The organism is Dokdonia sp., from assembly GCF_039945015.1.
In the GTDB taxonomy this organism is placed as follows: domain Bacteria; phylum Bacteroidota; class Bacteroidia; order Flavobacteriales; family Flavobacteriaceae; genus Dokdonia.
In genome coordinates, this window is the sequence record NZ_JBDUXP010000009.1 from 173014 (window position 1) to 230684 (window position 57671).

Here is a 57671-nt window from a genome sequence, read left to right on the forward strand (position 1 = left end):
ACTTGAGCAGGAAATGGTGGGGACAATTATATGAAAGACAACCCGATGAACTTATTGAAGAGTTAAATGGTGAGAGGCGACCTGAGGTCATCGTCATGCTCACTCGAAGATTTCAAAAGGACAAAAGATAATAACAGAAAAGAAAGCCTAACAAAGTATAATATCATAGTTTATGAAAGTATTCACTTTATTGTTTTTATTTCTTGTCTCCTTTTCGGGTATAGCACAAGAGCCTTTTTTAAGTTTTGAACACTATTTAAAAACTAGTAAGAAAGTAACGCAGCTTTTTTCGGCTGTATTTCCAGAAAATAATACTTTTCTAGTTTTTGTAGAGGACAAAAAGCAACTAGCGGTCTACTCTTTTGATCAATCAGGACGGGAAATCAGTGAAGGGTTTACGTTGCCAAAATTTGCCAAAGAATACCCTAATATAGGAGGGTACACTTATCAAAATGATGCTTATACTTTATATTTATCTACCGAAAATAAAGAAGATTGGGCTTTAATAACTCTTGATTTTAAAAAGAAATCATTTGACCTCCAAGAAGTCTCTCCAGAAATAAACCAAAACCGAATATTAGAGTCTCTCACCTATAATGGAAAGCATTATTTATTTACAGTAAAACGTGATACCTCCATTGTAGAGTTATTTGTTTTGGACTCAAAAGGAAGTATTACAACACAATTATTTTCTTTTGAAGATGCTCATTTTGAGGTTGGGAAAAGCACCAAAAACCTATACGGCTTATTGAATGGAGTCTATGCAAAAGATGTTACTACGCTAGATAATAATTCTCCCAATGCTCTAGAAACTTCGAAGCCTAAAAATAAGTTTTACCAAGAAGATCATCTGATTGCATTTACTATTGACGTAACTAAAAATAATACGTACTATCTACAATTTGATTTAGAAAATAATACTACAGATTATCAAGCAATTTCAAAAAAAACATTTGAAAAAAAAATACTTCGTACTGAGTCTAATTCTTTTATGTTTGATAATAAACTTTTTGTATTAAAAGCATCTTCAGAAGAAATGGATTTTTCTATACACAACTTAAATGCTACAGAAAAGTCCACTTCTTTTTCTGCACAACAAGGAACACCTATTGATTTTAAGAACACTCCTATTATTCAAGAAGGAGGAGGGTTTAAATCATATCGAGAACTTGAAAAGACCTCTAAGTTTTTACGTAAGGTATCTTTATCAGACGCTGCTATTTCTGTTTTTAAAGAAAATGACAACTATATTATCACCTTGGGAGGCACCAAAGAAGTGGCAAAAGGAGGTCCTCCTGTTTATATATACGGAGCTGGGCTTACAGGTGCTGTTATAGGAGGAATCATGTCAGGCATCGCAAATGCTACCTATTACCAATATAATGCTTACACCTATACAAAAAGTGCACGATTTCAAATGGTGCTTGATGAATCATTAAATTTTGTGCCCGATATAGAAGTCCCTCTCAACTCATTTGATAACATAAAAGAATTTACACAGGATACCCCAGAAACAGTAATACAAACTGTTTTTAAATTCTCAGATACTTTTATATGGGGGGCATTAAATGCTAAAAACAATAAGATTAATTTCTTTAAATTTTAGACAGTGCTCAAAATTGCATACCATTCTATTTACAAACATCACCTTCCCGATGGACATCGCTTTCCTATGGCAAAGTATGATTTACTCCCTCGCCAACTCATACATGAGGGGACGTGTACAGAAGCTAATTTTTTTGAACCTGGAATCATAGATGATACACACGTACTACGATGTCATACCCAAGAATATCTTACCAATCTTAAGGCAATAGCTATTGAGCGTCGAGAAGCTCGGAAAATAGGGTTTCCACTATCTAAAGAATTGGTACAACGAGAACAGATCATTGCACAAGGCACTATAGATGGATGTCATTACGCACTTGAATATGGTATTGCTATGAATGTTGCCGGAGGTACCCATCATGCTTATACAGATCACGGAGAAGCTTTTTGTATGCTTAATGACCAAGCCATCGGAGCTAGATATTTGCAATCTCAAGGGCTTGCAAAGAAAATACTCATTATAGATCTCGATGTACATCAAGGCAATGGTACGGCTGAGATTTTTCAAAATGATCCTACTGTATTTACATTCTCTATGCATGGTGAGGCAAATTATCCCTTTAAAAAAGAAACATCAGACCTTGATATTGCACTTGAAACTGATACTACTGACGCGCAGTACCTCACGGCTTTAAAAGAAGCATTCCCAACGCTCATTGAACAACAACAACCAGACTTTATTTTTTACCTCTCTGGCGTTGACATTTTGGCTAGTGACAAATTAGGGAAGCTAGGGTGCAGTATTCAAGGGTGCAAAGAAAGAGATCGATATGTCCTACAAACTTGTAAAGACGCAAATATCCCTGTACAATGTAGTATGGGAGGCGGTTATTCTCCAGATATCAAAATCATTATAGATGCACACGCAAATACCTTTAGACTCGCTCAGGATATTTACTTTTAAGTCTCTTTCGCTTTAAGAAAAAAGGTTTAGAGGTGAGGGAAAATACGTAACTTCGTAGGGTGCAAACTCACTACGATTATATCTTTTTAGGTGGCGGTCTTTCTGGACTTACACTAGCATACAGAATGTCTCAAGATGCTTTCTTTAATTCAAAATCAATACTGATTATTGATGCTTCTCAAAAAAATAAAAATGATCGTACGTGGTGTTTCTGGGAGACACAGTCAGATATTTTTGAAAGCATTGTTTCTCATCGTTGGTCTACAATAGGGTTTAAAAGCCCTGTGTTTTCAGATGAAATTAATATACAACCTTATCAATACAAAAAAATTGAAGGGAAAGATTTTTACGCTTTCGCGAAAGCGGAATTAGAAAAACACCCACATATTTCTTTCCTACAAGAAACCGTACTCTCTGTAGAAAATCAATCGAATCAAGTTGTCATAACAACAGATCACCAAAAGCTTTCAGGATCAAAAGTATTTAATAGTATTCTAAATTCTGAATTACTTGAATCACAATCACAACATCAATATTTAAAACAACATTTTATCGGTTGGTTTATTAAAACGGAAACACCAGTCTTTGATCCAGATACTGCCACCTTTATGGATTTTACAGTGCCACAAAAAGGGAATTGTAGGTTTATGTATGTGTTGCCTACCTCTACTACCGAAGCCTTGTTTGAGTACACCTTATTTTCTAAAGACCTGCTTGAAGAGCAAGAATATGAAATAGCGATTGCAGCATATTTATCTAATAAAGATATATTGCAATATAGCATTGAAAGTAAAGAAAAAGGAAGTATTCCAATGTCTTCCTATCGTTTTGACAAGCATAACACCAAGAACATCATTCATATAGGAAGTGCAGGAGGATGGACCAAAGCAAGTACAGGATTTACATTTAAACATACCCTTAAAAAGACAGCGGCTCTCATTGATTTTCTAAAAACAGAACAAGATTTCCGTAGGTTTTCAAAACGCACACGTTTCTGGTGGTATGATTTATTATTGGTAGATGTGTTGTATCGTAAAAATTATCTTGGGGCTCCTATTTTTGGGGAGATGTTTAAAAACAATCCTACGGATCGCATTTTTAAATTTCTAGATGATGAGTCTACACTTAAAGAAGAATTACAAATTATTTGGAGTCTACCTAAGAAAGAATTTATCAAAGCTGTTTTTAGTAGATTATTTAAACTATAAAACTGTTTTAAGATACAGGCTCTTTTCCTTTTATCAATTTATGATATACAAATATCCCAATAAACGAAATTGTCCAAAAACAAATTGAAATAAGAACTAGATAAATCAACCAATAGTACAGCAATATTGCAATAGATTCTATCCCATACTCTTTGATATGGGCATAACGATCTATTACCACATAAATCCAGTATCCAATTGTAAAAACTAGTATTGTATATTTAAAAACGATACATGTTTTTCTTATCGAGTCTCTCATATAAAGGATATTTTAGAGAGATCTCTCATTTAGAGAAAGGATGTAAGTAAAGGAATCTAAATCCCTCGTTCTTTCTGAATAGTCTCATAGGCTTCTTGGACTTTTCTAAATTTATCTTCTGCTCCTTTTTGATAGGCCTCATCCATATGTTGTAGTTTATCAGGATGGTATTTTTTTGCCATCGTACGAAATGCTTTCTTCACTTGGTCATTAGTGGCTGTTTTTTCTATCTCAAGAATTTTGTAAGCACTATCTGCATTTTTAAAGAACATGGCCTTGATACTCTCAAAATCTTGATGATTTACACCAAAATATCCTGCAATTTGTGACATTACATTTACTTCTGACTCGCTTACTTGGCCATCGGCTTGTGCAATTCCAAATAGAAAGTGTAAAATTTGTAATCGCACTTCATAACGTGTACGTTTATTAAGATAAGAGCAGATACGTGATGCCGAAATTTCTCGATTTTTAATCACATCGTTAAATGTTTTGAACGTTGCATTGGCACGTTCTTTTCCATAAGCTCGTACAAAATACTGGCGCGCATAATCTAGTTCACTTTGGCTCACTTTTCCATCGGCTTTTATGACAATAGAAGCCAGTGACAATAAGTTTAATTCAAAATCTCCAGGAGAAACAGACTCACGTGTCGCTTGTTCAAAAACATCTTTAAAACCTCTACGTTGTCCTCCTCCATTTTTATTTGGGGAAAGCATACTATCTGCAACACTTCCTAATCCATACCCAATAAGAGCACCAAAAAAACCTCTTCCTATTAACCAGCCCAGAACTGCGCCTATATATTTAATCATCTATATTTCTTATTACTAACAGAACCACAAAAATAAGGGTTCTAGTATATATGACGTAGATATATACAGATTGTTACGATTGTTGGACAACTTGACAAGAGATAAAGAATACTTTTATTCCTCTGTCATAATATAAAACTCTAATGTAATATACTGTCAAAATTACCGCCTATAGATTGAGGTATGCTTTTTGTATCTTTGTATTCAAAATAAATTGATTATGTATCCAGCAGATTTAGTAAAACCGATGCGTGAAGACCTTACCAATAATGGCTTCACAGAATTACATACAACAGACGACGTACACGCAGCTATGAAAAAAGAAGGAACAACTCTTATGGTTGTAAATTCTGTTTGTGGTTGTGCGGCTCGTAATGCACGTCCAGCAGCAGTACACGCAGTACATAACGGGAAAAAACCAGATAACATATATACTGTATTTGCAGGTGTAGACGGCGAAGCAACAGATCTTGCTCGTAGTTTTATGGTGCCTTTTCCTCCATCTAGTCCTTCTATGGCATTATTTAAAGATGGGGAACTTGTACACATGCTAGAGCGCCATCATATTGAAGGTCGCCCTGCAGAAATGATTGCAGAAAATCTTATCGACGCTTTTGATGAGCATTGTTAATCGTCTATTTTTTTAAAATAAAAAACCCGTTCTAATTAATTAGAACGGGTTTTTTATGGAACCACTTCTCCATATAATAAGGTTTACATCATCTTTGATATAGATATAATTTGTACCTTTTTACTCCAAATCCTATACAATGCGCATCCTTTTAGTGATTGTCTTATATTTTACATTTAGTACTGCTTATAGTCAAAACGATGAATACATCTATATCAAATTTGATCCAGATATTATACTTCAGGATATACAAGATTTTTCTACTATTTCTGGTTTTGATGCATTACAATCTCAATATAACTTTACTATAAAAAGAGGACTTGCATTGTCTAATAAAAAAATTGAAACCCTATCAAAAAATGGACATTCCTTAAAAAATATTTTTAAAATCAAAGCTATACTACCAAATCAAAATATAGATGCTTTGATAAAAAATTTAAAAGAACTTCCTAATGTAGTCTATTGTTATAAAAGCATTTCTGCACCTATTCCACCTAGTGATATTCCTCCAGTGACGCCAAATTTTGAGTCAGAACAAGGATATATAGAAAGTGATCCTGGTGTACATATGAGATACGCTTGGGACCAAGGAATTATTGGAGCTGGGATAAATATCAAAAATATTGAGTATGGTCTAAATGTTAATCATGAAGATCTAAATGATCAAAATATAAGTATAGAAGCTGGTGTTACGCTACATGAAGACATTCCTGATTATTTTCAAGAACATGGAACTGCTGTAGCTGGTATTGTACATTCTAATCAAGGAAATTATGGTACAAGTGGACTTGCGCATGGCGCAACAGAATTTATATTATATCCTGAATGGACACAAGAAAACGGTATAGACAGGGTACGTGCTATCTCTAGTGCTATACAAGATTCTAACGAAGGAGACATTATTATTTTTGAAATTCAAACGATGAATTCTGAACCTGGAGAATTTGAGCAAGTTGTATGGGACTTAACAAAAGCGGCGACAGACGCAGGTATTGTTGTTATAGCTGCTGCAGGAAATGGAGCGCACGATCTTGATAGTGATTTTTTTGAAGAATATATTGCGCGAGGAGATAGTGGCGCTATCATCGTAGGAGCTGGAACTCCAGACACATTACATATTCCTATATCATCTCAAAATCACCCTTCTTTAGGGAATTATGGATCTAGAGTGAATGTGCAAGGTTGGGGCACTGCAGTATTTACAACAGGCTCAGGAAGTATCGAAATAGGTAATGATATAAACCAAAGTTATAACGCTAGCTTTAACGGCACGAGTTCAGCCACAGCTATTGTTTCTGGTTGTGTTGCCGTTTTACAAGGGTATTATAAAGATCTTACGGGTGGATTCCTATCTAGTGTTCAATTAAGAGATCTATTAATAGAAACTGGAACTCCTCAAGGAGAAGGCCCACATATTGGCCCATTACCTAATATAGAAAATGCAATCAATGCCATAAATGCAATACTTAGCGTTGAGACTCCAAATACACTGTTATCATTTATCAGTCCTAATCCTTCCCAAGATTATATAATGATTCAGCTTCAAAATACTCATAATTCTAAGGTTACAATGAGCCTTTATAATACTTTAGGAAAACAAGTACTCTCAAAAAATATTCAAGGAGAAAGTGATATTATTGATGTACAATCATTTGCATCTGGAGTGTATTTCTTACACATAGCATCAGAAAATGATCGCCACACAAAAAAGGTAATTATCAACTAATTTTCTTTTACAAAAGGTTTCTATATTTTTACGCTTTCGCGAAAGCATACCCATGAGAAAAATACTAGCCTATCCATTAACGATTATATATTATCTCTTGTTTGGGCTTACATTGGTTATTTTTCACCCAATACAATGGGTAAGTGTGCGCTTTTTTGGATATCAAGCACACAAGAAAAGTGTAGACATCCTAAATTTCTTCCTATTACGGTGTCTCAATGTTTTAGGAACTCGATTTCATTTTGAAAATTCACACCATATTCCTTTAAATCAACCTTGTATTATTGTTGCAAACCACCAAGGCACCTATGATATTCCTCCTATTATATGGTATCTACGCCATTTACACCCTAAATTTATTAGTAAAAAAGAATTAGGAAAAGGGATTCCTAGTATCTCGTTTAATCTTAGACATGGAGGATCTGTTCTTATAGATCGCAAAGATAAAACGCAGGCATTACAAGCTATAAAAGGCCTTACAGAATATCTTAACACACATCATCGTTCGGTGGTTATTTTTGCTGAAGGGACACGTAGTAAAGATGGTGTTCCTATGCGATTTGCAACAGCAGGATTAAAAACGCTTTTTGAAGCGATGCCTACAGCTCTTATTGTTCCTATAACCATTAATAATTCTTGGAAACTCAATCGTTGGGGTGGATTTCCTATGGATATTGGGGTATTTGTAAAACATAAAGTACACGTTCCCTTTTTTGTACATAGTGCTCCAGTAGAAACACTTATTTCTCAAGTAGAATCTGTAATTTTACAAGACTTCTCAGAAATAAAAGAGCGTAGAAAACAATAACAAAATGACAGATCAACAACTTATAGAAAACACCATTGTTTTTGTAAAAAACACCCTTGCAAATGCAGAAGGAGGGCATGATTGGTTTCATATAGAACGTGTTTATAAAAATGCTATTCAAATCGCTCAAGGCGAAAATGTAAACTTGCTTATTGTCTCTCTAGGTGCATTACTTCATGATATCGCCGATTCAAAATTTTTTAATGGTGATGAAACCATCGCTCCTAGAATGGCTAGTGAGTTCCTGTTAAGTTTGGACGCAGATAGTGCCGTGATTGAACATGTGGTTCAGATTATTAAAAATATCTCTTTTAAAGGGGGAAATAAAGTACAAGCTTTCAAATCTTTAGAGCTAGACGTTGTACAAGATGCAGATCGGCTAGATGCTTTGGGTGCGATAGGTATTGCACGAACGTTTAACTACGGAGGTTTTAAAAATCGTAAACTTTACGACCCTTCTATTGTTCCTAAACTGGATATGACTCCAGAAGAATATAAAGCTTCAACAGCTCCTACCATTAATCATTTTTACGAGAAATTGTTACTTCTTAAAGATAAAATGAACACAAAAACAGGACGTGCTATAGCAGAAAAACGCCACCAATATATGGAAGCGTTTCTGAAACAATTTTATGGAGAATGGGAAGGAAAATTATAGATATACGCTTTTATACTTCGACAAGGTCAGTATAAACTTCGGCTATGCCGAAAGCCTACTATAAAACAATCTTTCCTAATGTTACTTTATCAGATTGCTTAAATAACTTAACAACCTTTACTTCTTTTATCTCTTTTGAAGTCCCATAGTGTCTATATATCGTATATTTTAAGAACGGAGGAAGTACATAATCTCCTTCATCTCCTAAGTACTGAACATTAATCAACCATTCTCCTCTTGGAGCATCATCTATAATAAATTCTTCCGTTTGAAATCCTTGAGACAATTCCTGATCAATTCTGTCTTTATTGTCGTTTAATGTGTGTGCCCATTTAAAGAATTTCTTGTCCGGATTTACAAACTGAAATTCAAAAGGAACAGTACGATCTGACCATTCGATCACCATACGGATATCTACATCAAAATCTGTCGTTAACCACTCGTTAGGGAGACGTTCAAAATCAATTTTATCCTTATATAAAGAAACCAAATGCTTAAGTTCACTTTGTAATGGTTTTTCTAATCCTTCAAAATTAACTCCTTTAATTTGTTCTCCTAACATATTATAATACAACTCAAGTGCTTGATTGTATTTTCCTGTTTCTTGATAAATCAATGCAAGATCACGATAGGATTGTGCTTCGGATGGAGCAATTTTTAAAATACGCTCATAAACCCAAGCTGCTTTTCTATAATCTCCAGCCACTTCGTATAAATAGGCTAGTGTACGCAATGCTTTTGTATTATTTCTAGAAATATAAGCAAGATCTTCTCGTACTTTATTAGCTAAATCTTTGTCTACCTTATCAAAATACTTTGCTACATCTACATAAAACTCTAATGGAGATTCTTGAGTCCTAGAGATTTTTTTATATAATTTAAATTGGTCATTTACATTAGGTAGCTTACGTAAACGTTCAATATAGCTAGGAGTTACTTCTTCTATTGATGTTGTATTTGTATCTATGTATTCGTTTCCTTTAACAAGTGCAGATTTTACTTCTTCTTTTCCTCCTCTAGTATTAAAAACATGATCTTTTGTTTTTATTAAAAAAGCACCTCCAGCTCCTATTGTACCATACCTAGATGTTGCTATCACCGATTTTAATACAGAGATACTTGCAATTTGTTGTACATCTAAGAAATCTGGTGGATCTTGATATACAAATCCATTTACGACCCAGATAGGAGGAACTTCATTGGTCACAGATTGACTCCCTCCTCTAATTTTATAGGTCACTTGACTACCACTAAATAATCCCCCTTGTACAGAAACTCCTGATAGTTTACCCGTAATTAACTGTTGTAGGTTTGTTGCTCCTGCAGAAAAATCCTCGCTTGTAAGCTCGTCAGAATCATATCCTAATTTATCTCTGTTTACTTTTCCGTCTGATGTTTCGATGGTATTATCAACACGCTTGTTCCCTTCTAGAATTATTTCTGCTAACTCATCACTTTTAAAAATAAGCTCTATAGTTCCTATATCTTTCTTTTCTACTAAAATTTCTTTATTAAAATACCCTATCTTACTCAGCACCAACACATCTCCTATTGATGCTTCTATTACAAATCTTCCGTTAGAATCTGAAAACACTTCATTAAAGTCTCCTTTCTTTGTAATTGCTACATCTCCTAAAAGTCCTTTAATGTTTTTTATAGTACCTGTTATACCATTTTTTATAGTACTCGTTGTTGTATTTTGAGAAGAAGCTTCTATGTTATTTTTAACCTTTCCTAATGGCACATACTTTCCAGATGTATATGCTGCTAATTTTTGCATATAACTTCTTCCTTCTTTTTGTTCTTGACTCATCACTGCAAAAACAGGTATGTTTTGTGATACTTTTAATGTCCCATAATTTGCATTTCCATTTGAAGAAAAGAAAATTGCATCTGCTCCTTTTGTTGTCAGAATACCATAATTAGATGGGCCTCCATAAACCAATGCTCCTATACTTTTACGGAAATCTGACAAGTCCCCATTCTTAACAACAATGACTTCTTCTTTTTGCACTTCATAACTGAATGTTATAAGGTGGATTTTAAGATTTTTATGAGTATCTACATAGCGTTGTATATAAGCCAACTCTGCTTCAACATCTCTTCCTTGCATATCTTCTGAGATATCCCAAAAAACAGTTATCTTTTTTACGTTTTTAGTTTTTGATTGACTCTTAGAAGGTTCTAATTCTATCGTACTTGATCGATTAAATAATTCTCGAATGGCTTCTTCATCTAGCTGGATAGTTTCATATCCTTTTGCTCCAATAACTAATGTGCTTTCACCTCCCAACACTTCATGATGCTTACGATAATTAAAGCGTCCTTTTGAGTCTGTAATTTCCCCAACTCCTTGATCACTTATTCCAACGTTTGCATTAAGAATAGGTTGTTTGGTCTCAGCATTTATAACAGTGCCTCTAAACACTGTTTGAGCTCCCGCAATTGTAGTACTTAATACTACAAATAATATGATATATAATTTCTGATTGATTTTCATATAAAAGTGAATCTTCTTATTCTAATTAAGATGTAAAATTATGTTGTTATCTTATTCTATGTATGTGATTTAACCTTTTTTTATAATTATTAAAAACAAAAGTATACTACTATATATTGTTCTTGGGTTAAATAACGTTAATGACTGTTAACCTGCTATAACTATTAAAAACAATAAGTCCTACATCTTAAGATCTTGTTACAATTTCCAATAAGAAAATTATATAATCTCTAGATATAGGACTTAGACTCTTATTTTTTAAAAAGGTTTATTTATATCCTTTTATTATCATAAAACAACCTTTCCTAAAGTTACCTTGTCGGATTGTTTAAAGAGTTTTACGACTTTAATTTCTTTGGTTTCTTGTGGTGTTCCATAGTTTCTATAGACCGTATACTTTAAAAAAGGAGGCAATACATAATCTCCTTCATCTCCCAAGTATTGTATATTAATAAGCCATTCTCCTTGTGGAGCATCATCTATAATAAATTCTTCCATTTGGTACCCTTGCGCTTGTTCTTCCTCCAATCGTTCTCTACTCTCTTCTAGTGTATGCGTCCATTTAAAAAATTTCTTGTCAGGATTTACAAACTGAAATTCAAATGGTACCGAACGATCAGACCAATCAATCACCATACGGATATCTATATCAAAATCTGCTCGTAACCACTCATTAGGGAATCGTTTATAATCTACTTTATCTTTATGTAATGCCAAAAGGTGGCTCAACTCATTTTTTAATGATTTTTCTAGTCCTTTAAAATTAACCCCTTTAATTTGTTCTCCTAACATATTATAGTACAGTTCTAGCGCCTGGTTATATTTTCCTATCTCTTGATATATTAATGCAAGATCTCTATAGGATTGCGCTTCGGATGGAGCAACTTTTACAATACGCTCATATATTAATGCTGCTTTTTTATAGTCTCCGGCAGCTTCATATATATAACATAATGTTCGTAATGCTTTTGTATTATTTCTAGAGATATATGCTAGATCTGCTCGTACTTGATCTGCCATTTTTTTATCAAGACCATCAAAGTATTGAGCTACATCTACATAAAACTCTAATGGAGATTCTTGCGTTCTAGAAATACGTTGATAGGTTTCAAATTGTTCTTCTAGATTAACTATTTCTCGTAAACGTAAAATATATTCTGGTAATGTAGATGTATCTATGGTACGTGTTGAGGATTCATTATAATCATTACCGTTTACCAATGCTGATTTTTGAACTTCTCTTGCCTTGTCTTTAAAACTTAATTCTTTTGTTTTAATTAAAAAGGCACCTCCAGCAGCAAGAGTCCCATAACGGGACGTTGCTATTACCGATTTTAATACCGTAATACTCTCTATTTGTTGAACATCTAGAAAATTAGGAGGGTCTTGATACGGAGTCCCATTTACAATCCAGATAGGAGGAATATTATTGGTTATAGATTGGTTTCCTCCACGTATTTTATATACTACTTCACTACCACTAAAACCAGCGCCTTCTACAGAAACTCCAGATACTTTTCCGGTAATGAGTTGTTGTAAGTTTGTAGCTCCAGCACTAAAACTATCGCTCGTAAGCTCATCTACAGCATATCCTAATTTATCTTTACTTACACGACGTCCATCACTCGTTTCTATGGTATTATCTACGCGTTTATCACCAGAGAGTACAACTTCATCTAACTCATCATTTTTTGGAGTAAGCTCTATATTTCCTACATCTTGAGACTCGATGAGTACTTCTTTGGTAAACATTCCAACTTTGCTTATAACTAACACATCATCTATAGATGCTTTTATGCTAAAACGACCTTGTGCATTTGTATATACCTCATCAAAACTTCCTTTACGAGTAACCGTAGCATCACTCAAAAACCCTTTTGGATCTTTTACAATACCACTGACCAAAACTTTGGAAGAACGAATTCTTGGCTCGTTTATAGATTTAATTTCTTCTGTATATTCATTTCCTTTTACTAATGCAGAAGGAATCTCTTTCTTTATAACCGTATTAGGGCTTGAAGCAATCGTTGTTATTTTAATCACTCCTCCTTGTCCTTGTCCTGCCGAACTCGCAAACCCAGAATTAATAACCTCGATCTTAACTATCGTACTAATGCTTATAAAATCTAATATGTCTTGATCATAAAGAACACCATCTAAAAGAACACCAAAAGGAGCATTTAACGCAGAACGAGGGTTTACAATTACTTGATCTGGATATACTCCTTGAGTCTGAATTCCAGAAAATTTACCTGAAATAAGATCTACAATATCATGAGTATTTGATTTTGCAATTTCATCTTGAGTTAAAACTCTTGGGGCATATGATTTGCGTTTATATTCCTCATCTATAGCCTCTATTTTTTTAAGCTCTTCTGATTTATTCTCTCCATTTAAAACAACTTCATCTAAGACATCATTTTTAGGAATTAGAGAGATATCATAGGAAGTATTATTGCCTACTATAAAACCTTTAGGTTGCATTCCTAAATATCTTACAACAAGATTATCTCCTATGGATGCAGGTAATTCAAACGTTCCATCAGATTTTGAAGTATATTCTTCAAAGGTACCTTGCTTTGTCAAAGTTGCTCCTTGGATAGGTTTTCCAAGACTCGTTACTTTTCCTTTTATTGTTTTTGAAGAACGGGTAATCTGATTGTCAATAGTGGCAATATTTTCATCATAATCATTGCCTTTTACAAGCGCAGATGGCACAGGCTTATTAATGGAAATAAAATCTATGGTATCTATAAAAATGGCTCTTCCTATAATTCCTACTATGTTTTTCTTGACAGAAACTGTTGCAATATTTGTTGGGTTTATTGAAAAAAATTGAACTCTATCTACTGGAGTTCCATTAATATAATATGTAGCATCATCGCCTCTTATAGAAATGCTTTCTTGGCCAGGTTTTGTATTTACATCAACATTCGAAAATTTTCCTGATAATCCTAATGCAACATTTGCCCATCCTTCTATGTTTGTATCATCTTTTGTAAGTGTTTGGACATTAAAAGATCCTAAAAACTTTCTTTTATACCTTCCCGTTTCAACATCTGCTCCTTCTTCATTTTCTGATTTTTTTCTAGCATTTCCAGATAGTTCAACTTCATCTAACACATCATTTTTGGGTAGTAAATCAATTTCAATTTCTTTAATATCATCACTTATAAGAATAAGTTTTGTATACATTCCTAGATAATTCACTGCAAGAATATCTCCTTCAGATACGTTTGCTATAAAAGAACCATCACCCTTAGATATAAATTCGTCAAATGTTCCTTTTTTTGAAATTACCGCACCCTGAATAGGTTTTCCTAAACTTGTTACTTTCCCTTTAATTTGGGTTTTACTTGTTATTACAGAGCTTGGATTTATATCAGGGAGCGTCTCATCAAAGTTATTATTCTTAGCCAGGTATTCCTTACTATTCTTAAATTCTTCTCGACCCCTCTTTGTTGTAACTAATACTTGTAGCCCCTTTTCTCCTTGCCCTCCATATTTTATATTAGTCATATCTGAGTCCTTTATAATTATAGATGCAATATCACTATCTGGAATGTATAATGGCTCAGGTTCTCCTGCTTGTAAAGAAAATCCATTTATTATCCATAGAGGTCTCTTACCAAATATTGTGACAACCTCTCCTCTTGGGGTATAACTTATTGTCACTCCACTAAATTTTTCTCTTAGAACCATTTCTAAAGTCTTACCATTAGGGGTGATATCTTTATGGGTAATATAAAAATCTCCTAGCTTTGTGATCCCACCAGGTATATGAGGTTCGTTTGTTCCTCTTATGACTTTATCTCCAACAAGTATTTTTTCATATTCTTTTGTAAGTACTACTTCGTCCAGTACATCATTTTTGGGTAGTAATTCTACCTTAATATCATCTGTGTTTTCTACCAACACAATCTTAGGAAACATTCCCAAATAACGAAATTGTAAAATATCTCCATCATTCGCTGGTAACTCAAAACTCCCGTCAGCTTTTGTAAGATATTCTGTAAGATCTCCTTTTTTGATAATAGAAACTTCTTGCAATGGCTTTCCTAAACTGGTTATTTTACCGCGCACTATAGGGTCATTACCATGTTGCTTGGATACACTCTTTTGAGGTGATCTAGTCTTACGATTATTTAATGGAGTATAGGTTCCTTGTGTATAGTCTGCAAGCGCATTCATGTAAGGAACTTCTACATTGGTATTTTGACTCGTAATTGCATATACTGGAATATGTTGGCTTACGCGAAAATTTCCATAATTAGGGTTCCCATTAGAGCTAAAAATAACTGCATCTGCTCCTGCAATGTCTAGTATATCATAATTTGAAGGTCCATTGTATATAAGACTACTTACGCTTTCGCGAAAGCGTGATAAATCTCCTCCCCGTATTTCTATTTGTTCATCCTTACGTATCTCATATCCAAAAGCAACGAGTCGTAGAGTAATTTTCTTGTATTGACTTACATATTCTTGAAGATACGCCAGTTCTGTATCTACATTCCTACCTTGCATATCTTCTGAAACATCCCAAAAAACAGTAATCATTTTTACATTGGGTGTGTTCACTTTTTTTCTAGTAGGGATTAATTTTATAGTACTTGATGTATTAAAAAGTTCGCGTGTTTTTCCTGCATCTAGTGATATAGATTCATATCCATTTGCTCCAACGACTAGTTTACTTTCTGATTGTAAGACCTCCTCATATCGTTTATAATTAAAAAGTCCTTTTTCATTTGTGAGTTCGCCAACTCCTTGATCGCTTATTCCTACTCTCGCATTTACTATAGGTTGTTTTGTGTTTGCATCTACAACAACTCCTCTAAAGACTGTTTGGCTATTTACAGATAGACTACATATTATTAAAAGAAGGGTGATTACTAATGTATAATTTGTTTTCATAGTACTAGTTTATCTAAGTGTTAGTGTCCCTAAAGTGGTTTTTTCTTTTTGTTGGAAAAGTTTAATAATCTTTACTTCCTTGGTTTCTTGTGGTGTTGCATAATTGAGGTAAAGTGTATATTTTAAATAGATGGGAGGTTGTATATTATCTTCCCCAAGGTATTGAATGTTTATTAACCACTCTCCAGGAGGCGCGTCATCAAGTGCAAATTCTTCTAGGCTATATCCTTTTATCACTTCATCTTTTAAACGTTCTTGGTTTGAAAAAACCGAGTGTTCCCATTTAAAATATTTTCCTTGTGGGTTTACAAATTGAATTTCAAATGCTGCCTGAGGATCTGTCCATTCAAAAACAAGGCGACGATCTTTTTTAAAACCAACGTTTAGCAATTCATTAGGAAGGTCTGTAAAATTAATCTTTGATTTATGGAACGCTACTAAGCGCATTAATTCAAACTCGGCAGTCTTTTTAAGAGGCGTAAAGTCCAGTCCTTCTGTTTCATTTACAAGAATTTGTTTATACAATTCAAATGCTTTTTTGTAATCCCCTATTTGTTGATAGGACAAAGCAAGATCTCTATAAGATTGGATTTTACTAGGAGCAAGATCAAATATTTTTCTATACACCTTATTTGCTAGTTCTTCTTCTTCAAAAGATTCTAAATGGTATGCTAGCAATTTTAATACTTCTATATTATCCGGAGCTACCTCCGATAGATTAGAAAGTATACGTAAGGCTATATTTTTATCCCATTTTTTAAAATAGGAAGCTACATCTGTATAAAACACAATAGGATCATCCAGTATTGTATTTTTATACATTTGATAAGTTCTTTCTGCTTGCTCAATAGTCGTCGTTCTTTCTAACTGAATGAGATATACTGGCTTATTAATATCTTCATCTAGAGTCACCACAGCTTCTCCATCATAATCATTGCCTTGAATAAGTAGTGATGGTTTTTTTTCTTTCTTTGAAGCATAATAATCAGGGTCTCCTGTTTTTGTTGTGACTATGATCGCTCCTCCTCTTCCAAGTGTTCCATATAGAGTAACCGCATGAATTGATGTTATTACCTGAACAGATGCCATATTTTGAGGATTAATAAAAGGAACAGATGCCTGATCATAAGGAACCCCATCTAGAACAACAATAGGGAGCACTTTTAGTGTAATACTGCCAGCTCTTGGGTTTACATATTCTTCTTCTCCAGTAAATACATTACGATTTACTCGTATCCCTGACACTCTTGTTAAAACATCTCCGAGGGTTAAATGACTTGGACTTATATCTTCTTCTGTAATGATATTTGTTTTAAAACTTACTGCATCAAAATTTTTCTTGCCACTCGCTGTTTTAACAAGTTCTTCTTCTTTTTTACCACGTAACACCACTTCTTCAAGCAAATTTCCATCTACCTTCATAACAATATCCATCTGCGTATCTGTGACTTGAATTTCGTTGATTTCCATCGTTGGGAAGCGTACGATGAGCACATCTCCTTGTTCTGCCAAAATTTCAAACCTTCCTTTGGCATCAGATTGCTGTTCTTTAAATGTGTTCTTAACTTTTATGGCAGCTCCTTGAAGAGGGCCAAATTCTGAAGTGATTTTTCCTTTTATTTTTGAAATGGTTACATCATTTTCTTCATCAGAATTTTCAACAGGGATATCTTCCAGTAAATAGATCAGTGCTTTTTTAGGGGTATGTCTATTTAAGTCTATATAAACCCCATCTGTATATAACGCAACTTCTTCTAAAACCTCTGTATTTGTTTTCTTATTTGTGCTTATCGTAAATGTAGGATTGTTAAATACAGGCGTTAAATCAGAAAACAGTGTATTTCCATTTGTAAAAATTAAATGTGATTGGGTTTTTTGAGAGGGAAACTCCTTTAGTGAAGCATAGTCAGGAACTCCTTCATAAATAGTCTCATTTAGGTAATCTAGTACGGCTTCTGATTTTCCTTTTTTAACCTGAAATGTTTTAGAATCTACATATTTGAATGCAAATTTCTGAACGGTAACTTCGGCATTTTTTAATGCTTTAATGTATCGATCTATAAGTTCGAATTCGGCATCTAGATCACGTAATTTCCCTTTCGCGGAAGCGTCCCAAAAAATAGTAATAGCTTCTGGACGTACTCTATCTATCGTTTCTTTATCTCCCTTTTTTAATGGATAAGACACGTCCATTGTAAAGCCCATAGCTTCTGCCTTATGGGGTTTCCAATAATCCTGACTAATAGAACGTGTAAATGATGGGTTTTTATTTGCGCTTCCGGCGACAGCAAAACCTAGACGTTCTCCATAAATCTCAATTAATTCAATACTTACAATGACATCTGTGTCTGTAAAGATCTTATATTTTGATAAAGGAATGCGTTCTATACCGCTTCTTTTAGATACTGTATGATAAATAGTTGTATTTAAAAGATTGTTTTTTGGTGTTCTAAAAACTGGATCTATATCATATACATTTACTCTAATACGAATACTGTCTGACAAGTTTTCTAATACCATGAAATTCAGACTTTGTAACTGAGTTTGTTTTCTTTTGATTTTAATTTTTGAAGCAATCTCACCGCCTAATCCTAATTCATTTTTCCAGTATCCGAACTTCTCAGGGTTTATTTTTGAATTGCCAATAGTTGTATTTTTAATCTTGGTATTTTCTAATACGACTTCTTCTAGATCATATAGTTCGGGAACAAGTGTTAGTGTATTTCTGTTGGAAAGTAATGATTCTATAGAAGCTATAGGAATTTGTTTTGTTTTAAAGCCAATGATAGAAAATTGAATAATATCTGAACCTTTGATTTTATGGGTAGGATAAGTTAATTCAAAATACCCTTGAGCATCTGTAACAGAACCTATTCCTTTTCCTATAAATCCTACATTGACAAAAGCAATGGGTGCTTTTGTTTCTTGGTGAAGTATCTGGGCTTTTAATGTGGTATTATTTCCGTTTGATGTACGTTGCGCTTGTGTATAAGTATTAAAAAACACAACAACAAAGAAGCATAAGAGCGTAGTATTTATTTTCATAAGCGATGGTTATTTATGTACACCAAATGAATACGTTACATCTCAATTGATCACCTATTAAAGATAAATCATAAAACGTAACGTCTGGTATATACCGATAAGTATTTACTTTCTGATGGTACTATGTATCTGCGCTTATTATACTATGCTATAAAGATTCAAGAAGGAATATTACAATAAAAACTCATCTAGTTGTGCTTTTCCAATATCAGAAGTAAGCTTTATTACTTTTACATCTTTACGCTCACTCGGAGTTCCGTAATCTCTATAAATGGTATACTTAAGATATGGCGGAATTGTTGTAAAAGTTTCTTCTCCTAGGTATTCTATATTAACAATCCAAAGCCCGTGAGGAGCTTCGTCTATCACAAATTCTTCTGTTTGAAAGCCCGATTTAACTTCTGCTTCAAGGCGTTCTTTATTATCAAATAATGTGTGATTCCATTTAAAATATTTCTTATTTGGGTCTACAAACTGAAATTCAAAAGGCGCTTCTTTATCAGACCACTCTAATACCATACGCAAGTCCAAACGATACTCATTAAGCAGCCATTCTTCAGGGAGTCTACTTGTATTTATTTTGTCTTTATGTAAAGAGACTAAGTGTAATAATTCATGTCCTAAAGGTTTTTCTAAGCCAGAAAAATCTACACCAAGAATCTTCTCGGCAAGCATATTAACATATAACTCTAAAGATTTGTCATAAAACCCTGCTTCTTCATATGCTTTTGCAAGATCTCTATAGGATTGTGCTTCTCTTGGTACTATACTCGTAATACGCTCATACAGTTTTAATGCATTTTCACTATCTCCTACACTTTCATAGAGGTATGCTGCTACACGTAATACCTTCGCATTTTTTTGTGCTATTTCAACAAGTCTTGATCTGATATATTTTGCTTTTTCTTTATCTAGTTGCTCAAAATAAAGTGCCATATCTATAAAGAAAGCAGCATTTGTTGTATTTGCTTTAGACAAGTTTTGATACATTATATATTGCGCTTCTATACCTTCTATTTCTTGAATTTGCTTTACATAATCTGGTTTTAAAGCTTCTAGATTGATTTGAGCTACTTGTTCTGTATACTCATTCCCTGTAATTAAAGCAGTATCTATAACCTCGCCATCGGTTCCTTTTGTGATAAATGCTTTTGTCTTTACAATAAATGCTCCTCCAGATGCAATAGAACCATATCTAGCAGAGGCTTGAATCGATTTTAAAATTGAAATCGTTGAGATGTTTTGAGGGTCTATAAAATCAGGTGTTTGTTCGTAGAGAGATCCATCTACAATCCAAATAGCGGGTTTAGAACTATTATCTCCTCTAATTGTAAAGGAAGCACCACTTCCAAATCCTGTAATCTTAACGCCTGCAAAACGTCCTCGTATCACATCTGCAATATATTGTGCCCCTGGTCTTATATCTGCACTTGTAATTGTATTTACAGAAACCCCAACTTGATCTACACTTCTTTCTCCAAAACCTGTGTCAGAAGTTTCCTTACTTTTTGCTCTTTTCCCTTTTATGACGACCTCCTTTAATAGCTCGTCGATAGCCTTCATATCTACCGTTAGTAGGTCTACATCTTCTACAACCATCTCTTTAGGGTGCATTCCTAAATAGCGAATCTGTAATACATCACCTACCTCTGCAGGAACTGTAAAGCTACCATCTGCTTTTGAGAAAAACTCTTCCAGATCGCCTTTAATCGTAATACTTGCTCCTTGAATTGGTCCTATAGACGTTTTTACAACGCCATTAAATGAAGAGGAAATGGCTACTGTTTTATCTTTAAAAGGAATGCCTCTTTTAATCTGATCTATACTCTCTGCAATAGATGCTTCAGATAAATTTACATAGCTTCCTGTTGTGTATTGTGCTAGTGATCTTAAGTATTCATGATTTGCTCTAGAAAGACTACTTACGGCATAAAAAGGAATATCTCGATCTCCTTGCCATCCCCCCAAAACAGATTCTCCATCAGATAATAAAATAGCGGCATCATCATTTCCTGTAGAAAGAATATCATACGATGTTGTCCCTTCATACACCAGGTCACCTACGGCTGTTTTTAAAGCAGTAATATCTTTATGAATAGGGTATCTTTTTGTTGAGATCACCTTCTCATTAAAAATAACAAAAGTGACCTGTACCTCTCCTAATTCTTCAAAATACGCTTCTAGAAATCCCCATTCTTTTTTAAAATCTCTACGATTTGAAGATAGCGATGCATCCCAAAAAATCTTTACATTTTTTTGATCTGAAAAAGAAGTGGTAACCGGTACCTCTCCATTTTTAGTAAGATAAATTTTACTAGACTTATTAAAAAGACCTCGTATATTATCTCCTCTAAGCTCTATGGTTTCATAACCTGGAGCACTTATCTTTAATCTAGATCCGGTTCCTATTGTTTGATGATATCTACGGTAATTAAAAAGTCCACTTGCGCTTGTTACCACACCAATCCCTTGATCAGAAATTCCAATCTTAGCATCACCTATTGGAGTCTGAGATACTTCATCTAAAATCTTTCCTCTAAAAACTGTTTGTGCTGTTAGGGTTTGAAAAAAACCAACAATAAACAGCCCTAAAACGATCGTACAATATTTTTTTATCATTACTTAAAAGTACATTAACCTTGCAAATATGGCAAAACACATACCAATAGTGTCCTAAAGATTGTTAAAAAGTCCTAATTGCCCTTTATCTGTCTTTATAAATAGTTGTGTATTTAAGGGAGGAAGCTCTTTCCCTTTTAAGAAACGATGCTTTCCTATCTTAAATTGCCTATGGATTTGGGTTGCAAAATGCCCTTCTCCTTTCATACGGTGTCCAAATCGTGAGTCGCTTAATTGCCCACCATGGCAATCTGCGATTTGATTTAACACCTTGTCTGCTCTGTCTGGCATCACTCTCCGAATCCAATCTTCAAATATACCACCTATTGCTCCATTAAGACGAACAATCGTATAGCCAATCTTAAGAGCTCCTCTGTCTACGACTTCTTTTATCAAAGGAATAATCTCGTGTGTATTAATCCCTGGAATCATAGGACCTGCCATCACCATCACAGGAATTCCTGCAGCACTCAATTGCTCAATGGCTTCTAGTCGCTTCTTTATCGTTGCCGTTCTAGGCTCCATAAGTCGACGCGTCTCTTCTGATAATGTAGTGACAGAAAATATAACACGGCATAAATTATCCTTAGCGAGTTCGCTTAAAATATCAATGTCACGGGTGACCAATACGTTCTTAGTAATGATCCCAACAGGATGTTTATACTTTAGAAAAACCTGTAACAATTGTCGTGTGATCTCTAGCTTTTTTTCGATAGGTTGATAGCAATCCGTATTTCCAGATAATACGATGGTAGCTGCTTCCCAAGAAGAGCTTTGCAATTTCTTCTCAAGCAAAGCTGCTGCATTTTTTTTCACTAAAATCTTCTGTTCAAAATCCAATCCTGCACCGTATCCCCAATACTCATGACTATTACGAGCATAACAATAAATACATCCATGCTCACAACCCTGATATGGATTTAAAGAATACCCCATTCCTACATCGGGGCTTTTTACTTTATTTACAATCGTTTTGGGAAAGGTTTCTATGTACTCTGTTTTGGGATTTGTTGGGAGTTCGCTTTCGCGAAAGCAATATTCCAAGAAATCATCACGTATTTCTTCATTATGTTTAGAAAAACGATTTGAGACTTTTATTTGGGCACCACGTCCTTTTATGGAATCTTTCATTATAAGCTTTCGCGAAAGCAGAATACATAAAACCCCCGCTGTTTTTATTTAGTGTAATTTGGAATTAAAACAAATTTATGGAATTATTCCAACATTTAATATCAATAAAAATTATTTAACTTTAAAAAAAATAACCATTCACTCATGAAACGTCGTTCCTTCCTTAAGAAGTCTGCTGCTGCTAGTGCAGCATTTACTATTGTCCCTAGCTTTGTGTTAGGAGGAAATCATATTCCTCCCAGTGACACCCTTTATATTGCTGCCGTTGGAGTAGGTGGACGTGGAGGCGGTGTTGTAAGAGAACTTACGGAATATGGAAAAGTAAAATTTGTCGCTCTATGTGATGTAGATGATAAAATGGGAGCAGGAAGTTATAAATTACATCCCAACGCAAAACAGTATCGTGATTTTAGAAAAATATATGATAATCATCTTAATGATATAGATGCTATTATGGTGGGAACGCCTGATCATACGCACGCGACTATCGCGCTTCCTTTTATGCGCGAAAAAAAGCATGCCTATGTAGAAAAGCCACTTACCCATAATATTTATGAAGCACGTCTTATGGCAGAAACGGCTGCAAAGCAAGGGATCATTACACAAATGGGAAATCAAGGTGCTTCTGGAGATGGTATTCGGATTGCACAAGAATGGATCAATGCTGGTGTTATAGGAAAAGTACATCGTGTAGATTGCTGGACCAATCGTCCTGTATGGCCACAAGGTTTTAAACACATCACCGAAGGACAGCCTATTCCAGACAATCTGGATTGGGACTTATGGTTAGGGCCTGCTGCTAGCCGTCCTTATAATGAGAATTATTTACCTTTTAAATGGCGTGGTTTCTGGGATTTTGGAACCGGAGCTATGGGGGATATGGGATGTCATATTATGGAAACTCCATTTAAGACATTAGATCTTGGATTCCCGTATGAAGCAGAGGCAAGTTGTACGACTATTTGGTCTGGAGATTTTGTAGAAGCAAATTATGCTGAAGCATGTCCGCCAAGTTCTATTGTACGTTTAAAGTTTGACTCTCCTACACAAGGCGATGTTTCTTTAAATTGGTATGACGGAGGTATTATGCCAGATCTTCCATCTGAGTTAAAAGATGGAGAAAAGCCTGGAGATGGTGGTGGTGGAAGTATCTTTCACGGTACTGATGGTATTATGATTACAGATACGTATTCTCGTAATCCTCGTTTATTACCTAGCGAGCGTATGAAAGATTTTAAACGCCCTGCCGAAACGATTGCACGTGTAAAAACATCACATGCAGGTGAGTGGGTAGAAGCGTGTCTTAATAATAAACCGACTTCTTCTCCTTTCTCTTATGGAGGACCGCTGACTGAAGCTGTTCTTATGGGGAATCTTGCCATCAAAGCATTCCAATACAAAAGGCTTAAAGAAGGAAAGAAAATAGGGGATTGGGATCCGTATGAGTATCCTGGACGTCGTACGATTAAATGGGACGGAGCCAATATGCGTGTAACCAACTATGATGAAGCAAACGCTTGGGTAAAACGTGCATATCGCGAAGGATGGGAGTTGTAGTTTATTACAATATCATTTTACACTAGATCTTATAGATTTTGCTTTTAGCAGAAGGTATATTTTATAGAGAAAGTAAAAAACAGGTAATCCTAAAACAACAGTAATTATAAGTGTTGCAAGCATAAGTTTAAACCCGATAAAAGGCACTTTCCTTATTTCGTCTAGAATATCTGTATCTTCATATAAGAAAAAAGCAAAACCAATAGAAATTGTATAAAACAATGTAATTCCTAGATTTTTAATAAAATCTAAATTCTCATACACCTGTACATCATTTTTATATTGATATACGTGAGTTAATATAAGTACTATGACTGCTACAATGAGCATCCCTCTAATTGCTTTTATATTTTTATGTGTATCGCCACTGAGATAGCTGGATCGTCTACAGTCAGAACAATGATCCTCATCCATACTTAAGCACGTATAGCACATGCCTCGATAACATTCTTTACACTTTTTTTGAGAAAATAAATTTGGATGCGTATGACAGAAATATGCTTCTTTTTCTTCGTCTTTCATAAATGCAATTATTCCTCAAAACTACAAATTATTCCTTCTTAAGAATTCTTGCTTTATTTTTCAGACCTGTTACTACAATTTCTGGATCGCCATATAGTTCTAATGTAGCAGTATCTTGAGCATATAGTTCTATACGTTCTTTTACTTGTATATACGCATCTGAGCTTTCTGAAAGCGAAAGAGTCGCCGTTGTAAAAGTGCCTTCTCTTGCATCTAGTTTTCCGCTACCTTCTACTTTAATCGTAGCATTTTCTATGACCCCATCTAAAGTTAATTTTGACGAATCGCTTAATTCCATTTCTATCGCCTCTATCAGAAAGTATCCTTTTAGATTTGAGCGCCCGTCTGTTGTCACTTTACTATTTATTGAAGTGGCTCTTACAGTTCCCTTTGCATCACTAAACAACTCTATATCGATAGCTTCTGTATAATCCAAGTCAAGATCAAATACAGATGATTTTCCAGCCGTTACAAGAATACGATCTCCTTTTATAAGTTGATCTGCTTTGATGCGTGCCTCGTTATTTAGATGTATTTCAGAAATGGTTTCTGCAGTAACAGTGATATTAAACCGCTTCTTTTTTACAATACGATGTGTTGCCGAGATTTTCAGTGTGTTATCTTCTACTTTAAACTGTATCACATCTATAAGATTATCATCAGTCTCTATCTCATATTGGCTTGTTTTTCCTTGACGTAGTTCGATCTCAAAATCTCCATCAATATCAATGCTATTAAAAGCATCTGTAATCTCGACTTCTTTTAAAATGACAATTCCAGATCCTTTAATTTTTGGGAGTTGTTGTCCAAACATACACGTGCTTATAAGAAATAAGCTAATGATACATAGTGCTCTCATGATATAGTATTAAGTAGGTTATATAATGTTGGGATAACTTATTTGCCTGGAAACGCTGCTTTGCGTTTTTCTAAAAAAGCCGTCGTCCCTTCTTTAAAGTCTTCTGTACCAAAACACGTTCCAAAAGCATCAATCTCTGCATCAAAACCATTGATACCATCTGTAAATCCTGCATTAATCGCCTTTATCCCTGCGGCAATAGCAACAGATGAGTTACGCATTATCTTTCCTGCTATCTTTTCTGCTAATGGTACTAATTCTTCTTGAGAAACTACGTGATTAATCAAACCATAATCCAATGCTGTATTTGCATCTATCATCCCAGCGGTCATAATCATCTCCATAGCGCGTCCTTTCCCTACGAGTTGTGGTAAACGTTGTGTCCCTCCATATCCAGGAATAACGCCTAGAGATACTTCTGGTAATCCCATACGTGCATTATCGCTTGCGAGTCTAAAATGAGCTGCCATCGCTAGTTCTAAACCTCCACCTAATGCAAATCCATTAACCGCTGCAATTACGGGAGTACTTAGATTTTCTACATAGTCAAATAAATCTTCCTGTCCTTTTCTAGCAAGTACGGCTCCTTCTTCTACAGAAAAGTCTGCAAACTCAGAAATATCGGCTCCTGCAACAAATGCTTTTTCTCCAGAACCTGTAATAATAATTGCTTTTGTAGATGCTTCTTGGTCTGCTTTCGCGAAAGCGTCATGCAATTCAGCAATCGTTTCTTTATTTAAGGCATTTAATTTTGAAGGTCTATTAATGGTAATCGTTGTAATACCGTTATCGTGGTCTGAAAGGATATTGTTATAACTCATAATCGTTTATGCTTATTCTTTTATAGTAGGTTTCTTCTTGTTTGTAAACGTATTCTTAGCGTGCATTGTAATGATGCTACTCTTTAGGAAAAGTGACCGTAAAGACCGTTCCTTTTCCTTCTTCGGATGTAAAAGTAATACTTCCATTATAGGTTTCCATAATATTTTTAACCATCGCAAGACCAAGTCCCATACCGCTGGTTTTGGTTGTGAATTTAGGTTCAAATATTTTAGGTTTATTTTCTTCTGTAATCCCCAAACCATTATCGCTTACACTAATTTGAACGAGTGCATCTACTTCTAAAACATGAACATGTATCTGTGGGTCTTCCGTGTTTACGGTTGCCTGAATAGCGTTCTTAACAAGATTTGTAACAACACGTATCAATTGTGTTCTATCAAACTTGGCAAGTATTTCTTGGTCCGCTTTCGCGAAAGCGATATTACGTTCTCTAAAAATATCTAACGCCAACTTTACAATCTTAGGAACATTTAATGTCTCGCTTTGTTGCGCTGGCATATCTGCAAAATTTGAAAATGCAGAAGCAATACTACTCATGGTATCTATTTGCTGGATCAGAGTATTGCTATACTCCTTTAATTTTTGATTGATTTCTGGATCTTCAGGGTCAAAACGACGCTCAAAACTCTGTACGGTTAATCGCATAGGAGTTAGCGGGTTTTTAATCTCGTGTGCTACTTGTTTTGCCATTTCGCGCCAAGCAGCTTCTCGTTCACTTTGTGCTAGTTGTGCCGCACTTTCTTCAAGTTCATCAATCATCCCATTGTATGCAGAAACGAGTGTCAGCAACTCCGTAGGAAGACTTTGTGTATCTACCTTTTTATTGCGTTTATCTAGTTGTGTCTCCTTAATCTTTTCTTCTATCGCCTTTAAACGCTGTGTGATATATCGTGCAAGAACATAGGCAAGAATAATAGCTGTAATAAAAACAATAAGCGCCACCACACCCATACGCCAAAGAATCTCGCGCATCTCTTTATTGATAAAAGATTCACTATTTTCATACTGAATCTGAAGAATTGCTAATGGTTTAAACCTAGGGTCATTGATATAAGAATACGAGAGTTGTCTAGGGATTTCAGTCTCTATGCGCTCTACAAATCTTTTTTCTATAACAGATGCTTCTAACGTATCTAAAATACGTTGTGGAATAGCTTCTTTAACAGGGCTATTAAATAGTTTTTCTGTAGATGATATGAGTGGTCTTCCTTCGAGGTCATATAATGTTACATTCTCGCCATGGATACGTGCAATATCAAAAATTTCTTCTTTAAATATGAAAGGAATCTTGTCTGTAAGAAGTTGGTAGGTCGTAGATTTAAGAGTCCTATCGATATCCTTTTTAATGGCGTTTTCTTTACGCTCTAGACGATCTTTATTATAGTCTCTTACTTGCTCACGATACTGATAATAGGTAATCCCTGCAATTAATGCAAAGGCAATAACTACCAGTAAAAACATGGAAGTAAAAATGCGAAAGCCTAAAGATTTACTATTAAAATTCAACATAATGCTAAGTATCAAATATCGTGCTAAAATAATCTTCTACTATGTTTTTACATAAAAGAAGAAAGGTGTTTTCTTAAGCATCAGGATTCTTTTCCTGAATCTTACGGTATAGTCGTATTCCGAGCATTAATAATACACCGAGTCCTATAATACCTAATACACCATAGATCCAGTTTGTCGCACTTTTTGTGATTGCTAGAAAAACAACAGCAAATAAAATAAGCGTAGCGCCTTCATTCCAGATGCGCATAAACTTAGATGAATGCTTAAATTCTCCTTTTTGTAATTGCTTATGTATACTCCAAGTCTTAGCATGATAGATATATAGCAATATGACAAATCCTAGTTTTATTTGCATCCAAGGTTGTTCTAATAAAAAAGGTGCTGTATGTAACATCAAAAAGGCAAAAAGAGAACAAAGGACTAAAGACGGCCCGGTAATGATCTTCCATAATCGTTTTGCCATTAAGCCTAATTGCTTTCCTAAAATCTCACGATCTGGAGATGGTTTTTCATTGGCTTCGACTTGATACACAAAAAGTCTTGGCATATAAAAAAGGCCCGCAAACCATGTGACCATAAAAATGATATGGAGTGCTTTTATATAATCGTAATAATCTGCCATAGGTCAAAGATACGCGATAGTTGTAAGTAATAAAAAAACCTTCAAAAGAAGGTTTTTTTATTACTGGATATTTACTAGTTAAGGTTAAAAAAAGATATTAAAACCTGCATTAAAACCAAACCCATTAGTAACAAATCTTACATTATTGTCATTATCGTCTCTTGGTTTTACTGAAGATGATCTATACCCTACTCCTAAATCTATAGATGCACTATTTCCAAGGAAAAATGCAACACCTCCTTCAAACCCATAATTAAAAACAGAATTTTTAAATTCATCCTCTCCAAAGTCATCATCTACTTTTGTATTTGAAAAACCTGCCCCTACTGTTCCTTGTAAAAAAGGTTTGACATTTCCTTCAGTAAAATAATAACGCACAAAAGGAGAAAAAACAAAAGCGGTATTTGTTGATTCAAAGTCAAATGCATCTGACTTTGTTTTATTTGAAGTAAATGAAATTCCTCCACCAATTGCTAAATTATCTATTACAAAATATCCAAAATTAGGCATAAATGAAAAAGAAGTATTTCTTGTTTCAGTATCTGGGAAGTCTCCTGAGTCACTTTTTGTTTTTGGAGTCGAACTTGAAAAATTAAAACTTGAACTCCCTCCAATAACAAAATTGCCTTTAGCCGTAGGTATTGGTTCTTCTTCTTCCGTTTGAGAAAATCCAACAAAAGAATAGAGTAATAAACTTAAAATTAAAATAGATTTTAGTGATTTCATAGATTGTGATTAATTAGTTCCTATTTTTTAAAAAAGACATATCTCATTGATTGTCTGGCTATAAGTGCTAAATAGTAATCATTTGTTACAGATTTACAACAAAAAGACCCAGCAATGTGCTGGGTCTATATTCTTTATTCTATTTTTCTTCTTTTTAATCTTCTACAAACAAATAATTTAATTTCAAATTATTAAAATCTGTATTAAACTGAGCTACCTCAGCATCTAGCATGGTATCAAAGGCTTTCAATTGTTTTTTGATCGCTGCAGAGAGTTCATTCTTAACAGCTATATCTTGATCTGTTGGTCCAAAATCTCCCATTCCTACAAGGCTATTAAGGTGTCCTAATTTATTAGTCAACTTAATAGGGAAGTTTAAAGGATCTTGCCCAGAACGGTTTTTTGTTTGGTATAGTTCTTTCTCTATTTTGCCAAATGATTCTTGCATCGTTTTAGCTTTCTCTCGTAGATCTGCTGTGCGAGCATCTTCTTTATATTGCGCTTCAAATGCTTTTAATTGCGCATTTATCTTTCTTATTTTTTTGATACTTTGATGCGCTCGGTCTACAGATTTATTAATATCAGAAATAAAATCATGTTGTCGTTGCATATCTGCTACTGTTGCTTCGGCATTAGGGTTTGGTAAGATGGTAAAAGATTCTGTTTGTTGTTCTCCATTTACATCAAGTGCTACTTTATATTGCCCCGGAATTGCCTTAGGTCCATCAAGACTTGCCCACCAAAGAATCATTCCCTTAAGACGTTCTGCTCCATCTGTACGGGTATTCCAAGCAAATAAGTTTCCTCCTTTTTCTACTTTTAACTGATCTTTCTTTTCTTTTGCACCCGTACTAAAAGATTGTAAGGTATCTCCAGCTACAGTCATATATGTAAGTGATACTGTATCTTTCTTTTTATCAAACTCTTTTAGATTAAAATAAGTCATGACTCCACTAGGGTGATTGGTTCCTTCGGTAAGGCTTCCTGAACGTCCACCACCTCCCATACGATAGGTGTTTTTGGGCTTAAAAAGATGGGTTGATCTCGCTTTCGCGAAAGCGGACTGATGCAACATCCCCAAGTCATCTATAATCCAAAGACTACGCCCTTGTGTGGCTACAATAAGATTATTGTCTTTAATTGTAAGATCGGTAATAGGAACAATCGGTAAATTAAGCTGAAAAGATGTCCAGTTATTTCCTCCATTAAAACTGATATACATCCCTGTTTCTGTTCCTGCATATAAGAGCCCTTTTTGCTTTGGGTCTTCACGTACAACACGTGTAAAATGCTCAGAAGGAATACCGTTGGTGATTTTCTTCCAAGATTTTCCGTAGTCGATTGTTTTGTATAGATATGGAGCAAAATCTCCAGACTTATATCGCGTTCCAGCTATGTAGGCAGTACCTTCATCAAAAGCACTTGGCTCTACACTATTAATCATCATCCATTCCGGCATTCCTTTAGGAGTTACATTATCCCATGTAGTACCTCCGTTACGACTCACATGCACCAATCCGTCATCACTTCCTACCCAAAGTAATCCTTCTTTAAGAGGAGACTCTGCCGCTGCAAAAATGGTACAATAATACTCTACAGATGTGTTGTCTTGCGTAATAGGTCCTCCTGAAGATTTCATCTTTTCTGGATCATTACGCGTTAAGTCTGGACTGATCACTTTCCAGCTCTGACCTTCATTTTCTGTCACGTGTACATTTTGTGAGAATGTATACATACGATTAGGATTGTGTTTACTAAAGATAATAGGGAAATTCCATTGGAAACGGTATTTCATATCCTCAACGCCATGCCCCATTGGATTATCCGGCCATACAGAAATAGAACGCACGGTGTTCTTCTCATGATTTACTCTTGTTAAGAAGCCGTCATAACTTCCTCCATATACAATCTCATTGTTTTCTGGATCTACAGCAATATGAGCACTCTCACCTCCTGCAGTACTTTCCCAGTCAGCTGCAGAAATACTTCTTCCTTCTGTACGATGCGGGATACGGATCGTACTATTATCTTGTTGTGCTACATAAATACGGTATGGAAATGCATTATCCGTAGTGACACGATAAAACTGTGCAGTAGGCTGATTGAGATAGGTGCTCCAGCTACGTCCTCCATCATAGGTCACTTGAGCTCCACCATCATCTCCTATAATCATACGATTAGGATCTTCTGGAGCTATCCATAAATCATGGTGATCTCCATGAGGGGCGTTATACGTGCTAAAAGATTTTCCTCCGTCTGTAGATTTATGGTAACGTACGTTTAGAACATATACTGTGTTCTCATCTTTTGTATCTGCATATAGGCGTGTATAATACCATGCTCGCTGACGTAATTTACGTTCTGAATTTATTTTTGCCCATGTTGTTCCTCCATCGGTAGAGGTGTATAATCCTCCTTCTTTTTCGTTCTCAACCATGGCATATAGTTTATTACTATTTACAGGAGATACTGTAATTCCCATAATTCCTAAAATGCCCTTTGCAAATCCTTCGTTTGTCGAGATCTCTTTCCAAGATTCTCCGCTATCTGTACTTTTCCAAAGTGCAGAACCATCACCTCCTGAACTTAAACTATACGGAGTTCGTCTTGCATTCCATGTAGTTGCATATAAAACACGTGTATTATTAGGGTCTATAATTAAATCGACAACTCCTGCATTGGAATTACTAAACAATGTCTGACGCCAAGTTTTACCTCCATCTATACTTTTATAGACGCCTCGTTCTTGGGTAGGTTTATAGATATTTCCTAATACACCCGCATACACAATATCTGGATTTGTAGGATGCACACGTATACGAGGCACGTGGCGACTATTTTTAAGTCCCATTTGCTCCCAAGTTTGACCAGCATCTACTGTTTTCCAAATTCCATATCCAGAAGATACATTCCCTCGCAAGGTTTTTTCTCCTCCTCCTACATAAATCACATTTGGATCACTTTTTGAAACTTCTACCGCTCCAATACTTCCTCCAAAAAACCCATCAGAAATATTTTCCCATGCTGCACCTCCATTGGTTGTACGCCATACACCGCCTCCAGTACTTCCCATGTAAAATAAGTCGGGTTGTCCTGGTACTCCAGTAACAGCAGCACTTCGCCCGCCTCTAAAAGGTCCAATTAATCGATACTCTAAAGCTTCATAAGAAGATGGGTCTGGGGTTTGGGCAATAGTTTCTAGTGCCATTCCTGAGCAAATGCTCAGAAAAAGGAAAAGGATTTTGGTTTTCATTGAATTTTAGTTTGATAATATCTTTGAAATTTAAGGAATTCTTAAGAATCATCTGTTCTTCGGCCATTTTTTAACGTATTTAAAAAAAAGATATGTGGTTGTCTCTCAACAAGGATTAAAGCTCCTGATTTATATGAGAGGATGTTGTATACGCTTTCGCGAAAGCGTATATACGTTGAATTATCATAAGTAATTTAATTCAGTAAATTCCCTGAATCATTATATTTTCACATCTAGAGTCCGACAAAATATTACTCTTATTTCAACAGTTTTTTATTTTTTTGAATTGTATTAATTCTTTAAATTATATTATTATGTTTAAAAAAATATCTGCCCTTCAAGGGGTTAAATTACTAAGTAAAGATGAGCAACAAGCTATTAACGGAGGTGTTCTAAATGTAGAGTGTAATTACTCAGATGGATTAGGCTATGACTTAACATATAATAGTACCAGCGCTGCAATAGATGCTATACTTCACTGTATTGAAAGTGGAGGTGATTATACTTTGATTATTTACCATCACCCAGATCTCGATTAAGATTTATAAAAGAAAAAATATTATGTAGGCTCTTCCTGAAGCGCGAGTTTGGTTTTTACTTCTCTATTAAGGCAATACCCTGTCACAATAGTAGAGAGAACATCAGCAATTGGGAAGGCAATCCAGACCCCCCATACACCTATGAATGGAGGTAATATAAGAATTAAAGGTATCAAGAAAAACCCTTGTTTTGTAAGACTAAGAAGCAATGCTGGAACAGCTTTGCCTATAGATTGAAAATAGGCAGACCCTATTAATTGTACCACAATAATTGGAGTTGCAGCAAATACCCAACGTAGTGCATTAGGTGTTCTTGCAAAAATAGCAGCATTATCTGCAATGGTTTGTGCATCTCCGCCTTTGTCACTTAAAAATATAGAAACAAAGAACTCTGGAAAGCTCATAATAATTGCAAAAATGGCCAGTGCAAGAATCCCTCCATATTTAATAGAGGTGTTAATTGTTTCTCTTACTCTAGTATATTTTTTTGCTCCATAGTTATAGCCTGCAATAGGCATAAATCCTTGGGTTATCCCTATCACTGGAAATAATGCAAACATGAGCATTCTACTAATGATTCCATAGGAAGCTTGATCTAATGCATCTCCATATGTAATCAATATATTATTCAATAGAATACCTAAGATACTAATGATGCCCTGACGTGCCAATGTTACCCCGCTAAGACTACTTATTTCTTTTAAAATTTTTGCTTTAAGCTTAAGAGAATGAAGCTTAATCCGGAGTTCGCTTTTGGCAATAAAAAACCAAAATATAAATCCAAAACAAACTGCATAACTTATAAATGTTGCCCAAGCAGCTCCTTCCATTCCATACCCTAATACTTTTATAAGGATATAATCCATGATGATATTTCCAATAGCAGGAAGAATCATAGCATACATCGCAAACTTAGGTTTTCCTTCTGCGCGTATGACATTATTACCCATCATACAGAGTGATAGCATTAAAATACCATATAGTACGATACGGTAATAAACAAGTGCCATATCTTTATAAGAATCGGCTGCGCCAAAAAATGTTATAAAATAGTCTTGAAAAACAAGTCCAATAATGGCAAGTGATCCAGAGGTAAGTAAGGTTAATGTAATTTGATTTCCAAAAACATTCAGTGCTTTCTCATCTTCTCCAGCGCCTAATGCTCTAGACAATACAGAACTTCCTCCTACACCTATTGCAAGTCCTATGGCGGCTATAAAAAAGGTGAAAGGAATGACTACAGTAATTGCCGAAATGGCTTGTGGACCTATCCACCTTCCCACAAAAATGGTATCTACAATCATGTTAAGTGACATGACAAGAATTCCAATAGATGCAGGCACTGCTTGCTTAACAAGTAATTTTGAAATAGGTTCTGAACCTAAGGCTGTGGAGTTTTTTTTGGACAAGAATGAGGTGTTAGTTCCTTGCAAGATGCAACCACTTTTTTAAAACTAGTGTTAACTTACTGAAAATTTAACTTAAAATTAAGCTGTTACACTCTCTGCATTTTGCCATTCTTGAATCCATCCTCCTATAACAGCTGCCCAATCATCGCGATCATTTAAACAAGGAATGGTTGCAAATTCCTCTCCTCCAGCTTCATGAAAAATTTCTTCGCCTTCCATAGCGATTTCTTCTAGTGTTTCTAGACAGTCTGATACAAAGGCTGGTGTTACAATGGCCATCTTTTTAAATCCTTCTTTCCCCATACGTTCTATTGTACGGTCTGTATAAGGTTGTAACCAAGGGTCAAATCCTAAACGGGATTGAAAAGATGTAGAGAATGTACCTGGTTCAAGGTTTAAGTATTGCCCAACTTTACGTGTTGTCTCATAGCACTGATGACGGTAGCAAAACTCATGTGCTTTTGATCCTGCGCTACAACAACTACCGTCTATCTTACAATGCAACTTTGTGACATCACTCTTTCTAATATGTCTTTCTGGCACTCCATGGTAGCTAAATAGTAAGTGCTCATAGTCTAACTCTTTAAGATGTTCTCCTATGCTTTCTGCAAGTACTTTGGAATAGTCTTCTTTATTGTAAAAGGCAGGTACATTTGTGATTTTCATTGCAGGAAAATGTTGTGCACGCAATGCTTCTGCAAGGACGAGAATTGTTTCTGTAGTCGCCATGGCATGTTGAGGATATAATGGTAGTAACATCACATCATCTATGCCTTGATCATGAAGTTTTTGCAACCCTTCCATAATAGAAGGAGTCCCATAGCGCATGGCTATTTCTACAGGTAGGTTTGTATGCGTTTGCACCTTTTTTTGTAATCGCTCTGTAAGAACAATAAGAGGCGATCCTTCTTCCCACCATATTTTACTATAAGCTTCTGCACTTTGCTTAGGTCGTGTATTGAGAATAATCCCTTTTACTATAAATGCGCGTAAAGCATAGGGTACATCTATAACCCGTTCGTCCATTAAAAACTCACCTAAATATTTTTTAACATCTTTAGGGTTTGTACTCTTTGGAGATCCTAAGTTGACTAGTAAAACACCTTTGTTCATTTCTTTTCTTTATCTATAAATCCTGTTAAATAGTAGGACAAAATTCGTTAATTGTCTAATCATTATTGCTCTTGATTAAACAAATATTGTTCGCAAAAATACGGAGTATCTTACAATACCGCATTATGAAAAGCATAAGAGTTTCTGATAGTACTATTCTAAACACCATAGGATGGCTTCTTCAAGGTGTTTTCTAAAATCAGGTTCTGTATACGCTTCTTTAGTATGTCCTCCACCAGTATAAAACGCCTTCCCTCCATCATAGATATGATACCAAGCTATTGCATGTGTTTCCCCTTGATTCCCTCCTTCATAACTAGTTTCGTCCAGTAATAAAATAGGTGTTATATCTGGGTTGACATTTTTATAATTGTACCATTCATCATCCCTAGAAAAAGAAGTTGGCAAATGTGCTGTACTTCTATGGTTATTTGTTGTTGTTTCCAAAGTAGCTTTTCTAATATTTGGATCATTAGGATGACTTTCAAAATAGCCTCCTACAAGTTTTCCATACCAAGGCCAATCATATTCTGTATCGGCAGCGGCATGTATTCCCATATAACTTCCTCCGTTTTGGATATAGGTTTCAAATTTTTTTTGAGCATCATCATCGAGTACATTTCCTGTGGTACTTAAAAAGATAATCGCATCATATTGTGGTAAAAAAGCAGTTGAAAAATGAGTGCTATCTTCTGTATGCTCTACGACAAAATTATTATTTTTCCCTAGTTCTTTTATCGTAGCAACACCTGTTGCGATAGATTTATGTCGCCACCCCAATGTCTTTGTAAACACCAATACTTTTTGAGTTTGAGTTTGTTTTTGGGTAGCGATTTGGGTGGTCGTATTCTTTTTCGCGCAAGCGGAAAAAAGAAATGCAATACAAATTATAGTAAAAAGTTTATTCATCATAATATTAGAAATGCAATGATTTGATAAAGTTACTATATATATACTACTTTACTCATTCAGGATATCTAATTCCTTTTAGGATTTCATAGTATGTATGATACCTCTCTAAATAGGTAAGCTCTTGTAGGGTTTTACTATATACATTAACTACAATTATATATTTAGCGTAACCAACAAAACTACACATCATAATGAAAACATTTATATCATTACTATTTATCTTAATTACATTTTTTTCTTGTAGTAATGATGATAAAACAATAGATATAGTAACTCAAGAGATTTCAAGGGGCGCTATATTACGAACATTAGCGATTAATAATCTTGAGTTTGATATAAATAACATTAACTCTATTTTTTCTGTAGATATTGAAGAGCAAGATATACAAAATGGAAATTTGTTAGACTATGTAGACGTCTTTGTTTCTTTTGAAGATCACACACTAGAATCTGGTGAAAATTACTCAACACAGTCTACACTAATAGAACGATTAGAGAAAGAAGATTTTACTAATGGATCTAGAGGGTTTCCAATAAGAACACTAGAATATTCTTTTTCGCAACTATTAGAAGAGACTGGAGTCCTCCAAGCTAATGTGTCATGTAAGGATCAATTTATTATCACTTTAGAATTACAATTACTTAATGGTGAAAAATTTACAGAAAACAATGTTAATGCAGTTACATTAGCAAGTAATACTTTTTCTAGTTCTCCTTTCTCTTATACAATTACTGTTCTTGAACCTATTTCTGAAGATTTATTTATAGGGAATTATGCATTTAACAATGTACAGGAAGGAGCATTTGGACCTTCTTTTATTCCTTTTAATCCAACAGTTGAAATTACTAGAGGGCATTCTTTTAATACTAGACTTGTAACGTTATTATATACCATTAACAGAGATGATCCAAGAGTGTTTGAATTTACCATTGCTTGTGATGAAATAATCATGGGTAAGTATCAATTATCATCCATTTGCGGAAGTTGTAATGAAGTAACACCAGGAAGACGCGATTGTGATACAGGCGATCTTATCTTACTAGGACCAGATGCCATGAATGCTTTTATATCTCAAAATGATGATACTGTGTTTGAATTAAATTTTGTGGAAGGTTACAGGGGTTTTGATGGAAATTGTGGCATTGATTCTTTCCCATCCAGAATTAGATTTACAAAACAATAAATAAGCTATTTACAATCTTATCCCAAAGACATTAAATATTTCTTAGGGGTTGTTCCAAATTTCTTTTTAAATCCAGCTATAAAATGACTCGAAGTACTATAACCTACTTTAAGTCCCACTTCATTTACATTGTAGTTTCCAGAAGCAAGTAATTGTCTCGCTACTTCCATTTTATAATCAAACAAAAAACTATAAACAGAGTCTCCATAAATTTGTCTAAAACCTTCTTTCAATTTTTTAAGGGATAGTCCTATTTCTATAGATAATTCAAGTAGTGTAGGTGGCTCAGTCATACGAGCAATAATGATTTCTTTGGCTTTTTTTATTTTGGTAACATTATCCTCATCGGCTAAGAAAGGGCATTGCGCAATATCTGCATCTACAGGACGATTAAAATAAAGGCTCAATAATTCGTATGCTTTTCCTTTAAAGTAGAGTTCTTTAATACTTGGATGCAAATTGTAATTCATTAACTGATTTAATACAATAGCCATACTTGGAGTCACTGTACCATCTTTATAATACTTACGGTCCTTATTTTCTTCACTTAAAAAAGGAATGTAGGTCGCTTCACGCGAAAAAAGACTATGAAATTTATTTATAGAGACAAGTATAGAAACCACCCAAGTATCAGACTGCAATTGTAAATTCATGGGGAGATCTCGTTGCGGATTATATAATAACAAGGAATGATCTTCTGGCATAGGCAAGCGGTACTCTCCATTGTTAAATGTAAAAACTGATTGTCCTTTTAAACAAAAATGAAATTGTATGACACTGCTATCGACTTCATGCATAATTTGTTTATTGACATCCAATGCATTAGAAAATGTCAAAATAGAAAATCCAGATTCTAATATAGTTTCTGTCTGTAAACCTTTAGCGATACTTTCTTGATCGATTTCGATAGCCATAGTCTTTGTTTTATTTAGAATCATTCTAATTAACGATATAAGAATATCGCTTAGACACCCACTAAAATAAGGTGTTTTCATTAAAAATTCACGTAGAAATACGCGAATTTAATCTATTCGACAATTTTGGAACGTCTAGCGTTACTTTTTTTCGACTAAGGAGAATATTTTTGCGCAGTGATGAAAACTCCCATTTCTTCAAAATTTCATGCCATCGGTCTCAGCTATAAGAAAGCAGATGCCGAAGTACGAGGGCACTTTAGTATTTCTGAAGATGCTCAAGAGCAAATTCTAAAAAACGCAAAAACCTCTGGTGTAGAAGCCCTCATTGTTATATCTACATGTAATCGAACTGAATTATATGGCTTTGCACAAAATCCTAATCAACTCATACAGCTCTTGTGTCAACATACCCAAGGTAGTGTTGCTGAATTTGAGAACGTATCTTATATACACGAAGGTGATCATGCTATCCAACATTTATTTAAAGTAGGAACTGGTCTTGACAGTCAGATTCTTGGTGATTTTGAGATTATAGGACAGCTTAAAGTTGGGTTTAAAAAAGCAAAAGCACATCATTTAGTCAATCCATATATGGAACGACTTATCAATAGTGTCATTCAAGCAAGTAAGCGTATTAAAACAGAAACAGAAATATCTTCTGGTGCTACTTCTGTAAGTTTTGCAGCCGTACAATACATTATGGCCCGCGTACCTTATGTTTCAGAAAAAAATATCTTGCTTTTTGGGACAGGAAAAATAGGGCGTAACACCTGTGAAAATCTTGTAAAGCACACAAAAAATGAGCATATCACCCTTATTAATCGCACAAAAGAAAAAGCTCAAAAAATAGCAGGAAAGTTTAATCTTCTAGTAAAGGATTATGCAGATATCCAAAGCGAAATCTCGCAAACAGACATCTTAGTCGTTGCTACAGGTGCACAAAAACCTACGATTTCTAAAGATATTATTTATACGAAAAAACCATTGCTCATTCTTGATTTATCCATTCCTAAAAATGTATCAAATGATGTTACAGAGTTAGAGAATGTAACGCTTATTCACCTTGATCAGCTTTCAAAAATGACGGATGATACATTAAAACGTCGTCAAAAATATATTCCAAAAGCAGAAGCTATTATAGCACAAATCACCAAAGAGTTTAATGCTTGGATAACGACACGTTCTTTTGCTCCTACCATTCATGCATTAAAAACAAAGCTCAACGATATTAATTCTTTAGAGCTACATAATCATCGTAAAAAAATTGATGGTTTTAATGAAGAACAAGCAGCACTTATTTCAGACCGCCTTATTCAAAAAATTACAAATCGATTTGCAAATCACTTACGAGAAGCAAATGGTAATGCACAAGAAAGCATCGGTTTAATCCAGGCTATTTTCCAACTAGAACAAAAAGATAGTGAGTAGAGTTATACGCATTGGGACACGAGATAGTGACCTTGCATTATGGCAAGCAAAAACAGTACAACAACAACTTGAAAGTCACGGATACACAACAACCCTTGTTCCTGTAAAATCTACTGGAGACCTTGTCTTAGATAAACCTTTATATGAATTAGGCATTACGGGTATCTTTACAAAAACATTGGATATTGCTATGCTTAACGGCACTGTAGATATTGCTGTACATAGTATGAAAGATGTTCCCACTGCATTACCCATCGGTATTGTACAAGCGGCAGTGTTACAACGCGCAGATACCCAAGATATTCTAGTACACAAAGGCAATCCTAATTATAAAGAATCTTGTACTATTGCAACTGGGAGTTTACGTCGTCAAGCACAGTGGCTTCATAAGTACCCTCATCATACGACTACAGATATACGTGGTAATGTAAATACACGATTACAAAAACTAGCAGATAGCGATTGGACAGGAGCCATATTTGCTAAAGCAGGGTTAGAACGTATCAATGTACTTCCATCTAATTATGAAGTACTAGACTGGATGACCCCAGCTCCCGCACAAGGAGCAATGCTTATTGTTGCTATGGAAGAAGATAATTTTTGTAAAACCGCTTGCGCAAAATTAAACCATACTGACACTGCATTATGTACCCATATTGAAAGAGAGTTTTTACGCACACTAGAAGGAGGCTGTACTGCCCCAATAGGTGCGCTTGCAATAATAGAGGATGATACCATTCATTTTACAGGTGTTTTGTTTTCTCTAGATGGTAAAACAAAAATAGATGTACAACAATCTATTTCTGTATCGCATAGCCAAGGATTAGGTACAGATTGCGCTCTAGAGATATTAGATAATGGAGGGCGTACATTAATGAAAGAAATTAAAGAGTCTATTAGTAAAAAATAAAATACCCTCATCCCCAACCCTTCTCCCACTGAGAAGGGAGTATTATGAAAAAGAGTACTAAAAAAGATATCGCTCGTCACTTAAGGCAAGAACAAACACCTGCTGAAGCGCATCTATGGGAATTACTTAGAAATAGACAATTTGAAGATCTTAAATTTAGAAGACAACACCCTATTAAAGAATATATCGTTGACTTTTGTTGTATAGAGATTATGTTAGTCATTGAGCTTGATGGAGAATACCACAATGACACCTATCAAAAAGAAAAAGATGAACTAAGAGATACTCATATAAGAGGATTAGGGTATCGAGTACTACGTTATCCAAATAAAACAGCACTTAAAAACACTCAATTTATTTATGATGATATTCTTAAAAGAAAAGGAGAAACACCTCCTTCTCCCTCGAGGGAGAAGGTTGGGTTGAGGGTGCTATCCACAAAAAAATTAAAACCTAACCAGCGAGAATTACTTCTCAATGCCGGAGTAAGTTTTGTGGAGTATGATGCGATCTCAATAGAATCTATTGATTTTGAAATTCCAAAAGGCTTAGGAAATATCATTATTACAAGTCAAAATGGAGCAAATGCTTTTATCAATTCGAATGATTTACAAGAAGAAAAAATAGGTTTGATGTGTTTTTGTGTTGGAAATAAAACAACAGCACTTTTAGAGAAAAATGGATTAAAAGTGGTTAAAGCAGCTCAAAATGGAGAAGAATTGGGTCATTTTATAGCAAAAAACCATCAAAACGAACATTTTACCTATTTCTGCGGAAATCAAAGAAGAGATGAATTACCCACTATTTTAAAAGAAGCTGGTATTTCGTGTAACGAAATTGTGACTTATGAAACTCATCTAAACGAGCAAACATTTAATCAGAAGTTTGATGGTTTTTTATTTTATAGTCCAAGTGGTGTATCCGCTTTCGCGAAAGCAAACACAATATCAACCGCATTTTGCATAGGAGAAACCACAGCCACAGAAGTTAAGAAATACACTCAAAATATAGTGGTCTCTAATGCAACAACCATAGAAAGCACGATTGCAAAGGCAGTAAACACATTAAAAAAACAAGGTATCCAATAGTACAGATATCACATGAAATTATGATAAAGAACGATTTATTTTTACGAGCTCTAAAAGGAGAAACTGTAGACCGTCCACCAGTATGGATGATGCGTCAAGCAGGGAGATATCTTCCAGAATTTATGGAAATCAAAGCAAAGTATGATTTCTTCACACGTTGCCAGACTCCAGAACTTGCTAGTGAAATTACGGTACAACCTATACGTCGTTATGGGATGGATGCAGCTATTTTATTTTCAGATATTCTAGTGATTCCGCAAGCGATGAATATAGATGTAGAGATGAAGCCTAATATTGGTCCTTGGGTACCTAACCCTATACGTTCTGCCAAAGATGTTGAACAAGTAATCGTTCCAGACATTCAGGAAACATTGGGGTACGTCATGGATGCTATAAAAATGACAAAGGAAAAACTCAATGATGAAATTCCATTAATTGGTTTTGCTGGAAGCCCATGGACAATTCTTTGTTATTGTGTACAAGGGCAAGGGTCTAAAAACTTTGATCTTGCAAAGGAATTTTGTTTTACACAACCACTTGCAGCGCATGCATTACTTCAAAAAATTACAGATACTACCATCGCTTACTTAAAAGAAAAAGTAAAAGCAGGTGTAAATGCTGTACAAGTTTTTGATAGTTGGGGTGGTATGCTTTCTCCTGTAGATTATCAAACATTCTCTTGGCAATACATCCAGCAAATTATAGATGCCTTAAAAGACGAATCTCCTGTAATTGCTTTTGGAAAAGGATGTTGGTTTGCACTAGATACAATGGCAAAATCTGGTGCTTCGGCATTAGGTATTGATTGGACTGTAAGTGCTCGTAATGCTCGTTATTTAACAGGTGGTAATATCACTTTACAAGGGAATTTTGATCCTACACGATTATTCTCACCTCCTAGTGAAATCAAGCGTATGGTGCACGAGATGATCCGTAGTTTTGGGAAAGACAAATACATTGTAAACCTTGGTCATGGTATTTTACCTACGATCCCTTTAGAAAATGCAGGTGCATTTATTGAGGCAGTAAAAGAATATAAAGAGTAGTGTGAACCTCAACAAGATCATAAAATCAATGGATTTTAAGCAGCTCTGGAGTCTTGCCGGATTTTGCTTACGATATCCATTATTTATGATTCCTACCTATATTGCTACTCGTAAAACGGTTGCCGTTTGTGATCAGAAATTTGGAAAAGCACATCATAAAAATGGTAGAGCAAATGCATTCAGACATGCCTTATGGAATGTGTTCATTATCCATAAATGCAAACGATGGGCTTCTATAAAAAAAGCGACTGCCTGGGCAAAACGTATTACAGATTGGCATGAGGATTTTTCAATTAACCCAGAATTAGCTAGAGCCATGGATTTACATAATAATCACATAGGACGTACATTTGCACAACAACATGCAGATGCGAGTGAAAGTCAGTTAATACAATTAGTGATGGTAATGCTTCCGCTTTCGCAAAAGCATACAACCGTTCAACAAATGCAAGAAAACCCTAACACATTAACACATATAGAAGATGATTAAAGGTATTATAAATGGCCTCAAAACATATGGAACTTCTTTTGGGCTTATCTCAAAATTAGGGCTTTGGAAATACTTTGCCATTCCTATGCTCATTAGCCTTCTTACTGCAGTAATCATTGGCTTTACCGCCTGGGGATTATCTGATAATATTGGTCATTGGATTTCTGGTATTTGGCCTTGGGATTGGGGATCGCAAACCTTTGAAACTATCGCCTCCTTTTTAGGAGCACTTGTCGTAATAGCTATAGGATTGATCCTTTATAAACATATTATTATGGCATTAAGTGCTCCATTTATGAGTCCTGTATCAGAAAAAATAGAAACACATATATTAGGGACAGATCACCTACATAGAGATACTACCTTTAAAGCACAACTATGGCGTGGTATCCGAATAAACGTACGTAACCTAAGTCTAGAATTGCTTCTTACTATCCCTATTTTATTATTTAGTTTTATTCCTGTCATAGGAATTCTAAGTACTATTTTATTATTCTTAGTACAGGCTTATTATGCTGGTTTTGGGAATATGGATTATACCTTAGAACGTCATTATAAGTACGATAAGAGTGTACAATTTGTAAGAAGTCATAAAGGGTATGCTATCGGGAATGGTATTGTTTTTATGCTTTTCTTATTAATCCCAATTATAGGGGTGATTCTTGTCCTACCTATTTCTGTAACTGCGGCAACAGTACAGACCATTAATTTAATAGAGCCTGATAAAAAGCAACAACTTCCTACCTCTAAAGAAAATAAACAACTCTCTTAAGAAGTATATACCTTATGAAAGAACAATTTGTAACCTATATCCATACCCTACAAGATACTATCACTTCTACACTAGAAGCCATCGATGGCACAGCTACATTTCAAGAAGATTTATGGAAACGTCCTGAAGGTGGTGGTGGTCGTACACGTGTCATCGAGAATGGAAATGTCTTTGAAAAAGGAGGAGTTAATATCTCACAAGTACACGGGAAATTACCAGAAACTATGCAACAGTATTTTGGTGTAAAAGACGCCAACTTCTTTGCCTGTGGACTTTCACTTGTACTTCACCCTAAAAGCCCAATGGTACCTACCGTACACGCAAACTGGCGTTATTTTGAAATGTATAACCAAGATGGAGAAATCGTAGATCAGTGGTTTGGCGGAGGGCAAGACCTTACACCATATTATCTTTTTGATGAAGATGCCATACACTTTCATACGATTTGTAAAACAGCTTGTGACGCACATCATCCTGAATTTCATCCAAAATACAAAGCACGTTGTGATGAATATTTTTACAATGCTCATCGTGGTGAGGGCCGTGGATTAGGAGGGTTATTTTTTGATTATCTTAAAAAAACAGAAGATACTTCTATGCAAGATTGGTATAACTTTGTCACCACTGTAGGTGATAGTTTTTTAGAAGCTTACACACCCATAGTGAAGCGTAGGAAAGATACCGCTTTCGCGAAAGCGCAAAAAGATTGGCAAGAAGTACGTCGTGGTCGTTATGTAGAATTTAATCTCGTACATGACAAAGGCACCTTGTTTGGTCTTAAAACAAATGGTCGTATAGAAAGTATCTTAATGAGTTTGCCTCCTGTCGTGCAATGGAAATACGATCATCATCCTGAAGAAGGAAGTGAAGAAGCTAGACTCATAGAAATATTAAAAAACCCTAAAGAATGGGTATAGTACGAATAATTAGACATTAATTATGTGGTATATATTTAAACGCATCTTCCTTATTATTAATTGGAAAACACTCTTAATAACAGGGCTATCCATTGCTTCTACTATGTTTTGTTTGCATTATCATATCAAAGCAAATTTTCCACTTACTTTTATAAGCACAGCTATTGTATTTCCTATTGTGTTTTCTATAGGTGGTGCTTATAAACGACGTGAAGTCGCTCTGGATGAATATGGCGCTATTAAAGCACATGGAAGAGCTTTATATTTTGCAGTATCTCACTGGTTAGAAAATCCACCAGAAACACTTAAAAGCGAACTTAAGGCATCTATGAATGGTTTATTAGACTCTTGTCGTAAAATGTTTAGTCAACCAGTAAAAGCACTAGAAGAAAACGAGAAAGAAGTATATGAAAGTTTTCATAGATTATCGCTCTTTGTGAAAGAAATGAGAAGTCATGGTCTTCCCTCTGGAGAAGCCTCAAGGTCCAATCAATTTATAAGCAAAATGATGATTTCTTTTGAGCGTATCAAGCATATTTATCAATACAGAACACCACGTACATTGAGAACATATAGCGATATTTTTATTGTGATTTTACCTATTATATACGGACCACATTTTGCAGAAAATGCAACCAATTTCAACTATGGATTACAGTTTGCTGTCCCTGTACTTTTTAGCGTCATCTTAGTAGCGCTAGATAATATCCAATCACATCTAGAAAATCCTTTTGATCAACAAGGAGAAGATGATGTACAGATCAATGCCGAGAAGTTTATAAGAAATTTAGAGTAGTGTGAGCATCTGATGGATCAGGCTTCTATAAACCAGCCTAGGGTTTAATCTGTTCTTTTTAAGCTAGTTAGAATTTATTTTTTGTATATTCATCTGTATACTAACTAATTAAACGTACATCATGTTAAAAAACATTTCAAAACTAGAAGGGGTTTTGCCCTTAAAAAAAGAACAACAACTTCATATTCATGGAGGGATGAACAATAGCTGTCTTCAAGAATGTAGGCAAGATTTTGCAGACTGTAGAGAGGATGGACACTCTCATTGTTTTGCTAGTTTAAGAGCTTGTCAAGCAAATTGCTAATAAAATAAGACTATACTCTTTGTAGAAAAGAAATAAAGCAGGCATATGCCTGCTTTATTTATAATATTTATATCCCTACAAAAATCCTCAATAAAGTTAAAAGAAGAGTAAAATCACTTCCATATGGCTGCTGTTTTTGTTTTAAATCCACCTTCTGTATTTAAGTAATGAAAACGTGCTTTTAATAGTTTTTTACGCCCCTCTTTATTCCTTGTAAAGATTAAAATAGCCTTGCCTTTATGACGTTGCCAATGGTTTAAAAATAATGTCGCATCTTTTTTACGCTCAGCAAAGACCGAAGGAACTCCATAGTATTTTGGAAATCCAAATGTTTTCTGCATTCCGTCAAACTCTTTAATCATATATCTTGGATTATCTATTGCCTGAACGATCTCCCTCAAACTATTTACAAACAAGACTTCCTCTTTTACTGTAGCACCACTAATAAAACAAGTAACTTCTTTCTCACCATTTTTTTGAACTTCCAAAGTAACTTTTGAAAACGAGGTGTTGATTAATTTTTTTTCATATAAAGCATGTAAGAGTGTCTTGCCTATTTTATACAATGCTTTATCTACCTGTCCATATTTTAAAAACAATTGTAATGCATTTTGCATTTTAGGAAAATACTTGATAAAACCTCCTATAAAAATAATCAGAAGAGATACTGTGAGACTTCTAGACAAAGAAGTGTATGAAAATGCTATAAAAGATAATACACATAGTACTAGAAACAGTACTTCTATTACAACAAGTTCTATTACTTTTCTAAGATATATTCTTTGTTTTGTTGATGTTTTCGCAGTGGTCTGAGAAACCTCATTAAAATCTAATTTTAATTCTCTCACAAGAATATTACCCGTAGTAATTGCATGTTTCCAACGTAGCTTGACTTCTTCTCGTTGCATTGCCAAAGAAAACATCCTCTCATTGAGCGTCGTTGCATCAAACTCCTTTTTAGGAAGCGCAAATCGATCTGAGCCGTTTTCTACATAGGATTGTCCTTGCAGAGATATCCCACAAAAAGCATCAAATCTATGATACAGCTTTTTTAAATCCTCTCCCCCATCAATATTGGTAGGATCAATACAAGCAAGGTGCCACACAGAAGCCACTTTATCTGGATATTTTGGATATACGCGTATCGCTCTTCCTCGCATCTGATTAGACATCACAAAAGATCCTACATACGAAGCAAGCACCAATGTATTTATAGCAGGAGCATCCCATCCTTCACCAAGTAGTGATGTTGTTCCTATCAATACTTCTATATGCCCTTTTGTAAATAGCGCTGTCATAACACTAACGATATGACTTTTGCCTTTTTCTTTAGGTCTAAGAATTAGAAAATCTGTCTCTCCTAAAGGGGATACTGTATAATAATCTTCTGGAATTTCTTTAGCAATATGTTCTCTTAATCGATCATGTACAATAACAAGTGTCCCTGTAAGTACTGCTAGTTTTTCTTGCTTATTCTCTTCTTGCCATTTTTCCGGATCTCGCGCTAGAGAAGCTCTTAAATAATGAAATATGGGAACAACCCCCAATTTATTTATGGTAGGCAAATCTTCTTCTGCAATAGATTCTAAGAACTCTTTCCTAATATAATCTGCAAGGATAACAGCTCGTAGCCCATTTTTTAATTGTTCAGACTCAAAAGAGATGATCTCTTGAATACTTTTTAGTTTGTTAGGGCTTTGTGTAAGAGAAGTATATAATTCTTTGTTCCCTTCCAATAGTATTTGCTGTTTATCAAATGCCCCTATTTTGCGCAATGAATTCTCCATCTTTTTTAGAAGGACCTCCTGTTCAGGAAAAGATGCTCGATCTGTGACTAATATAGATTCTAATAAAACTGCCATCCAAGGAAAGGTTAAGACAGGAATGGCTATTATTTCTGTTTCTATGCCCAACAATGCGACTTTACCTGGTAAAATGTCTGTTTTTGCGGCATTTAAATATATAAGGATTGCAGCATACAAATCGGGCTGGTCGTATATCGCTTCTAATACGGTATCTGTTTTGGCATAAAAAGGGTGTTGTAGTATAAAATTTTTAAAGGAAGGGTCCTCAATAAGCTCGTGTACAAATGCCTGTACTTTTTCCCGAAATGCTTTGATATATTTTATTTGAGCATCATCAGGCTCTGAAAAATGAATATAATCTTGATGCGGACATAAATTCCCTTCTTTCACTAATTCTGGTACTCCAATCTCTACGTCAATAGGACCACATAATTCAAAATATTTTGCAATCTCTCTTTGCGAACTATCATACGGCGGCGTTGCTGTAAGTGCAATCAAAGAACAGGTCGGTAATGCTTTTAATGCAAAAAGAGGTTTCCACCATTCGTTTTTAAGATGATGTGCTTCGTCTAGTACGATGTTTTTTATGTTCGCTTTCGCGAAAAAAGCTACGAGTTTTTCAGCATCTCCTTCCATTTCGTTTTTAAAGAAGGCATGTAATGATTGGTAGGTCGTAAAAGTAATATGAGCAGGTTGTTTAATATTTCGCGAAAGCGGAATATCACACGTTTCCTCATCTACAAAACATTCAAACATACGCTCTTCCCATTGATTCCGTATCGTTAATGTAGGCGCAAGGACGATGGTTTTTTGATTTACACGCCTAATCATTTCTAATCCTAATACTGTTTTCCCAGAACCAGGAGGGGCAACAACATGAAGGTGAGCGTCTTCAAAATGAAGATCAAATTTCTCTAAAAACCGATGCTGATAGCTACGCCAAGCATATTTAAATTGAAATGTTTTTTCTAATGATAGCAAAATGTAGACTCGGTTTTTAATTTGGTAAATTTGCAATAGCAAAATACAGTATTTTATGTATCCATTACGAAGAAATCGTAGATTAAGAACTTCAGAGGCTATACGTAGCTTAGTACGTGAGACTATTATCACACCAAACGACTTTATTGTTCCACTTTTTATTGTAGAAGGAAAAGGGATTCGAGAAGAAATTCCTTCGATGCCTAATTACTATAGACAGAGTTTAGATCTTGTAGGAAAAGAGGTGAAAGAACTCTGGAATATGGGACTTAAATCTGTGTTACTATTTGTAAAAGTACCAGACAATTTAAAAGACAATGCAGGTACCGAAGCCATAAATGCTGATGGACTGATGCAACGCGCTATTAAAACGGTAAAAGACGCCTGTCCAGAAATGCTTGTTATGACAGATGTTGCACTGGATCCGTATTCTAGTTATGGTCATGACGGTATTGTAGGGCAAGGTCAAATTATAAATGATGAGACCAATGCTGTTTTGGCTAAAATGGGATTATCACACGCGCAAGCTGGTGCCGATATTCTGGCTCCTAGTGATATGATGGATGGTCGTATATATGATATGCGTATCCTCTTAGAAGAAGAAGGGTTTCATAATACAGGGATTATGAGCTATAGTGCCAAATATGCCTCAGCTTTTTATGGGCCTTTTAGAGATGCATTAGATAGCGCTCCAGCAGATATACAAGATGTTCCTAAGGACAAAAAGACGTATCAAATGGATTTTGCAAATCGCGATGAAGCAGTGAAGGAAACGCTTATGGATATAGAAGAAGGAGCCGATATTGTCATGGTAAAACCTGGCCTTGCATATCTCGATATTGTACGTGATATACGCGATGCAGTAGATGTCCCAGTGGCAGTTTATCAAGTAAGTGGTGAATACGCCATGCTTAAAGCAGCAGCATCAAAAGGGTGGTTAGATCATGATGCCGTTATGATGGAGCAGATCACGGCTATTAAAAGAGCTGGAGCACATATGATCGCAAGCTATTTTGCAAAAGATGTCATAAAACTATTATGATACTATGAAAGATAATACCGTACTCATATATGCGGTAACACTCATAGGTATAACATTACTAAGTTATATCCTATGGAATCTTGATTACTCTAAACAGCCTGTTGAGGAACCAATAACGGGTAATTATTTTATATGTGGTAATACTTTTTCAGGTCCAACTTCTGAATTAGTAGAAGAAGGAAAAACGCTCTTTAGATCAAATTGTGCAGCTTGTCATAAAATATATAAAAGAGCAACGGGTCCAGCCTTATTAAATAGTATAAAGAACTTTTCTTCTGACTCTTCTTTTCATTTTTACTTAAAGAAAGATAAAGTAACTCAAGAATATGGTGCTCCCTGTATTAAATTTCCTCAACTAACTTATGAAGATGCTATCGTTTTGAGAGCATATCTTAAAAACGCTCGATAAAACCAAAAAAGCCACTCATAAGAGTGGCTTTTTATATTCTTAAAAGAACTTTTCTTATTTGTTCTTTGCATACGTTGCGCTTACAACATCCCAGTTTATTACATTAAAAAACGCATTGATATAATCTGGACGTCTGTTTTGGTAATTTAAATAATATGCATGTTCCCATACATCAAGACCTAACATAGGAGTTCCTCCACATCCTACACCCGGCATAAGGGTATTGTCTTGGTTTGGTGTAGAGCATACTTCTACTTTTCCTCCTGCATGTACACATAACCAAGCCCATCCAGATCCAAACTGCGTTGCCGCTGCTTTTGAGAATGCATCTTTAAATCCTTCAAAACTTCCATAAGCAGCATTGATGGCATCTGCAAGATCTCCAGAAGGAGCTCCTCCACCATTAGGAGACATTACTTCCCAGAAAAGACGATGGTTATAAAAACCACCTCCATTGTTACGTACTCCTCCATTTGACATATCAAGGTTTGCTAATATATCTTCTATACTTTTTCCTTCTAAATCTGTTCCTGCTATAGCAGCATTAAGCTTAGAAGTATATCCATTATGATGTTTACTATGGTGTATTTCCATAGTGCGTGCGTCTATATGTGGCTCTAATGCATCGTATGCATAGTTCAATTTTGGTAATTCAAATGACATATCTGTTGAATTTTAGATTAATAATTGATTGCACACAAAGTTACGTAATAGTGATAGCAATTAAAATGCTTTACCCTTATAAAATTAGTATCGCTTCATAGATAGATTTTATACTTCCTATAATAACAATCAACATTTTGTAGTTGTTTTGCTATTTTTTTATAAAAAGATGCTATATAAAAGCAACCCTTTCTATATCTCACCGTCTTATATTATGTAAGGCGATGTTATTTTAGATATAACACACACTTTTTCTTACATTTTAAGTTGGTTAGTTAGGTTTGTTTAGAAAAGCTATTCGTTGTCGAGTAGCTTTTCTATCTTTATACCACTCAAAGTTACCATAACAAAACACTATTTTTATAGTAATTCCAAAATCGTAAAGGATAGTAAACCGATGTTATCTTCACATAGTTTAACGGTACTTAATGCGTCGGCAGGGTCTGGAAAGACGTATAGCTTAGTAAAGGCATATGTTACCACTTTACTTACAAGTGAAAATCCTAAGAAATATAGACAACTCCTTGCCATTACTTTTACAAACAAAGCTGTAAAAGAAATGAAAGAGCGTATTCTAGAAAATTTATACGCTTTTAGCACGTACACAGTTTCTCAAGATACCATCCCTACGATGTTAATACAAGTATCTGATGAGATTGGAGAATCCCCTACAACCATTGCAAAAAGAGCTACTCAAATTCTCAATGCAATCTTGCATAACTATGCCGCTTTTGATGTAGTGACGATAGATACCTTAACACACCGTATTCTTCGTACATTTTCTAAAGATCTTGAGATCTCAGGTAATTTTGAAGTATCGTTAGATAGTAAAACACTTCATGCAAGAGCCGTAGATGCTCTTATTGATGCAGCTGGTAAAAACAAACACATCACCAATATTTTAGTTGAATTTGCACTTCAAAAAGCAGATGATGATAAAAGCTGGGATATTACAAAAGACCTTAATGATATTGCTCGCTTACTAGCAAGTGAAAATGATGCTCCGTATGTTGAACAATTACAATTAAAAACGCTTGAGGATTTTGCTAACTTGAAAAAGGGATTGGGTCAACTTGAAATTTCGCTTAAAGCGAAAATAAAAAATAGTGCAACCCAACATCTAGAACGCATTCATAGTCTAGGACTAGATGAAACTCATTTTACTGGAAAATATTTTTACAATCATCTTATTAAACTTCAAAAACCTACACTCGAAGTAGATTATAAAGCCAAGTGGAAACAAGATATAGATAGTTATACCTTTTATAAAAAAGCAGAAAAACAAAACATAAAAGATGATATTGACAGCATAAGAGATCAGCTTATTGTATGTTTTAAAGAAACTAAAGAGCTATTTTACAAACTCCAACTCATCCTAGAGTTTGCAAAAAAAGTAGTGCCATTATCTGTTTTACAGTTAATAAATAAAGAGCTTCAAAAAATTAAAGAAGATGAGAATATCCTCTTAATTTCTGATTTTAATGCTCTTATCTATAAATCACTAAAAGATCAGCCTGCTGCCTTTATATATGAACGTATTGGAGAACGGTATACAAACTATTTTATAGACGAGTTTCAAGATACTTCGGTGGTGCAATGGCATAACCTTATCCCACTAGTAGACAACACTATTTCTAGTGCTAGTAATGACACCGTTAAAAACAGTTTGTTGCTTGTAGGAGATCCTAAACAAGCTATTTATAGATGGAGAGGAGGAAAAGCAGAACAATTTATTGATTTAGCACAAAACAAGCATCCTTTCTCTATTGATGATGCTAATATTAAACAACTGGATACCAATTATAGGAGTTATTCTGAAATCATTAATTTTAATAATACCTTCTTTACATACATCTCTAGTTTTTTTTCTGATACCACTTATACATCTATATATAAAACAGATAATAATCAGAAGTATAATCATCAAGAAGGAGGTTTTGTCTCTTTGCAGTTTATAGAAGCTAATACCATACAAGAAGCAGATGAGCTATATCCAGAAGAGGTTTTAAAAATTATTACTACTGTTTCTGAACAAGGGTATCTTAAAAGTGATATCTGTATCCTTACAAGAAATAATAGGCATGGAGCTCATATCGCACAATACTTAACAGCACATCAAATTAAAGTAGTTTCTTCTGAAAGTCTTTTAATAAATAGTGCTCCTTCTGTACGGTTTATACACGCCTTATTAGAATTACAATTGCAACCTAACACGCCTCAAATTACCTTGAAGCTTCTTTCCTTTCTTGTCAATAAATTTGAGATAAAAGACATTCACGATTTTTATGCGCAATGGGCAAAAGTACCAACACAAGAGTTTATAAAAGGATTGGAAGAACGAGGCATTTATTTTTCATCGGCTATTTTTGAGTCGCTAAGTTTATATGAAGGCGTAGAGTATATGGTGCGTGTGTTTCATTTAAAAAGAGAAGCAGATGCCTATCTATTTGCATATCTCAATACCGTTTTTGAATACACTCAAAAAAATAACACAGGTCTTATAGGGTTTTTAAATTACTGGGAGGAAAAGAAAGATACCTTAAGTATTGTCGCTCCTCCACAAAGTGATGCGGTACAAATTATGAGTATTCACAAATCTAAAGGACTTGAGTTTGATGTTGTCATCTATCCATATGCAGATTCAGAATTATATAATAACCGCAATGAGCATCACTGGTATCCTACAGAAGCATCTCATTTTGCAGGTTTTGAACACCTATTAGTAGGGCATAAAACAGATCTTTCAGAATACAGCACTCACGGATCATTTCTATATGAAGAGCGTACTTCTCAACAACAATTTGATGCGGTAAATATATTATATGTTGCGCTCACAAGAGCTGTAGAAAGGGTATATGTCTTATCACGCTTTCGCGAAAGCAATACCCCTAAAACATTTAGTGAGCTATTTGTCTCTTATCTTAAACATACAGATGTTTGGAATGGTCCCGACCAATCCTATACTTATGGAAAAGAAAACATAAAAGAAAAAGAAGTTACTAATGAGAGTAAGGAAATAGTAACGATCCCTTTTATGTCTTCTTCAAAGGAATCTCACAATATCTATACAATTACAAAAGCCGGTTTCTTATGGAACGAAGAACGACAACATGCCATTACGTATGGGAATTTAGTTCATGAGCTCATGGCAAAAATTATAGATAGACAAGATCTAGATCACGCGGTTGAAGAAGCCATCCTTGAAGGGATTATATCTATAAAAGAAAGAGAGTCTTTAAAAAATGTCTTGTCCAATGTTATAAACCATCCCGAATTACGTTCTTATTTTTCTCGTGCTCATACAGTATATAACGAACGGCAAATTCTCTCGGCAGATGGATCTTTATACATCCCCGACCGAATAGAGATTCTTCCTGATGGACATGCTGTTATTATGGATTATAAGACAGGCATCCCTTCAGAAAATCATGCATATCAAGTACAACAATATGCACAACTACTTACAGAGATGAATATCACTATAAAACATCTTTTTTTAATATACATAAATAAGGAAGTAACCATTATTAAGGTATAAATCTTAAAATAAATGGTATTATAAATCTATACATTTGCAAAAAATAAAAATCCATGTACGGAAAAATACAAGATCACTTACAAAACGAACTTGCTTCTATTAAAGAAGCTGGACTTTATAAAAAAGAACGCATTATTACCTCACCGCAAGATGCGGTTATCAAAATCTCGACTGGAGAAGAGGTAATTAATTTTTGTGCAAACAATTATTTAGGACTTTCTTCAAACAAAGAAGTAATTCAAGCAGCAAAAGATGCTATGGATACTCATGGGTTTGGTATGAGTTCTGTCCGTTTTATATGCGGTACTCAAGATATACACAAAGAGTTAGAGCAAAAGATTGCAGATTTTTATGGTACAGAAGACACTATATTATACGCAGCAGCATTTGATGCAAACGGAGGTGTCTTTGAGCCTTTACTTGGAGCAGAGGATGCTATTATTTCAGATTCTTTAAATCACGCATCTATTATAGATGGGGTTCGTTTATGTAAAGCAGCTCGCTATCGCTATCAAAACAACGATATGCAAGATTTGGAAGAACAACTTAAAAAAGCAAATGAAGCAGGAGCCCGTCATAAGATCATTGTAACCGATGGTGTATTTTCTATGGATGGACTCGTTGCGCCATTAGATAAAATATGCGATTTAGCAGATGCTTATGATGCCCTCGTTATGATTGATGAATGTCACTCGGCTGGATTTATAGGAGAAACAGGGCGTGGTACTTTGGAAGAAAAAAATGTCATGGGGAGAATTGATATTATCACAGGTACACTTGGAAAAGCATTAGGAGGAGCTATGGGAGGATATACCACGGCAAAAAAAGAGATTATAGAAATTTTAAGACAACGTAGTCGACCTTATCTTTTTTCTAACTCGCTTGCTCCTGCAATTGTAGGTGCTTCAATTAAGGTTTTTGAGATGCTGGATAGTGATACATCTTTACGAGATAAGCTCGCTTCAAACACTATTTATTTTAAAAATGGGATGAAAAAAGCTGGATTTGACATCATTGATGGTGATTCTGCTATCGTTCCTGTTATGTTATATGACGCAAAGCTTTCTCAAAAAATGGCAGATGCTTTATTAGACGAAGGAATCTATGTTATCGGTTTCTTCTTTCCCGTAGTTCCAAGGGGTAAAGCCCGTATTCGCGTACAACTGAGTGCTGCTCATGAAGTTAAACATCTTGACAAAGCAATTCAAGCATTTACAAAAGTTGGAAAAGAATTAGACGTCATTAAATAACATTCTTTACACTATAAGGCAGTGCATTTTCTAAAATTTTAGTACTTTTATCTTTGTTGATTAGTTTTAACAACTTACTTTTGCTTTTAATTAACACTTAAAATTAAGAATAAACAATGAAACATCTTAGCAGATTTTTAGTTGCTTCGCTTCTGATCATGGTAATCGGGTCAGTGAATGCACAAGACAAAAATAACCCTTGGGCAATTAGTGTCGGTGCCAATGCTATTGACACTTATCCTGTTGGAGACCGTGCTCGCGAGGCTGGAACAAACCTTGAGATCAGAGGAGGCGTATTTGAAGAATTTTATAATGTAAACGATCACTGGAACATTGTTCCTTCTGTATCATACATTAACATTTCTAGATATGTAGGTGACGGGTTTGTAGTTGGAGTAACAGGAACATTAAACAGAATAGATAAACTAGGTGATAGTAGCCCTGTAAATGAATTACAACATTTTGCTGTAGATGGTGCTGTTTCATATAGCCTTAAAGAACTTATTTCTAGTAGCTGGTTTGATCCTTATTTAAAAGTAGGAGCTGGTTATACTTGGTTAGACAGTCAATTAACTGGAGGAACTCCAGGATTTGGAACTGCTAACGGAGGTGCTGGTATACGTTTTTGGTTATCAGAAAACTTTAACGTTGGACTTCAGTCTTTATATAAGCACACTTTTGAAGATGATAGAGGTATCAATCATTTCCAACATTCTGCTTCTGTAGGATTCTCTTTTGGAGGAAAAGATACTGATGGTGATGGTATATATGACAAAGATGATGCTTGTCCAGAAGTTGCTGGTATTCCTGAATTTGATGGATGTCCTGATTCTGATGGTGATGGTATCCAAGATTCTAAAGATGCTTGTCCTACTGTAGCTGGTTCAGCTGAGTTTGAAGGGTGTCCTGATACTGACGGTGATGGTATCCCTGATCCTAAAGATGCTTGTCCTACTGTAGCTGGTACTGCCGCTCTAGGTGGATGTCCAGATGCTGATAGCGATGGTATTAAAGATTCTGAAGATGGTTGTCCTAATGAGGCAGGTCCACGTGCAAACAACGGATGTCCTTACCAAGATAAAGATGGTGACGGTGTATTAGATAAAGATGATGAGTGTCCAGATGTTGCAGGTACTGTAGCAAACAACGGATGTCCTGAAGTATCTGTTGAAGTTCTTAACGAATTAAACGTACAATTCAAGTCAGTTCTTTTTGATTACAACAAAGCAAGTATTCGTGCTGAATCTAATGCAACTCTTGATAACGTTGCAAAAATCATGAATGAATATCCTAAGACTCGTTTCTTAATTGAAGGTCATACTGACGATAGAGGACGTGATTCTTACAACTTAAACCTTTCTGATGAAAGAGCTGCTTCTGTAAGAAACTACTTAACTGGAAAAGGAATTGCTGCTTCTCGTTTAGAATCTAAAGGTATTGG

At 35.0% G+C, this 57671-nt stretch carries 43 protein-coding genes (1 of these 43 running past the window's edge); 24 read left to right on the forward strand and 19 right to left on the reverse strand.

Features of this window, described 5'->3' with window-relative positions; genetic code table 11:
* Positions 1–172 precede the first annotated feature (172 nt).
* Genes ABJD27_RS08410 through ABJD27_RS08420 form a run of 3 tightly spaced genes read left to right on the forward strand, consistent with a single transcriptional unit; the run spans position 173 to position 3720 of the window.
* Entirely contained in the window at positions 173–1606 is a 1434-nt protein-coding gene (locus tag ABJD27_RS08410; RefSeq protein ID WP_348174063.1) for a hypothetical protein, read from the forward strand.
* A 3-nt stretch (positions 1607–1609) separates the two neighbouring features.
* Positions 1610–2512: a histone deacetylase gene (locus ABJD27_RS08415; RefSeq protein ID WP_348174061.1), complete on the forward strand. Its 903-nt coding sequence runs from the start codon at positions 1610–1612 to the stop codon at positions 2510–2512.
* A gap of 59 nt (positions 2513–2571) precedes the next feature.
* Entirely contained in the window at positions 2572–3720 is a 1149-nt protein-coding gene (locus tag ABJD27_RS08420) for a lycopene cyclase family protein (RefSeq protein WP_348174059.1), read from the forward strand.
* Between the two features lie 315 nt (positions 3721–4035).
* Here the strand turns inward: ABJD27_RS08420 and ABJD27_RS08425 are convergent, their stop codons facing one another.
* On the reverse strand, positions 4036–4794 hold the full coding sequence (locus ABJD27_RS08425) for a TerB family tellurite resistance protein (protein ID WP_348174058.1): 759 nt from the start codon (positions 4792–4794) through the stop codon (positions 4036–4038).
* A gap of 220 nt (positions 4795–5014) precedes the next feature.
* Between ABJD27_RS08425 and ABJD27_RS08430 the strand changes: the two genes are divergently transcribed.
* The 4 genes from ABJD27_RS08430 (at position 5015) to ABJD27_RS08445 (ending at position 8617) form a co-directional block, all read left to right on the forward strand.
* Positions 5015–5425 carry a BrxA/BrxB family bacilliredoxin gene (locus tag ABJD27_RS08430; protein ID WP_348174056.1) on the forward strand — a complete coding sequence of 137 codons (411 nt, stop codon included), beginning with the start codon at positions 5015–5017 and terminating at the stop codon, positions 5423–5425.
* A 139-nt stretch (positions 5426–5564) separates the two neighbouring features.
* Positions 5565–7151 (forward strand): S8/S53 family peptidase, encoded by a 1587-nt coding sequence (locus tag ABJD27_RS08435; RefSeq protein WP_348174054.1) that lies wholly within the window; start codon positions 5565–5567, stop codon positions 7149–7151.
* Between the two features lie 52 nt (positions 7152–7203).
* Positions 7204–7959 carry a lysophospholipid acyltransferase family protein gene (locus ABJD27_RS08440; protein ID WP_348174052.1) on the forward strand — a complete coding sequence of 252 codons (756 nt, stop codon included), beginning with the start codon at positions 7204–7206 and terminating at the stop codon, positions 7957–7959.
* Positions 7960–7963: 4 nt separating this feature from the next.
* Positions 7964–8617 carry an HD domain-containing protein gene (locus ABJD27_RS08445; protein WP_348174050.1) on the forward strand — a complete coding sequence of 218 codons (654 nt, stop codon included), beginning with the start codon at positions 7964–7966 and terminating at the stop codon, positions 8615–8617.
* 58 nt (positions 8618–8675) lie between these two features.
* Here ABJD27_RS08445 and ABJD27_RS08450 read toward each other — a convergent pair whose 3' ends face one another.
* The 5 genes from ABJD27_RS08450 to ABJD27_RS08470 form a co-directional block, all read right to left on the reverse strand.
* The gene (locus ABJD27_RS08450) at positions 8676–11117 is read right to left on the reverse strand and encodes a tetratricopeptide repeat protein (RefSeq protein WP_348174048.1); all 2442 of its coding nucleotides are present in this window, start codon (positions 11115–11117) and stop codon (positions 8676–8678) included.
* Positions 11118–11405: 288 nt separating this feature from the next.
* Positions 11406–16028 (reverse strand): TonB-dependent receptor plug domain-containing protein, encoded by a 4623-nt coding sequence (locus ABJD27_RS08455; protein ID WP_348174046.1) that lies wholly within the window; start codon positions 16026–16028, stop codon positions 11406–11408.
* A gap of 9 nt (positions 16029–16037) precedes the next feature.
* A complete protein-coding gene (locus tag ABJD27_RS08460; RefSeq protein ID WP_348174044.1) occupies positions 16038–19073 on the reverse strand; it encodes a carboxypeptidase-like regulatory domain-containing protein in 3036 nt (1011 codons plus the stop codon).
* Positions 19074–19244: 171 nt separating this feature from the next.
* Entirely contained in the window at positions 19245–21692 is a 2448-nt protein-coding gene (locus tag ABJD27_RS08465; RefSeq protein WP_348174043.1) for a TonB-dependent receptor plug domain-containing protein, read from the reverse strand.
* A gap of 54 nt (positions 21693–21746) precedes the next feature.
* On the reverse strand, positions 21747–22823 hold the full coding sequence (locus ABJD27_RS08470; RefSeq protein WP_348174041.1) for a PA0069 family radical SAM protein: 1077 nt from the start codon (positions 22821–22823) through the stop codon (positions 21747–21749).
* A gap of 144 nt (positions 22824–22967) precedes the next feature.
* Between ABJD27_RS08470 and ABJD27_RS08475 the strand changes: the two genes are divergently transcribed.
* Complete coding sequence (locus tag ABJD27_RS08475) at positions 22968–24380, forward strand: Gfo/Idh/MocA family oxidoreductase (RefSeq protein ID WP_348174039.1); 1413 nt, start codon at positions 22968–22970, stop codon at positions 24378–24380.
* A 12-nt stretch (positions 24381–24392) separates the two neighbouring features.
* Here the strand turns inward: ABJD27_RS08475 and ABJD27_RS08480 are convergent, their stop codons facing one another.
* From ABJD27_RS08480 to ABJD27_RS08510, 7 genes are all read right to left on the reverse strand, one after another.
* Positions 24393–24902, reverse strand: a complete 510-nt coding sequence (locus ABJD27_RS08480) for a hypothetical protein (RefSeq protein WP_348174037.1) — start codon at positions 24900–24902, stop codon at positions 24393–24395.
* Positions 24903–24930: 28 nt separating this feature from the next.
* Positions 24931–25761: a DUF2807 domain-containing protein gene (locus ABJD27_RS08485; RefSeq protein ID WP_348174035.1), complete on the reverse strand. Its 831-nt coding sequence runs from the start codon at positions 25759–25761 to the stop codon at positions 24931–24933.
* Between the two features lie 38 nt (positions 25762–25799).
* On the reverse strand, positions 25800–26582 hold the full coding sequence (locus ABJD27_RS08490) for an enoyl-CoA hydratase-related protein (protein WP_348174033.1): 783 nt from the start codon (positions 26580–26582) through the stop codon (positions 25800–25802).
* A 76-nt stretch (positions 26583–26658) separates the two neighbouring features.
* Complete coding sequence (locus ABJD27_RS08495) at positions 26659–28065, reverse strand: HAMP domain-containing sensor histidine kinase (RefSeq protein WP_348202028.1); 1407 nt, start codon at positions 28063–28065, stop codon at positions 26659–26661.
* Between the two features lie 121 nt (positions 28066–28186).
* The gene (locus tag ABJD27_RS08500) at positions 28187–28738 is read right to left on the reverse strand and encodes a CopD family protein (protein ID WP_348174029.1); all 552 of its coding nucleotides are present in this window, start codon (positions 28736–28738) and stop codon (positions 28187–28189) included.
* A gap of 84 nt (positions 28739–28822) precedes the next feature.
* Positions 28823–29464 (reverse strand): outer membrane beta-barrel protein, encoded by a 642-nt coding sequence (locus ABJD27_RS08505; protein ID WP_348174027.1) that lies wholly within the window; start codon positions 29462–29464, stop codon positions 28823–28825.
* 154 nt (positions 29465–29618) lie between these two features.
* A complete protein-coding gene (locus tag ABJD27_RS08510) occupies positions 29619–32717 on the reverse strand; it encodes a glycosyl hydrolase (RefSeq protein ID WP_348174025.1) in 3099 nt (1032 codons plus the stop codon).
* Positions 32718–33031: 314 nt separating this feature from the next.
* Between ABJD27_RS08510 and ABJD27_RS08515 the strand changes: the two genes are divergently transcribed.
* Positions 33032–33256 (forward strand): hypothetical protein, encoded by a 225-nt coding sequence (locus ABJD27_RS08515; RefSeq protein ID WP_348174023.1) that lies wholly within the window; start codon positions 33032–33034, stop codon positions 33254–33256.
* A gap of 20 nt (positions 33257–33276) precedes the next feature.
* Here the strand turns inward: ABJD27_RS08515 and ABJD27_RS08520 are convergent, their stop codons facing one another.
* From ABJD27_RS08520 to ABJD27_RS08530, 3 genes are all read right to left on the reverse strand, one after another.
* A complete protein-coding gene (locus ABJD27_RS08520; protein WP_348174021.1) occupies positions 33277–34665 on the reverse strand; it encodes an MATE family efflux transporter in 1389 nt (462 codons plus the stop codon).
* 78 nt (positions 34666–34743) lie between these two features.
* Entirely contained in the window at positions 34744–35778 is a 1035-nt protein-coding gene (gene hemH / locus ABJD27_RS08525; RefSeq protein WP_348174019.1) for a ferrochelatase, read from the reverse strand.
* A 153-nt stretch (positions 35779–35931) separates the two neighbouring features.
* On the reverse strand, positions 35932–36690 hold the full coding sequence (locus ABJD27_RS08530; RefSeq protein WP_348174017.1) for a ThuA domain-containing protein: 759 nt from the start codon (positions 36688–36690) through the stop codon (positions 35932–35934).
* Positions 36691–36881: 191 nt separating this feature from the next.
* Between ABJD27_RS08530 and ABJD27_RS08535 the strand changes: the two genes are divergently transcribed.
* The gene (locus ABJD27_RS08535) at positions 36882–37874 is read left to right on the forward strand and encodes a hypothetical protein (protein ID WP_348174015.1); all 993 of its coding nucleotides are present in this window, start codon (positions 36882–36884) and stop codon (positions 37872–37874) included.
* A gap of 17 nt (positions 37875–37891) precedes the next feature.
* Here the strand turns inward: ABJD27_RS08535 and ABJD27_RS08540 are convergent, their stop codons facing one another.
* A complete protein-coding gene (locus ABJD27_RS08540) occupies positions 37892–38788 on the reverse strand; it encodes a helix-turn-helix transcriptional regulator (RefSeq protein ID WP_348174013.1) in 897 nt (298 codons plus the stop codon).
* Between the two features lie 180 nt (positions 38789–38968).
* Between ABJD27_RS08540 and hemA the strand changes: the two genes are divergently transcribed.
* The 9 genes from hemA (at position 38969) to ABJD27_RS08585 (ending at position 46542) form a co-directional block, all read left to right on the forward strand.
* A complete protein-coding gene (gene hemA / locus ABJD27_RS08545) occupies positions 38969–40219 on the forward strand; it encodes a glutamyl-tRNA reductase (RefSeq protein ID WP_348174011.1) in 1251 nt (416 codons plus the stop codon).
* Positions 40212–41129, forward strand: coding sequence for a hydroxymethylbilane synthase (gene hemC, locus ABJD27_RS08550; protein ID WP_348174009.1), 918 nt, complete (start codon positions 40212–40214; stop codon positions 41127–41129). The genes hemA and hemC overlap by 8 nt, the downstream gene beginning before the upstream one ends.
* A 44-nt stretch (positions 41130–41173) precedes the next feature.
* The gene (locus tag ABJD27_RS08555) at positions 41174–42217 is read left to right on the forward strand and encodes a DUF559 domain-containing protein (protein ID WP_348174007.1); all 1044 of its coding nucleotides are present in this window, start codon (positions 41174–41176) and stop codon (positions 42215–42217) included.
* 20 nt (positions 42218–42237) lie between these two features.
* Entirely contained in the window at positions 42238–43263 is a 1026-nt protein-coding gene (hemE, locus tag ABJD27_RS08560) for a uroporphyrinogen decarboxylase (RefSeq protein WP_348174005.1), read from the forward strand.
* Between the two features lie 28 nt (positions 43264–43291).
* Positions 43292–43753: a hypothetical protein gene (locus tag ABJD27_RS08565; RefSeq protein WP_348174003.1), complete on the forward strand. Its 462-nt coding sequence runs from the start codon at positions 43292–43294 to the stop codon at positions 43751–43753.
* Positions 43746–44525, forward strand: coding sequence for an EI24 domain-containing protein (locus ABJD27_RS08570; protein ID WP_348174001.1), 780 nt, complete (start codon positions 43746–43748; stop codon positions 44523–44525). Before ABJD27_RS08565 ends, ABJD27_RS08570 begins: the two co-directional genes overlap by 8 nt.
* A 14-nt stretch (positions 44526–44539) precedes the next feature.
* Complete coding sequence (hemF, locus tag ABJD27_RS08575; RefSeq protein ID WP_348174000.1) at positions 44540–45442, forward strand: oxygen-dependent coproporphyrinogen oxidase; 903 nt, start codon at positions 44540–44542, stop codon at positions 45440–45442.
* 22 nt (positions 45443–45464) lie between these two features.
* Positions 45465–46238 carry a hypothetical protein gene (locus tag ABJD27_RS08580; RefSeq protein ID WP_348173998.1) on the forward strand — a complete coding sequence of 258 codons (774 nt, stop codon included), beginning with the start codon at positions 45465–45467 and terminating at the stop codon, positions 46236–46238.
* A gap of 121 nt (positions 46239–46359) precedes the next feature.
* Entirely contained in the window at positions 46360–46542 is a 183-nt protein-coding gene (locus ABJD27_RS08585) for a hypothetical protein (protein WP_348173996.1), read from the forward strand.
* 113 nt (positions 46543–46655) lie between these two features.
* Here ABJD27_RS08585 and ABJD27_RS08590 read toward each other — a convergent pair whose 3' ends face one another.
* The gene (locus tag ABJD27_RS08590) at positions 46656–49328 is read right to left on the reverse strand and encodes a DEAD/DEAH box helicase family protein (protein WP_348173994.1); all 2673 of its coding nucleotides are present in this window, start codon (positions 49326–49328) and stop codon (positions 46656–46658) included.
* Positions 49329–49383: 55 nt separating this feature from the next.
* Here ABJD27_RS08590 and hemB point away from each other — a divergent pair, with 55 nt between their 5' ends.
* Together hemB and ABJD27_RS08600 are read left to right on the forward strand one after the other, a co-directional pair.
* Positions 49384–50370 (forward strand): porphobilinogen synthase, encoded by a 987-nt coding sequence (gene hemB / locus ABJD27_RS08595; RefSeq protein ID WP_348173992.1) that lies wholly within the window; start codon positions 49384–49386, stop codon positions 50368–50370.
* A 4-nt stretch (positions 50371–50374) separates the two neighbouring features.
* The gene (locus ABJD27_RS08600) at positions 50375–50779 is read left to right on the forward strand and encodes a cytochrome c (RefSeq protein WP_348173990.1); all 405 of its coding nucleotides are present in this window, start codon (positions 50375–50377) and stop codon (positions 50777–50779) included.
* A gap of 54 nt (positions 50780–50833) precedes the next feature.
* On the opposite strand, the gene ABJD27_RS08605 is transcribed toward ABJD27_RS08600, so the two are convergent.
* The gene (locus ABJD27_RS08605; RefSeq protein ID WP_348173988.1) at positions 50834–51442 is read right to left on the reverse strand and encodes a superoxide dismutase; all 609 of its coding nucleotides are present in this window, start codon (positions 51440–51442) and stop codon (positions 50834–50836) included.
* Positions 51443–51839: 397 nt separating this feature from the next.
* Between ABJD27_RS08605 and ABJD27_RS08610 the strand changes: the two genes are divergently transcribed.
* The 3 genes from ABJD27_RS08610 to ABJD27_RS08620 form a co-directional block, all read left to right on the forward strand.
* On the forward strand, positions 51840–54980 hold the full coding sequence (locus ABJD27_RS08610) for a UvrD-helicase domain-containing protein (RefSeq protein WP_348173986.1): 3141 nt from the start codon (positions 51840–51842) through the stop codon (positions 54978–54980).
* Positions 54981–55033: 53 nt separating this feature from the next.
* Positions 55034–56230, forward strand: coding sequence for a glycine C-acetyltransferase (gene kbl, locus ABJD27_RS08615; RefSeq protein WP_348173984.1), 1197 nt, complete (start codon positions 55034–55036; stop codon positions 56228–56230).
* A 116-nt stretch (positions 56231–56346) separates the two neighbouring features.
* Positions 56347–57671, forward strand: partial view of an OmpA family protein gene (locus tag ABJD27_RS08620; RefSeq protein WP_348173983.1) — the 5' portion only. Its footprint extends 82 nt past the window's final position; only the first 1325 of its 1407 coding nucleotides appear in the window; the start codon lies at positions 56347–56349; its stop codon lies beyond the right edge, outside the window.

What these genes read in the sequence shown, in the direction of transcription:
- ABJD27_RS08410 (WP_348174063.1), top strand. Translation starts at nt 173, where the DNA reads ATGAAAGTATTCACTTTATTGTTTTTATTTCTTGTCTCCTTTTCGGGT.
- ABJD27_RS08425 (WP_348174058.1), bottom strand. Translation starts at nt 4,794, where the DNA reads ATGATTAAATATATAGGCGCAGTTCTGGGCTGGTTAATAGGAAGAGGT.
- ABJD27_RS08430 (WP_348174056.1), top strand. Translation starts at nt 5,015, where the DNA reads ATGTATCCAGCAGATTTAGTAAAACCGATGCGTGAAGACCTTACCAAT.
- ABJD27_RS08435 (WP_348174054.1), top strand. Translation starts at nt 5,565, where the DNA reads ATGCGCATCCTTTTAGTGATTGTCTTATATTTTACATTTAGTACTGCT.
- ABJD27_RS08440 (WP_348174052.1), top strand. Translation starts at nt 7,204, where the DNA reads ATGAGAAAAATACTAGCCTATCCATTAACGATTATATATTATCTCTTG.
- ABJD27_RS08445 (WP_348174050.1), top strand. Translation starts at nt 7,964, where the DNA reads ATGACAGATCAACAACTTATAGAAAACACCATTGTTTTTGTAAAAAAC.
- ABJD27_RS08450 (WP_348174048.1), bottom strand. Translation starts at nt 11,117, where the DNA reads ATGAAAATCAATCAGAAATTATATATCATATTATTTGTAGTATTAAGT.
- ABJD27_RS08455 (WP_348174046.1), bottom strand. Translation starts at nt 16,028, where the DNA reads ATGAAAACAAATTATACATTAGTAATCACCCTTCTTTTAATAATATGT.
- ABJD27_RS08460 (WP_348174044.1), bottom strand. Translation starts at nt 19,073, where the DNA reads ATGAAAATAAATACTACGCTCTTATGCTTCTTTGTTGTTGTGTTTTTT.
- ABJD27_RS08465 (WP_348174043.1), bottom strand. Translation starts at nt 21,692, where the DNA reads ATGATAAAAAAATATTGTACGATCGTTTTAGGGCTGTTTATTGTTGGT.
- ABJD27_RS08470 (WP_348174041.1), bottom strand. Translation starts at nt 22,823, where the DNA reads ATGAAAGATTCCATAAAAGGACGTGGTGCCCAAATAAAAGTCTCAAAT.
- ABJD27_RS08475 (WP_348174039.1), top strand. Translation starts at nt 22,968, where the DNA reads ATGAAACGTCGTTCCTTCCTTAAGAAGTCTGCTGCTGCTAGTGCAGCA.
- ABJD27_RS08480 (WP_348174037.1), bottom strand. Translation starts at nt 24,902, where the DNA reads ATGAAAGACGAAGAAAAAGAAGCATATTTCTGTCATACGCATCCAAAT.
- ABJD27_RS08485 (WP_348174035.1), bottom strand. Translation starts at nt 25,761, where the DNA reads ATGAGAGCACTATGTATCATTAGCTTATTTCTTATAAGCACGTGTATG.
- ABJD27_RS08490 (WP_348174033.1), bottom strand. Translation starts at nt 26,582, where the DNA reads ATGAGTTATAACAATATCCTTTCAGACCACGATAACGGTATTACAACG.
- ABJD27_RS08495 (WP_348202028.1), bottom strand. Translation starts at nt 28,065, where the DNA reads ATGTTTTTACTGGTAGTTATTGCCTTTGCATTAATTGCAGGGATTACC.
- ABJD27_RS08500 (WP_348174029.1), bottom strand. Translation starts at nt 28,738, where the DNA reads ATGGCAGATTATTACGATTATATAAAAGCACTCCATATCATTTTTATG.
- ABJD27_RS08505 (WP_348174027.1), bottom strand. Translation starts at nt 29,464, where the DNA reads ATGAAATCACTAAAATCTATTTTAATTTTAAGTTTATTACTCTATTCT.
- ABJD27_RS08510 (WP_348174025.1), bottom strand. Translation starts at nt 32,717, where the DNA reads ATGAAAACCAAAATCCTTTTCCTTTTTCTGAGCATTTGCTCAGGAATG.
- ABJD27_RS08515 (WP_348174023.1), top strand. Translation starts at nt 33,032, where the DNA reads ATGTTTAAAAAAATATCTGCCCTTCAAGGGGTTAAATTACTAAGTAAA.
- hemH (WP_348174019.1), bottom strand. Translation starts at nt 35,778, where the DNA reads ATGAACAAAGGTGTTTTACTAGTCAACTTAGGATCTCCAAAGAGTACA.
- ABJD27_RS08530 (WP_348174017.1), bottom strand. Translation starts at nt 36,690, where the DNA reads ATGATGAATAAACTTTTTACTATAATTTGTATTGCATTTCTTTTTTCC.
- ABJD27_RS08535 (WP_348174015.1), top strand. Translation starts at nt 36,882, where the DNA reads ATGAAAACATTTATATCATTACTATTTATCTTAATTACATTTTTTTCT.
- ABJD27_RS08540 (WP_348174013.1), bottom strand. Translation starts at nt 38,788, where the DNA reads ATGGCTATCGAAATCGATCAAGAAAGTATCGCTAAAGGTTTACAGACA.
- hemA (WP_348174011.1), top strand. Translation starts at nt 38,969, where the DNA reads ATGAAAACTCCCATTTCTTCAAAATTTCATGCCATCGGTCTCAGCTAT.
- ABJD27_RS08555 (WP_348174007.1), top strand. Translation starts at nt 41,174, where the DNA reads ATGAAAAAGAGTACTAAAAAAGATATCGCTCGTCACTTAAGGCAAGAA.
- hemE (WP_348174005.1), top strand. Translation starts at nt 42,238, where the DNA reads ATGATAAAGAACGATTTATTTTTACGAGCTCTAAAAGGAGAAACTGTA.
- ABJD27_RS08565 (WP_348174003.1), top strand. Translation starts at nt 43,292, where the DNA reads ATGGATTTTAAGCAGCTCTGGAGTCTTGCCGGATTTTGCTTACGATAT.
- ABJD27_RS08570 (WP_348174001.1), top strand. Translation starts at nt 43,746, where the DNA reads ATGATTAAAGGTATTATAAATGGCCTCAAAACATATGGAACTTCTTTT.
- hemF (WP_348174000.1), top strand. Translation starts at nt 44,540, where the DNA reads ATGAAAGAACAATTTGTAACCTATATCCATACCCTACAAGATACTATC.
- ABJD27_RS08580 (WP_348173998.1), top strand. Translation starts at nt 45,465, where the DNA reads ATGTGGTATATATTTAAACGCATCTTCCTTATTATTAATTGGAAAACA.
- ABJD27_RS08585 (WP_348173996.1), top strand. Translation starts at nt 46,360, where the DNA reads ATGTTAAAAAACATTTCAAAACTAGAAGGGGTTTTGCCCTTAAAAAAA.
- hemB (WP_348173992.1), top strand. Translation starts at nt 49,384, where the DNA reads ATGTATCCATTACGAAGAAATCGTAGATTAAGAACTTCAGAGGCTATA.
- ABJD27_RS08600 (WP_348173990.1), top strand. Translation starts at nt 50,375, where the DNA reads ATGAAAGATAATACCGTACTCATATATGCGGTAACACTCATAGGTATA.
- ABJD27_RS08605 (WP_348173988.1), bottom strand. Translation starts at nt 51,442, where the DNA reads ATGTCATTTGAATTACCAAAATTGAACTATGCATACGATGCATTAGAG.
- ABJD27_RS08610 (WP_348173986.1), top strand. Translation starts at nt 51,840, where the DNA reads ATGTTATCTTCACATAGTTTAACGGTACTTAATGCGTCGGCAGGGTCT.
- kbl (WP_348173984.1), top strand. Translation starts at nt 55,034, where the DNA reads ATGTACGGAAAAATACAAGATCACTTACAAAACGAACTTGCTTCTATT.